General features: G+C 61.8%; 51 protein-coding genes and 1 pseudogene (2 of these 52 running past the window's edge). 19 read left to right on the top strand and 33 right to left on the bottom strand.

Going from position 1 to position 57,671, the window contains the following annotated elements; genetic code table 11:
• The 6 genes from SB753_RS16345 to SB753_RS16320 all read right to left on the bottom strand — a co-directional run.
• Positions 1–445 carry the 5' end (the start) of a Crp/Fnr family transcriptional regulator gene (locus SB753_RS16345; protein WP_410800740.1) on the bottom strand. Its footprint begins 791 nt before the window's first position, so the window shows 445 of its 1,236 coding nt (coding positions 1–445); the start codon lies at positions 443–445; its stop codon lies beyond the left edge, outside the window.
• 233 nt (positions 446–678) lie between these two features.
• Complete coding sequence (locus tag SB753_RS16340; RefSeq protein ID WP_020068273.1) at positions 679–1,530, bottom strand: carbohydrate ABC transporter permease; 852 nt, start codon at positions 1,528–1,530, stop codon at positions 679–681.
• Positions 1,531–1,540: 10 nt separating this feature from the next.
• Positions 1,541–2,512, bottom strand: coding sequence for a carbohydrate ABC transporter permease (locus tag SB753_RS16335; protein ID WP_288828168.1), 972 nt, complete (start codon positions 2,510–2,512; stop codon positions 1,541–1,543).
• Positions 2,513–2,711: 199 nt separating this feature from the next.
• Complete coding sequence (locus tag SB753_RS16330) at positions 2,712–3,965, bottom strand: ABC transporter substrate-binding protein (RefSeq protein WP_410800737.1); 1,254 nt, start codon at positions 3,963–3,965, stop codon at positions 2,712–2,714.
• Positions 3,966–4,054: 89 nt separating this feature from the next.
• Positions 4,055–6,040, bottom strand: coding sequence for a beta-galactosidase (locus SB753_RS16325; RefSeq protein ID WP_410800735.1), 1,986 nt, complete (start codon positions 6,038–6,040; stop codon positions 4,055–4,057).
• Positions 6,041–6,051: 11 nt separating this feature from the next.
• The gene (locus tag SB753_RS16320; protein ID WP_410800733.1) at positions 6,052–7,203 is read right to left on the bottom strand and encodes an ABC transporter ATP-binding protein; all 1,152 of its coding nucleotides are present in this window, start codon (positions 7,201–7,203) and stop codon (positions 6,052–6,054) included.
• Between the two features lie 191 nt (positions 7,204–7,394).
• Here SB753_RS16320 and SB753_RS16315 point away from each other — a divergent pair, with 191 nt between their 5' ends.
• The 5 genes from SB753_RS16315 to SB753_RS16295 all read left to right on the top strand — a co-directional run bounded on the left by SB753_RS16315 (position 7,395) and on the right by SB753_RS16295 (position 13,047).
• Complete coding sequence (locus tag SB753_RS16315) at positions 7,395–8,426, top strand: LacI family DNA-binding transcriptional regulator (RefSeq protein ID WP_410800731.1); 1,032 nt, start codon at positions 7,395–7,397, stop codon at positions 8,424–8,426.
• Between the two features lie 414 nt (positions 8,427–8,840).
• Positions 8,841–9,845, top strand: a complete 1,005-nt coding sequence (locus tag SB753_RS16310; RefSeq protein WP_410800729.1) for a sugar ABC transporter substrate-binding protein — start codon at positions 8,841–8,843, stop codon at positions 9,843–9,845.
• Positions 9,846–9,932: 87 nt separating this feature from the next.
• Positions 9,933–10,919 (top strand): ABC transporter permease, encoded by a 987-nt coding sequence (locus SB753_RS16305; protein ID WP_020068266.1) that lies wholly within the window; start codon positions 9,933–9,935, stop codon positions 10,917–10,919.
• Between the two features lie 73 nt (positions 10,920–10,992).
• On the top strand, positions 10,993–11,790 hold the full coding sequence (locus SB753_RS16300) for an ATP-binding cassette domain-containing protein (protein WP_020068265.1): 798 nt from the start codon (positions 10,993–10,995) through the stop codon (positions 11,788–11,790).
• Between the two features lie 30 nt (positions 11,791–11,820).
• On the top strand, positions 11,821–13,047 hold the full coding sequence (locus SB753_RS16295; RefSeq protein WP_410801054.1) for an ROK family transcriptional regulator: 1,227 nt from the start codon (positions 11,821–11,823) through the stop codon (positions 13,045–13,047).
• 21 nt (positions 13,048–13,068) lie between these two features.
• Here SB753_RS16295 and SB753_RS16290 read toward each other — a convergent pair whose 3' ends face one another.
• Entirely contained in the window at positions 13,069–16,155 is a 3,087-nt protein-coding gene (locus SB753_RS16290) for a transglycosylase domain-containing protein (RefSeq protein ID WP_410800726.1), read from the bottom strand.
• Between the two features lie 192 nt (positions 16,156–16,347).
• Positions 16,348–17,397, bottom strand: a complete 1,050-nt coding sequence (locus tag SB753_RS16285; RefSeq protein ID WP_088173368.1) for a LysR family transcriptional regulator — start codon at positions 17,395–17,397, stop codon at positions 16,348–16,350.
• A 209-nt stretch (positions 17,398–17,606) separates the two neighbouring features.
• Here SB753_RS16285 and SB753_RS16280 point away from each other — a divergent pair, with 209 nt between their 5' ends.
• The 3 genes from SB753_RS16280 (at position 17,607) to SB753_RS16270 (ending at position 20,836) form a co-directional block, all read left to right on the top strand.
• Positions 17,607–18,539, top strand: a complete 933-nt coding sequence (locus SB753_RS16280; RefSeq protein WP_410800724.1) for a dihydrodipicolinate synthase family protein — start codon at positions 17,607–17,609, stop codon at positions 18,537–18,539.
• Positions 18,540–18,611: 72 nt separating this feature from the next.
• On the top strand, positions 18,612–19,901 hold the full coding sequence (locus tag SB753_RS16275) for an NAD(P)/FAD-dependent oxidoreductase (RefSeq protein WP_410800722.1): 1,290 nt from the start codon (positions 18,612–18,614) through the stop codon (positions 19,899–19,901).
• Positions 19,902–20,125: 224 nt separating this feature from the next.
• Positions 20,126–20,836 (top strand): TetR/AcrR family transcriptional regulator, encoded by a 711-nt coding sequence (locus tag SB753_RS16270; RefSeq protein ID WP_310069186.1) that lies wholly within the window; start codon positions 20,126–20,128, stop codon positions 20,834–20,836.
• Positions 20,837–20,925: 89 nt separating this feature from the next.
• Here SB753_RS16270 and SB753_RS16265 read toward each other — a convergent pair whose 3' ends face one another.
• Genes SB753_RS16265 through aroQ form a run of 3 tightly spaced genes read right to left on the bottom strand, consistent with a single transcriptional unit; the run spans position 20,926 to position 23,706 of the window.
• Positions 20,926–22,293 carry an MFS transporter gene (locus SB753_RS16265; protein WP_410800720.1) on the bottom strand — a complete coding sequence of 456 codons (1,368 nt, stop codon included), beginning with the start codon at positions 22,291–22,293 and terminating at the stop codon, positions 20,926–20,928.
• A 58-nt stretch (positions 22,294–22,351) separates the two neighbouring features.
• The gene (locus SB753_RS16260; protein WP_410800718.1) at positions 22,352–23,242 is read right to left on the bottom strand and encodes a shikimate dehydrogenase; all 891 of its coding nucleotides are present in this window, start codon (positions 23,240–23,242) and stop codon (positions 22,352–22,354) included.
• An 8-nt stretch (positions 23,243–23,250) separates the two neighbouring features.
• Positions 23,251–23,706, bottom strand: coding sequence for a type II 3-dehydroquinate dehydratase (gene aroQ / locus SB753_RS16255; protein ID WP_020068256.1), 456 nt, complete (start codon positions 23,704–23,706; stop codon positions 23,251–23,253).
• A gap of 462 nt (positions 23,707–24,168) precedes the next feature.
• Here aroQ and SB753_RS16250 point away from each other — a divergent pair, with 462 nt between their 5' ends.
• The 3 genes from SB753_RS16250 (at position 24,169) to SB753_RS16240 (ending at position 27,116) form a co-directional block, all read left to right on the top strand.
• Positions 24,169–26,052: a bifunctional sugar phosphate isomerase/epimerase/4-hydroxyphenylpyruvate dioxygenase family protein gene (locus tag SB753_RS16250; RefSeq protein ID WP_410800716.1), complete on the top strand. Its 1,884-nt coding sequence runs from the start codon at positions 24,169–24,171 to the stop codon at positions 26,050–26,052.
• Positions 26,053–26,358: 306 nt separating this feature from the next.
• Positions 26,359–26,691: a hypothetical protein gene (locus tag SB753_RS16245; protein WP_020068254.1), complete on the top strand. Its 333-nt coding sequence runs from the start codon at positions 26,359–26,361 to the stop codon at positions 26,689–26,691.
• Between the two features lie 164 nt (positions 26,692–26,855).
• Positions 26,856–27,116, top strand: a complete 261-nt coding sequence (locus tag SB753_RS16240) for a hypothetical protein (protein ID WP_020068253.1) — start codon at positions 26,856–26,858, stop codon at positions 27,114–27,116.
• Between the two features lie 8 nt (positions 27,117–27,124).
• Here SB753_RS16240 and SB753_RS16235 read toward each other — a convergent pair whose 3' ends face one another.
• From SB753_RS16235 to SB753_RS16220, 4 genes and pseudogenes are all read right to left on the bottom strand, one after another.
• The gene (locus SB753_RS16235) at positions 27,125–27,454 is read right to left on the bottom strand and encodes a hypothetical protein (RefSeq protein ID WP_027777611.1); all 330 of its coding nucleotides are present in this window, start codon (positions 27,452–27,454) and stop codon (positions 27,125–27,127) included.
• A 10-nt stretch (positions 27,455–27,464) separates the two neighbouring features.
• Positions 27,465–28,232, bottom strand: a complete 768-nt coding sequence (locus SB753_RS16230) for an AraC family transcriptional regulator (protein ID WP_020068251.1) — start codon at positions 28,230–28,232, stop codon at positions 27,465–27,467.
• A gap of 271 nt (positions 28,233–28,503) precedes the next feature.
• Positions 28,504–28,614 (bottom strand): annotated as a pseudogene (locus SB753_RS16225) (2Fe-2S iron-sulfur cluster-binding protein); the annotation flags it as partial.
• 78 nt (positions 28,615–28,692) lie between these two features.
• Positions 28,693–29,415, bottom strand: a complete 723-nt coding sequence (locus SB753_RS16220) for a response regulator transcription factor (protein WP_027777603.1) — start codon at positions 29,413–29,415, stop codon at positions 28,693–28,695.
• Positions 29,416–29,809: 394 nt separating this feature from the next.
• On the opposite strand from SB753_RS16220, the gene SB753_RS16215 reads away from it, so the two are divergent.
• A complete protein-coding gene (locus SB753_RS16215) occupies positions 29,810–31,111 on the top strand; it encodes an MFS transporter (protein WP_020068248.1) in 1,302 nt (433 codons plus the stop codon).
• Between the two features lie 203 nt (positions 31,112–31,314).
• A complete protein-coding gene (locus tag SB753_RS16210) occupies positions 31,315–32,796 on the top strand; it encodes an MFS transporter (protein WP_410800713.1) in 1,482 nt (493 codons plus the stop codon).
• 131 nt (positions 32,797–32,927) lie between these two features.
• On the opposite strand, the gene SB753_RS16205 is transcribed toward SB753_RS16210, so the two are convergent.
• The 5 genes from SB753_RS16205 to SB753_RS16185 form a co-directional block, all read right to left on the bottom strand.
• On the bottom strand, positions 32,928–33,200 hold the full coding sequence (locus tag SB753_RS16205) for a hypothetical protein (protein WP_020068246.1): 273 nt from the start codon (positions 33,198–33,200) through the stop codon (positions 32,928–32,930).
• A gap of 73 nt (positions 33,201–33,273) precedes the next feature.
• Complete coding sequence (locus SB753_RS16200) at positions 33,274–33,705, bottom strand: DoxX family protein (protein WP_020068245.1); 432 nt, start codon at positions 33,703–33,705, stop codon at positions 33,274–33,276.
• 139 nt (positions 33,706–33,844) lie between these two features.
• A complete protein-coding gene (locus SB753_RS16195) occupies positions 33,845–34,309 on the bottom strand; it encodes an RbsD/FucU family protein (protein ID WP_410800712.1) in 465 nt (154 codons plus the stop codon).
• Positions 34,310–34,335: 26 nt separating this feature from the next.
• Entirely contained in the window at positions 34,336–34,644 is a 309-nt protein-coding gene (locus SB753_RS16190) for a hypothetical protein (protein ID WP_410800710.1), read from the bottom strand.
• Between the two features lie 50 nt (positions 34,645–34,694).
• Entirely contained in the window at positions 34,695–35,063 is a 369-nt protein-coding gene (locus SB753_RS16185; protein ID WP_410800708.1) for a nuclear transport factor 2 family protein, read from the bottom strand.
• Positions 35,064–35,253: 190 nt separating this feature from the next.
• Here SB753_RS16185 and SB753_RS16180 point away from each other — a divergent pair, with 190 nt between their 5' ends.
• From SB753_RS16180 to flhC, 4 genes are all read left to right on the top strand, one after another.
• Positions 35,254–36,168, top strand: a complete 915-nt coding sequence (locus SB753_RS16180) for a helix-turn-helix domain-containing protein (protein WP_410800706.1) — start codon at positions 35,254–35,256, stop codon at positions 36,166–36,168.
• Positions 36,169–36,398: 230 nt separating this feature from the next.
• Complete coding sequence (locus SB753_RS16175) at positions 36,399–37,622, top strand: YeeE/YedE family protein (protein ID WP_410800704.1); 1,224 nt, start codon at positions 36,399–36,401, stop codon at positions 37,620–37,622.
• Positions 37,623–38,149: 527 nt separating this feature from the next.
• Positions 38,150–38,470, top strand: a complete 321-nt coding sequence (gene flhD, locus SB753_RS16170; RefSeq protein ID WP_020068239.1) for a flagellar transcriptional regulator FlhD — start codon at positions 38,150–38,152, stop codon at positions 38,468–38,470.
• Between the two features lie 13 nt (positions 38,471–38,483).
• Positions 38,484–39,053, top strand: coding sequence for a flagellar transcriptional regulator FlhC (gene flhC / locus SB753_RS16165; protein WP_020068238.1), 570 nt, complete (start codon positions 38,484–38,486; stop codon positions 39,051–39,053).
• Between the two features lie 169 nt (positions 39,054–39,222).
• Here flhC and SB753_RS16160 read toward each other — a convergent pair whose 3' ends face one another.
• From SB753_RS16160 to SB753_RS16115, 10 genes are all read right to left on the bottom strand, one after another.
• A complete protein-coding gene (locus SB753_RS16160; protein ID WP_088173355.1) occupies positions 39,223–40,554 on the bottom strand; it encodes an Nramp family divalent metal transporter in 1,332 nt (443 codons plus the stop codon).
• A gap of 59 nt (positions 40,555–40,613) precedes the next feature.
• Positions 40,614–41,816: an acyl-CoA dehydrogenase family protein gene (locus SB753_RS16155; RefSeq protein ID WP_410800702.1), complete on the bottom strand. Its 1,203-nt coding sequence runs from the start codon at positions 41,814–41,816 to the stop codon at positions 40,614–40,616.
• A gap of 199 nt (positions 41,817–42,015) precedes the next feature.
• On the bottom strand, positions 42,016–42,672 hold the full coding sequence (locus SB753_RS16150) for a methionine ABC transporter permease (RefSeq protein WP_020068235.1): 657 nt from the start codon (positions 42,670–42,672) through the stop codon (positions 42,016–42,018).
• Positions 42,665–43,825 carry a methionine ABC transporter ATP-binding protein gene (locus SB753_RS16145; protein ID WP_410800700.1) on the bottom strand — a complete coding sequence of 387 codons (1,161 nt, stop codon included), beginning with the start codon at positions 43,823–43,825 and terminating at the stop codon, positions 42,665–42,667. The genes SB753_RS16150 and SB753_RS16145 overlap by 8 nt, the downstream gene beginning before the upstream one ends.
• Positions 43,826–43,838: 13 nt before the next feature.
• Entirely contained in the window at positions 43,839–45,242 is a 1,404-nt protein-coding gene (locus SB753_RS16140) for an LLM class flavin-dependent oxidoreductase (RefSeq protein WP_408172290.1), read from the bottom strand.
• A gap of 42 nt (positions 45,243–45,284) precedes the next feature.
• Positions 45,285–46,103, bottom strand: coding sequence for a MetQ/NlpA family ABC transporter substrate-binding protein (locus SB753_RS16135; RefSeq protein WP_410801052.1), 819 nt, complete (start codon positions 46,101–46,103; stop codon positions 45,285–45,287).
• Between the two features lie 244 nt (positions 46,104–46,347).
• Complete coding sequence (locus SB753_RS16130) at positions 46,348–47,943, bottom strand: efflux transporter outer membrane subunit (protein ID WP_410800698.1); 1,596 nt, start codon at positions 47,941–47,943, stop codon at positions 46,348–46,350.
• A 13-nt stretch (positions 47,944–47,956) separates the two neighbouring features.
• Positions 47,957–51,142 (bottom strand): efflux RND transporter permease subunit, encoded by a 3,186-nt coding sequence (locus tag SB753_RS16125; protein ID WP_020068230.1) that lies wholly within the window; start codon positions 51,140–51,142, stop codon positions 47,957–47,959.
• Positions 51,143–51,212: 70 nt separating this feature from the next.
• Complete coding sequence (locus tag SB753_RS16120) at positions 51,213–52,421, bottom strand: efflux RND transporter periplasmic adaptor subunit (RefSeq protein ID WP_020068229.1); 1,209 nt, start codon at positions 52,419–52,421, stop codon at positions 51,213–51,215.
• Positions 52,422–52,466: 45 nt separating this feature from the next.
• On the bottom strand, positions 52,467–53,321 hold the full coding sequence (locus SB753_RS16115) for an alpha/beta hydrolase (protein WP_410800696.1): 855 nt from the start codon (positions 53,319–53,321) through the stop codon (positions 52,467–52,469).
• Between the two features lie 172 nt (positions 53,322–53,493).
• Here SB753_RS16115 and SB753_RS16110 point away from each other — a divergent pair, with 172 nt between their 5' ends.
• Together SB753_RS16110 and SB753_RS16105 are read left to right on the top strand one after the other, a co-directional pair.
• A complete protein-coding gene (locus SB753_RS16110; protein WP_020068227.1) occupies positions 53,494–54,498 on the top strand; it encodes a LysR family transcriptional regulator in 1,005 nt (334 codons plus the stop codon).
• Positions 54,499–54,721: 223 nt separating this feature from the next.
• Entirely contained in the window at positions 54,722–55,036 is a 315-nt protein-coding gene (locus tag SB753_RS16105; protein ID WP_410800694.1) for a DUF4148 domain-containing protein, read from the top strand.
• A gap of 282 nt (positions 55,037–55,318) precedes the next feature.
• On the opposite strand, the gene SB753_RS16100 is transcribed toward SB753_RS16105, so the two are convergent.
• The 3 genes from SB753_RS16100 to SB753_RS16090 form a co-directional block, all read right to left on the bottom strand.
• Positions 55,319–56,392: a purine-nucleoside phosphorylase gene (locus tag SB753_RS16100; protein WP_410800692.1), complete on the bottom strand. Its 1,074-nt coding sequence runs from the start codon at positions 56,390–56,392 to the stop codon at positions 55,319–55,321.
• A gap of 156 nt (positions 56,393–56,548) precedes the next feature.
• Positions 56,549–57,454 (bottom strand): cation diffusion facilitator family transporter, encoded by a 906-nt coding sequence (locus SB753_RS16095; protein ID WP_088173348.1) that lies wholly within the window; start codon positions 57,452–57,454, stop codon positions 56,549–56,551.
• A gap of 157 nt (positions 57,455–57,611) precedes the next feature.
• Positions 57,612–57,671 carry the final stretch of an NAD-glutamate dehydrogenase gene (locus tag SB753_RS16090; protein ID WP_410800690.1) on the bottom strand. It continues 4,794 nt past the right edge of the window, so only the last 60 of its 4,854 coding nucleotides appear in the window; the start codon falls outside the window, past its right edge; it ends in the stop codon at positions 57,612–57,614.

Raw genomic sequence — 57,671 nt, 5'->3', positions numbered from 1 at the left:
TGTCGTTCGGCTCGGCTCCGGCCATCAACGAAAGAACGTGCGCGTAGGAAAGGACGCCGGGTAGAAAATCGGCATGTGTATTAGTCGCGAGAATGTCGTCTTTCTTTTTGACGCGACGGATCATCGTGCGCACGATATGGCGCAGCAGCGGCGAGACGCGCTCGAGTTCTTCTTCGACAATGCCGCCCGCGATGGCGGTAAGTTGGCAGAAGCTCAGTGCCTTCGCGGTGTGGGCTCGCGGCTCGGGCGGCAACAACGCCGCTTCGCCGAAAAACTCGCCCTTGCCGAGCGTAGCCAGAATGACTTTTTTTTCATCGCACTGGGTGGAGATTTCGACTTTGCCATCTGCAATGACGTAGATCACTGCGTCACCCAGGAAGCCTTCTGAATAGATGACTTCGCCCGGAGCCGCCGTGCGCGTCCATGGCGTGCGTTGTTGGTTCAAGATTGGTACCCCCGATGAGCTTTTGGTCCAGCGCGTGCCTTCTTCAAGCACGAGTCAGTTCGACGGTCTGACATATTTCACTAGATAACGACAAGCTCATCCCAATCTTTAATGAGGGCAAACGCGACGGCGATCGCGCAAACGTTTGCCGCTCCTACTCTCAACGCTCAATACGCGCGACTCGATTTGCTAATTCTTTGGTCACGAGTCGGCAAGGTCATCGGGTAGCCGTTTTAACCCTTCGTCGCGCCGAATGTCAAGCCTGCGACAAAGTGTTTCTGCATTGCGAAGAACATTGCGACGGAAGGCAGCGCAGCGAGGATCGAGCCGGCGGAAACGAGGTTCCATGCGGTCGTCCATTGCCCCTTCAGCGCGGCCACACCGACGGTGATCGGCGCAGCGTCGTCGCCTTGCGTCAGGCACAACGCCCAGAAATAGTCGTTCCACACGAAGGTGAACACGAGAATCGCCAATGCGGCGAGCGCGGGCCGGATCAGCGGAAGGACGATTCTGAAGAACACCGTCCACTCGTTCGCACCTTCGATCCGCGCCGCCTCGACCAGTTCGAACGGCAACTGCTTGATGAAGTTGCGTAAAAAGAGAGCGCAAAAACCTGTCTGGAACGACACATGGAAAAGAATCAGGGCGCTCACCGTGTTAAACACCCCTAGTTGCAACGACAGATCGCGTACCGGGATCATCAACACCTGCACAGGCACGAAGTTGCCCGCGACAAAAGTAGCGAACAGCGAGGAATTGCCGCGAAAGCGGTAGATTGCGAGCGCAAAGCCGGCCATTGCGGCGAGTGCAATGGAACCGATCACCGCGGGCACGGTAATCAGCACGCTGTTCCAGAAGTAATGCAACATCGGCGAAGTGGTCAGCGCCTCGCGATAATTGTCGAACAGCGCAAAATGCTTCGGCCATCCCCAATAGTTACCCTCGCTGAGTTCTTCGCTCGAACGTATCGATGTGACGAGCACTGCGATCATCGGTAGAAGCCAGATCAGCAATGCGATCGGCAGCGTCAGTTTGTAGACGCGGCGCGTTGCCGGTTTCCACTTGTCGATTGGAATTGGAAACATGGTTGGCTCCTTATTGCTCGGCGCGCAGCATCCGCCGCAAGTGATAAACGATGTACACCAGCATGATGCCGAACAGCACGACGGCCACTGCCGCCGAATAGCCGATGCGGTAGTACTTGATTGCCTGGTCGTACATGTAATAGGCGAGTACGGTCGAACTTTCGAAAGGACCGCCGCCGGTCATCACCGAGATCAGATCGAAACTACGCAATGCACCGATAATCGTGACGACGATTGCCATAAAGGTAGTGGGCCGCAATTGCGGCAGGATTACATGCCACAGCATCGACCAGCCGCGTGCGCCCTCCATGCGCGCCGCCTCGATCTGTTCCGCGTTGAGCGAAGTGAGGCCTGTCAGATAAAGGATCATGCAATAGGCCGTTTGCGGCCATAGTGCGGCGAACACAATGCCTGGCGTTGCGTAGCGCGGATCGCCGAGTACCGGCACGCCGTGGCCGAGAATTACCGCGAGCAAGCCGAACGTTGGATCGTAGAACCACGAGAAGATCAGCCCGACCACCACACCCGACAATACGAAAGGCGCAAAGAAGAGCGACTTGACGATCCGGATGCCTGCCACTGCCTGGTTCAGGTACAACGCGACGGCGAGTCCCATCGGCGGTGCGAGCAGAAACAGCAGGAGCCAGATAAGGTTGTTCTTTAGCGCCGTATAGAACGTCTGCGTATGGAACAACTCGGTGTAATTGGCGAGGCCGACGAAAGTCGGCTCCGTCATGCCGTCCCAGTTGAAGAAGCTCAAGCGTATCGTCGACAGAATCGGCCAGATCACATAAATGGCCACCATCACACAAGCGGGCGCGAGAAACAGAAAGGCGGCGCGTCGTTGACGCCGTGCGGTAGGCGAAGGACGACGCCCGCGCGCGTGGATCCGCGTGGTGCTGCCCGACGCAGGCAGCGGCGAGCCGCCTGGTCCAGCGGGACCGCCCACAGTATGACGAGTGACGGAATGCGACAAAATCATTCTCCTGTCGACCGGAGTTAGTGCTTTAGCACTTACTCCGGTCCCATGCAGAGCGGTCGACCAGAGTTAGTGCTTTAGCACTTACTCTGGTCCCATGCAGAGCGGTCGACCGGAGTTAGTGCTTCAGCACTTACTCCGATCCCATGCAAAGTTGGCGTCCAGACACCCCGAAAGGCCCCTCAACGGCCGCCACCGCCCACTACTTCTTGTAAATGCGCTTGCGCGTCTGCTCCAGTTGCGCGAGCACGGTGTCGAGCTTCGACGGATCGGAGACGAACTGCTGCATCCCCTTCATGCCTTCATCGGCCATTTCCTTCGTCATGTCGCGATCGTAGAACTGCGCAATGCCGCCTTTCGTATTGGCAAGAATCTGGAAGCCGATCTTGGAGATCGGATCTTCCGGCTCCGGCGACTTGCTATTCGCCGACAGCGAGCCGAGACCGGCAGCAAGCTTCGCGCCGATTTCAGGCGTCTCGACAAACGCGAGGAACGTATGAGCGTCCGCCTTGTTCTTCGCCTTCGACGGGATATGCAGCGATTCGACCGGACCGTCTTCGGCGGTCGGCACATTGGCGTCGATGATCGGGAACTGGAAGTAGCCCATCTCCGGTTTCACATTCGGCGGAAAGCCTGCGGTGATGAAGGTGCCCATCAGCATCATCGCGGCCTTGCCCTGGAACAGGAACGGCTGCACTGAGTCCAGATCGTACGACAGGGAGTTGTCGATGAAATAACCCGCGTCGATCAACTGCTTCCACGTCGTATAGACCTTCTTCACACGCGGATCGGTGTATGCAATTTCACCCGCCATCAGCTTCTGATGAAACGCATTGCCATTCAGGCGAAGATCGAGATAGTCGAACCAGCCGGCGAGCGTCCACGCATCGCGGCCCGCCACGGCAATCGGCGTAATGCCGGCGGCCTTCAGCTTCTTGCAGTCGTCGAGAAACTGATCCCACGTTTTCGGTTCGCCAGAGATACCGGCTTTCTGGAACAGATCCTTGCGATAGAACATGCCCCACGAGTAATACACTGTAGGCGCCGCATATTGCTTGCCCTTATACGACGACGCTTCCTTCGTCGAGGCATACATGTCGTTCCAGCCGTTCTTCGCCCAGTCTCCGCTCAAGTCTTCAAAAAGACCGCGCTGCGCGTAATACGCCATGCGCTCGCCGTCATGCCAGTTGACGATATCCGGCGCGACAGTGGAGAGCCAACCCGGCAATTGCACTTTGTACGCTTCTTCGTCGATAAACGACACCTTCACGTCGATGCCAGGATGTGCCTTTTTGAATTCATCGACAACAGACTGCCAGACCGCGCGCTGACTCGCCCCCTTGAATGCGATATTCGCGGTCAGCGTGCCGGCCTGAGCAGTGCTGGCAACCGACGTTCCGAGAGCCGCCGCAGCGACCGCGAGTGCCAGCAGAACCTTGCGTGGTTTCATTTTCATGCTACCTGTCTCCTTTATTCCTGATTTTTGCATCGTTGTCGTTACTGCATGGAATTCCGGTTTGCACATCGTCCCGCTCCCCGCAACTGTCATCCGGCTCGATACACTGCCACGCCTTGTGGCTCGACAGTACTTGAGCCGATCACAAATGCGTTATCTGCCGCACCGGTGATCGTGTGCGCGGTGCCGCCGTAGTTGAACACATAGGTCAGCGCGCCGCGCCGGCTAATGCGGACGCTTTCGCCGAGCTGCACCGTTTCGACACCGGCGCGTTGTGCAATCTGCTCGAAGAGCCGGGTCGTCAGCGCGTCGTCGAACAAGCTGGCGAGGTAATGGAACGCACCGCTACACGCATACGCCGGTTGTCCGTCGGCGAAACGCGCCAGTACGTCGAAAGAATTCGTGTCCTTGCTTTCGATGAAGTCGCGCCAGTGACGCGCGACGCCGTCTTCAACACTCGCGTCTTGCGTACCGGCAAGCCGCACGGGCTCGGTCACATTAGGCCGCATCGATTCGACGCGCCAGACACGCAGCGGCAACACATCGGCGAGCGCACCCGGCGGCAGATTCGCGGGAATCTGCAAGTCCTGAGTCTTCGAACCGGTGCGCGGCCCAAGCACCACCTGCGCCCCCGAGCTGGCAAGACGCGCGGCCAGATCCGCCGGCACGACCGGCAACGGCGGCACGACGACCAGGCTGTAGCCGTCGAGCGACGCGTCGACCGGCACGACATCGACATCGAGACCTAACGCACGCAATGCCGAGTAGTACTCGAATGCGAAGCGCGGGTAGTGAAAGTCCGCACCCTGCGGATGGATCTCGAACAGCCACTTTGCTTCATAGTCGTAGACGAGCGCCACTTTCGAACGGATCGCGGCATCGGCATGCGCATTAGCCGCGAGCACCGTGTGAATTTCCGACGCCACCTGTGCCGCCTCGCTACCGCCGACGTCGAGTCGGTTATCCGGCGTGTTCAGGCCCGCATGCATCTGCTCCTGCGCGAACGGCGCCTGACGCCAGCGGAAATACGATACGCAGCCCGCGCCGTGCGCGAACGCTTCCCAGCTCCACAGCCGCACCATGCCCGGCAATGGCGCCGGATTCCACTGCGCCCAGTTCACCGGACCCGGTTGTTGCTCCATCACCCAGAACGGCAGCTTCGACATACCGCGATATACGTCGTGATTGAACGACGCGAAATCCGGATGACCGCTGCGCAGCCAGCGCGCTTTCACATCGGGCGCGAACCATTGTTCTTCCAGCGCGCCGAGCGGATAACTGTCCCAAGCGGCAACGTCGAGATCGGCAGCGACCTTGTAGTGATCGAACTCGGTAAAGAGCTGCATGAAGTTGTGCGCAACCGGCCGCCCTGGCGAATGCGCACGGATGATCTCGACCTGCATGCGGTTATATCGCGCAACTTCGTCGGACGCGAAGCGCCGGTAATCGAGCCGATGCGAAGGATGTGCCTCGGTCACAGTCGCCACCGGAGCGTCGATCTCGTCGAAGCTGCGGTACTCCATGCTCCAGAACACGGTGCCCCACGCGCGGTTTAATTCGTCGATTGTTGTGTAGCGTGCCTTTAGCCACTCGCGAAAACGCGCCACTGCTGCGGGCGAATAACTCACGACTGTGTGATGACAGCCGAACTCGTTATCGGTCTGCCAGTACGCAACGGCCGGATGTTTGCCGTAACGCTCGGCGATTGCAGTGCAAATCTTCTGCGAGGCCGCGAAATACGACGGCGACGAGAAGTCATAGTGACGGCGCGAGCCGAACGCGCGCGGTCGGCCATCCGCATCAATCGGCAAGATGTCCGGATGGCGGTCGATCAGCCACTTTGGAGGTGTCGCGGTGGGCGTGCACATCACGACTTGCAAGCCTGCGGCGCCGAGTACTTCGATTGCGCGATCGAGCCACGCCCAATCGTATTCGCCAGGCGTCGGCTCAATGCGGCTCCACGCAAACTCGGCGATTCGCACCTGCTCGATACCGAGTGCTTTCATCCGGCGCGCGTCGTCTTCCCACATCGACTCGGGCCAGTGTTCCGGGTAATAACAGACTCCAAGGCGCATCCGAATGTCCTTTATGCGTAATGTTCGACGGATTCAAGCGAAGGAGCGGCGAAGCCGTCTTCGGTGAACAAATGAGTGGCGTGGCGCGGTACGCGCAGGTTCGCGCGATCGCCTGGCGCGAGTCGCGTATCGCCCGGCGCTTTCGCGATGAGCGCGGCGCCGCCGGGTTGATCGAGGTGCACATAGCTGTGCTCGCCAAGCTGTTCGACGAGCGAGACGGTGCGCGAAAGAATGGCGTCGTCGTGAGACGAGGACAAGTCGACGAATTCAAGGTGCTCAGGACGCACGCCGAGCGTCACCGCTTGCGAGACTTGCAACGCGGCACCATCCACAGGCACGCGGACGTTCTCTTGCGTGTGATCGAGCGTGACGACAACGCCTTGCGCGTCGACAGAAGCGATACGTCCCGGCAGAAAGTTCATGCGCGGCGATCCGATGAACCCCGCGACGAAGCGGCTCTTGGGACGGTGATACAACTCCAGCGGCGCACCAATCTGCGCGATGCTGCCGTAACGTTCGGTGTCTTTCCCGGCATGCAACAAGACGATCTTGTCCGCGAGGGTCATCGCCTCGATCTGATCGTGCGTCACATAAACCACGCTCGCCTTCGCGAACTGCTTGTGCAGCCGCGCGATTTCGATGCGCGTCTGGCCACGCAGCGTTGCGTCGAGATTGGAGAGCGGTTCGTCGAAGAGAAACACGCCGGGCTGGCGCACAATCGCGCGGCCAATTGCAACGCGCTGACGTTGACCGCCGGACAGTGCTTTCGGCCGGCGCTCAAGCAGCGCTTCGAGTTGCAGAATGCGCGCGGCTTCGCGCACCTTGCGGTCGATCTCGTCTTTTGGGGTTTTGGCGAGCTTCAGTCCGAATGCCATGTTCTCGAACACGGTCATGTGCGGAAAGAGCGCGTAGCTCTGAAACACCATCGCCACGCCGCGTTGCGCCGCCGGCACGTCGTTCATGACCTTGCCGCCGATGAACAGGTCGCCGTCGGTGAGATCTTCGAGCCCTGCGATCATGCGCAGCAACGTAGACTTGCCGCAGCCCGAAGGGCCGAGAAAAACGCAGAACTCATTCTCGCCGATCTCGAGATCGACGTCGCGAATCACCGGCGCACCGTCGCCATACGCTTTCTGCACGCCTCTTAACGAAATGCTCGCCATCGTCTCGACTCCGTGATTTAATCGGCTCGACGGCGGAGATTAAGCGCTTAATCAGCAGGGCCTAAAAAATCGATCGCATGCGATCGTCGGGCCTTGCCTGTCTCCGCTATCGTTTTGTCTGTGCGACAGATGGTGCCGCGCCTTGCCCGCCGATGCAAATGTCGGGCAGCCATCCCAAATAATGAAGAGACATGCCCACACTTAGCGAAGTCGCGCGCCATGCCGGCGTCACGCCTGCCACCGTATCGAATGTGCTGCGCAATCGCGGGCGCGTCGGCGAGAGCACACGTCAACGCGTTCTCGAAGCCGTCGACGCGCTCGGCTACCGGCCGCACCTCGCCGCCCGCGCGCTCGCCGAAGGGCGCGCCCCGACGCTCGCCTTGATGGTGTCGAGCATCGCCAATCCGTTCTATCCCGAGTTTGCGCTAGCCGTCGAACGCGCGGCGCGAACCAGCGGACATTTCGTGATCATTTGCAATACTAACGAAGATCCGCTAACGGGCCGCGCGTACCTCGACCAGATAGCCGGCACGCTCTCGGAAGGGGTGCTCGTGACCAACGCGAACCTGCAGTTCGCAGACCTTCACGTGACGGAATCGCGCGGCACTCCTGTGGTTTTGTGCATGTGGGAGCGACCCAACGAGCCGCCGGGCCTGCCCTGCGTTGCGGTGGATTTTCGTCTGGCCGGCGAGCTTGCCGGAAAGCATCTGCTCGAATTGGGACATCGGCGGATAGGGGCGATTGTCGGCAGCAAGGCTTCCGGTATTCACGCGGCCCGCTATGAAGGGTTCGTCGATGCGCTGCGTGCGGCCGGGGTGCGCAAAAACCGCGTCAAACATGCTGCGGATACGATTCACGGCGGCTACAGCGCGGCGCGCGAGTTGCTCGAGGCCGATCCGCAACTCACTGCGATCTTCGCGACCAACGACCTGCCGGCGCTCGGCGCGATGCATGCCGCTGCCGACCTCGGCCTCGCCGTACCAGCCGATCTTTCCGTGATGGGCATCACCGACATCCAGCTCGCGCGCGAGTCGCGGCCTGCATTGACCACTGTCGCCGTGCCGACCGTCGAAGTCGCCGGGCTTGCGGTTTCGTTGCTGCGCGAACTCATCGAATCGTCGTATGGACAGGCCGGTTCTGGCGAGGCCAATGTGCCGATGCGAATTTCGTCGCCGCCGAAACTCGTGGTGCGTGCGTCGACTGGCACGCCGCGCTCCCGCTGAACGCGAAATTGAAGCTGGAACCCTCGTCGTCGTGAGCCGCTTGGGCGTCCCCCACGCCCTCCTCGATGCAGTCAAAACGCACGAAACACCTTTCTACCTGCTTTCACTGAAGCCAGGACTTTCCCCAATCCGGCCGTCCCGACGCTGCGCCGCACCATCTCGCCAAACCCCCGCCGCGCAAGGCTTTCCCGGACTCTCCAAGGTACGTCAAGCTCCGTCCCCGTCCAACGGGATTCCTTGACGCACCCCTCGCCGCCTGCTGTACTAAATCAACCAAAGTGATTTAGGCGGCGTCCACGGTCCTGCTTCGACCGCTCGGACGTACCGCACTCAAGGTTGAGCCCGCGCAGCGTTCGCGTGTGCAACCGCCAGCAGTTCCAAGAACGTCATTGCCAATAACCGGAGGAGCGTCCCATGAATCTGAATTCCCGCAGGCTTCCTGTCGCCAGGAAGATCGTCTCGATGTGCGTCGCGGCGTCGGCGGTCTGGTGCGCGAGCGCAAGTCAGGCAGCCGACCGGCCGGTCGTCGGTCTCATCACTAAGACCGACACCAATCCGTTCTTCGTGAAGATGAAGCAAGGCGCGGAGGCGGCAGCGTCGAAAGACGGCGCCAAGCTGATTACCGCAGCCGGCAGATTCGACGGCGACAACGCGAGCCAGGTGACGGCAATCGAAAACATGATGACGGCTGGCGCGAAGGCGATTCTGATCACTCCAAGCGATACGAAGGCGATCGTGCCGAGCATCAAGAAAGCGCGCGCCGCCGGCGTGATGGTGGTCGCGCTCGACACGCCGACTGACCCTCAAGACGCCACGGACGCCCTCTTCGCGACCGACAACTTCAAAGCCGGCGTGCTGATCGGCAAATACGCGAAGGCGGCGTTGAACGGCAAGCCCGCGAAGATCGCCACCCTCGATCTCGCGCCCGGCGTTTCGGTGGGCGTGCTGCGGCATAACGGCTTTCTGGAAGGGTTCGGCGTAAAGCAAGGCGACCCTTCGATCGTATGCAGTCAGGACACCCGGGGCGATCAGGCGAAAGGCCAGACGGCGATGGAAAACTGCCTGCAGAAATCGCCGGATATCAACGTGGTCTACACGATCAACGAACCGGCCGCTGCGGGCGCGTATCGCGCGCTGAAGGCAGCGGGCAAGGACAAGAGCGTGATGATCGTCTCGATCGACGGCGGCTGTGAGGGCGTGCGCAACGTCAAGGCCGGTTCGATCGCAGCGACCTCGCAGCAGTATCCGCTGAAGATGGCCGCGCTCGGCGTAACGGCAGGCGTCGATTACGCGAAGACCGGCAAGAAGGTTTCGGGCTACCAGGACACGGGCGTGACGCTGATCACGGACAAGCCGATGTCCGGCATCGACAGCAAGGACACGACCTTCGGCCTCGACAACTGCTGGGGCAACAAGTAACACGCACTGTACGGCGGCCCGCTCGCCGGGCCGCCGGATGATTCGCCGCGCGGCGCACGCCACGCTCATGTTTCGAGGACATCCATCATGTCGACTCCTTCCGCTCCCGCGGGCCATCCGCGCCATTTCTCTGACCGTCTGCCGTCGCTTGCCGAAGTCGGGCCGCTCATAGCGCTCGTGCTGGCTTGCGGTTTCTTCATCTCGCAGAGCAGCCGTTTCCTGTCGTTCCAGAACCTCTCGTTGATCCTTCAACAGACGATGGTCGTTGCGGTGATCGCAATCGGCCAGACGCTGATTGTGCTGACGGGCGGCATCGATCTCTCCTGCGGCATGGTGATGGCGTTCGGCTCCATCATCATGACGAAGTTCGCGGTGACGTTGGGCTTGCCACCAGCACTCGCGATTCTGTGCGGAATCGGCGCGAGCACATTGTTCGGCGTGCTCAACGGTGTACTCATTACGCGCATCAAATTGCCGGCGTTCATCGTCACGCTCGGCACGCTGAACATTGCGTTCGCCCTCACGCAGATCTATTCGAACGCGGAAAGCGTGTCGAATCTGCCGGACGCAATCATGTTCTTCGGCAACACGTTCAAGCTCGGACCCGCCGACGTCACCTACGGCACCGTCCTCACATTGCTGATGTATCTGGCCACATGGTTCGTGTTGCGCGACACGGTGCCCGGCCGCCATCTGTATGCGCTCGGCAATAACGCCGAGGCCGCGCGGCTGATGGGCTTGTCGTCGCAGAAGATCCTGCTGACCGTCTACACACTGGCCGGCGCCATTTACGGCGTTGCTGCGTTGCTGTCGGTGTCGCGCACCGGCGTGGGCGATCCGCAAGCAGGCCAAACCGAGAACCTCGATAGCATCACGGCGGTAGTGCTCGGCGGCACGAGTCTCTTCGGCGGACGCGGGTCGATTTCCGGGACGCTGCTCGGCGCGCTGATTGTCGGCGTGTTCCGCAACGGCTTGACCCTGATCGGCGTTTCTTCGGTCTACCAGGTATTGATCACCGGCATGCTGGTGATTCTCGCGGTGGCCGCGGACAAACTCTCTCATCGCCGCGGTTGAGCATTCAATCGCAACCTTATTGCATGGAGCCTGAGTCAGCGCATTGGCTAACTCAGGCCGACAGGAGCCCGTCATGTCGACAACTACTTCCGCTTCCGCCGCGTTGCCCGTTCTGCAGGCGCGTGGCCTCGTCAAACGTTATGGCAATGTGACCGCGCTCGACGGCTGCGACTTCGAAGTGCTGCCCGGCGAGATTCTCGCGGTGATCGGCGACAACGGCGCTGGGAAATCGTCGTTGATCAAGGCACTTTCCGGCGCGACGGTGCCGGACGAAGGCGAAATTCTGCTCGACGGCAAGCCCGTCAAATTCCGCAGTCCGCTGGATGCACGCGCGCAAGGCATCGAGACCGTGTATCAGGAACTGGCGGTCGCGCCGGCCATGAGCATCGCCGAAAATCTGTTTCTGGCGCGCGAGTTGGTCAAGCCCGGCTGGCGCGGTTCGATCTTCAAGATGATCGACAAACGCCGCATGCTTGAAGAAGCGACCGCCCATATGAAAGACCTGCAAATCGGCATTCGCTCGATGCGTCAGGCGGTCGAAACGCTCTCCGGCGGTCAGCGTCAAGGCGTTGCCGTTGCGCGCAGCGCGGCGTTCGCACGGCATGTGGTGATTCTCGACGAGCCCACGGCGGCGCTCGGCGTGAAGGAAGGCAACATGGTGCTCGAACTGATTCGCCGCGTGCGCGACCGCGGGCTGCCGGTGATTCTCATCAGCCATAACATGCCGCACGTATTCGAAGTGGCGGACCGTATCCATATTCAGCGGCTCGGCCGCCGCGCCGCGCTCGTCAATACGAAAGACGTGCATATGTCGGAGGCCGTTGCGATCATGACTGGCGCAAAAGAGGCCGACGTCAAGGCGATTGCATGATGCAATCACATCGCTGAGGGGCTCATGAGCATGGATACCACAGGCATGCGCCCGCCCCTCAAACGCACGGTCGGCTCGAATCAGGTCGGCATGCGGCAATTCAACGAGCGCATCGTGTTGCAGACAATCCGTCTGCATGGACCGTTGCCGAAGGCAGACGTGGGTCGTCTCACGCGTCTTTCGATGCAGACCGTGTCGATGATCGTCGATCGTCTGATCGACGATGGTCTGCTGGAAAAGCAGGCTCGAGTGCGCGGCAGGATCGGCCAGCCGTCGGTGCCGATTGCGTTGCGCGCGGACGGCGCGTACACGATCGGCATCAAGGTAGGCCGCCGCAGTCTCGACGTACTGGCGATGGATTTCGCCGGCCGCGTGGTATGTCGCGACGTGTTCGAGTACCCGTATCCTGATCCGCGCACGCTGTTTCCCGCACTCGAAAGCAAACTCGCGCGCGTGAATCAGGCGCTCGGCGCGAACGCCAGCAAAGTGGTCGGCGTGGGCGTGGCTGCACCGTTGTGGCTCGGCGGCTGGCGCGACTTTCTCGGCGCGCCGCCCGACGCACTAGACGCATGGCACGAGATCGACTTGCGCTCGCGCATCGCGACCATGACGGGGCTGCCGGTCGAATTCGCGAAGGACACGACAGCCGCGTGCGCTGCAGAACTCGTGATGGGCCAAGGGCGCGGCATTCACAACTTCCTGTACCTGTTCGTCGGCACGTTCATTGGCGGCGGCCTTGTGATCGACGGCCGCCTGCACGGCGGCCCGCACGACAACGCCGGCGCGGTCGGCTCTATTCCGCTGCGCGACGGCGGCGCGCGCACACCCGCGCGGCAACTGCTGCACGCGGCCTCTGGTTTCGTACTGGAACGCCTGCTGAGCGACGCGGGGAAACCGGCAGCCGCCGCGCACGATCATCGGGCGCTGGCACCGGAAATGTGGCGGCACACCGAGGAATGGCTCGATACCGCGTGCCCTGCGATTGCCAACGCGCTCACCAGCGCTGCCGCGTTGCTGGACCTCGAAGCGGTGGTGATCGACGGCGAACTGGACCGGCAAATGGTGCGCGAAATCATTCGCCGCACGGAGCGCGTGCTGGACCGATTCGAATGGGAAGGCATGGTGCGCCCGCAACTATTGGAAGGCGCAATTGGTGCCGACGCGCGTGCAATGGGCGGCGCAATTCTGCCGCTCTACGCGCACTTCGCGCCGGTGCACGAACTGTTTCTCAAACCTGCGACAGAAGCCGCATATTGATGTTGACGTACCGCGGCCGCTTCACTGCGCGACAACCTTCTCGACAGAGATAGAAGCGGTCTTTGCAGGCGCAGATTCGAGCAAGGGCTGCAACGCGGGCGCCATCGACTTCAGCAGTTGCACCGAAAGCGCACTCGTGAATTCATAGTGCGCCGCATACGGTTCGTGCACCCACGCGGTCAGCGTGCCATAAAAGCGGTCGCCAATGGCGAATACGAACGTCGCACTGCGGTTCACCTTGCGCGATTCAATGAGGCGCGCGCCCTTGGCGAATACGTTAAAGCGCTGATCGCCCGTACCGGTCTTGCCGTAGACCTCCATGGTCCGGCCGTCCGGGAATGTCATGCCCTGCGCGAGACGCCGCGCCGTGCCGCCAGTCACGACATCGCGCAACATGGCCTTCACGATCCCCGCAATTTCAGGCGAAAGTTGCTGTTGCGGAGCGACGGACGCACGACGGAAATGCGTTTCGTACGGCGTGTCTTTCGCGAAGTCCAGTTGCGTGAGGTTCTCGGTCGGAACCTTGTTGCCGTCGTTTGCGATCAGGCCGATCAGTTGTGCAAGCGCTGCGGGCCTGTCACCGGATGCACCGATCGCAGCCGCATACGAAGGGGTAAGCGTTGCGAACGGATAGCCGAGCGCCTGCCACGACTTGCCGATTGTGTCGTACGCGCGCAGCTCGACCATGCGTTTGATGCGGCGATCCTGCGTTGCGTGATAGCGCGTCTTGAAGAGCCACGAATAAGTCGACAGACGCACATCGCTGCTTGCGTTCTGAATGTCGCTGAGCGTGGCGTTCGGATGTTCGCGCAGATAGTTGAGCGTCCACAGTTCGAGCGGATGCACACTCGATATATAGCCCCGATCGTTCAGATTGAAGCGGTCGATTGCGTACTTCGCGTAAAGGTTCGCGAGGTCTTCGTCGTCGAGCACCGAAGCGGCCGGCGTATTTTTCAGCGCGGCGCGCATCTTCTCGTTGAACCACGCGTTGGACTCGTCGGGCGCAACGCTACGCAACACCGTGGCGATCTTGGGCGGCGATTTGCGCACGCCGAGCAGCAACAGCGCCAATGCCTGCTCTCGCGTTTTGCCGTGATACTTCGTGTAGAAACGATTCATGTACACACGGCTTTCCTGATCGGCGAAACGCGTCAAGTACATTTTGCGGATCGCCGGATCGCCGAGCCATTGCGACGATGGCCCCGTGGTTTGCACCATCTCGTAGTGGACGATATCGCGCATCAGCCGCACGAACACCAGATTTACCGAATGCTGGAACGCACGACGGACAGTAAGAATGCGACCGTTGTCGTCGGATTCGAAGTTGTTGAAGGTTTGCGCGCCACCACCCGTGTAAAAGGTTTCGCCGGGACTCGCGGAGTACTTGCGCTCCACGGCCGCGTCGAGCATGGATTGAAGCGAGCGATCCTTGGTGTGCGAGAGATAGTCCAGCGCCCAGCGTGTCAATTGATCGCTCGGATCGGGCTTGATGGTTTTGAGTTCCGCCGCGCTTCGAGCAGCGTAACGCGCATGCAGCTGGGACACGATCTGCAAATACGTCACTACGGTACGCAGTTTTGCAGTGGATCCGAGGTTCAAACGTGCACCCGAATTAATGTCGAACGGCTGGTTCACGCTGTCCGTTTGCACGCGCACGAGATTCGCTCCGTCGCGCCGCTCGAATAGCGTGAAGCTGTAGGCGATTTTCGACGGATCGTCCGATGCGCGCAGCATTTCAAAGCCGACGAGGCCCGCGGCCTTCGCGCCGTCGCGTGTCGCGGCAGCGGCAAGCCGTTCGCTCACGGCCTGCTGCACCGCGTTGTTGAGCGTGCCGGTGGCTTGCAGATCAAGCCGGTCGAGCTCGTAAAAGCTCGGAATGCCGAGCGCTGCGAGCAGGTTCGAGCGCATCGACGTAACGGCTTTGCGCGAAACGAACGAGCCGGCGTTTTGAACGGGTTTGCCCGCGCGGTGCAAATCGACCGTGGCAGAAAGCGCCGCGTCGCGCAAAGCGGCGGAAATCACGCCGCCATTCGCGAGCAGCCGCAAATAACTGTCGGTCAATCGTTCGAGCTCGGGGTAACCGCGATGCAGGAAATAGGACGGCGCGCGCTGGGCGATCATCAGAGAAAGCACCTGGCGAAATGCCTCGCCTTGCTGCGGCAGGTTCTCTGTGGTTGCAGGAGCGTTCAGTATGCGGTTCACATCCGCGAAATCGCGTCCGTACCACGCGGCGAGACCGTCGCCCATGCCGCTGATTTCACCGACGCCGGGTTGCGCCGCAAGCGGCACCGAATTCAGATAGTGCATGACGATCTGCCGACGCGCGGGCATGGTCTGCGGACCGTTCAGATAGGCACGCACCGAAGCGGACGCAATCTGCCTCAGCTTCTCCGGCGGCGTCGCGGTGCGGCCGCCCGCCGAGTGACGGAATTTCTCGATCTGCGTGGCGAGCGTGCTGCCGCCGGGCGCCGCCTGGTGATGGTTGAATACGCGTGCGCCCTGATCGGCCAGCGCGCGGCTAAAACGCCCCCAGTCGATGGCCGGATTGCGGTTAGGTTGATTCGGATCGAGCAGATAACGGTCTTCAATAAACAGAAGCGAGTTGACGATGACAGGCGGAATCGCCTCGAAGCTGTCGTACACTCGCCCCGGAAAACTCGCGCTAAACAGAGGGGCGCCGGTGCCGTCGAACAGTTGCAAGCCGGCCTGGTCCTTCTCGGCGTACGGCAAGAAAAGGCTTCTATCTGCTATCGAAAGCATGCGCTCTGAATCCCGCGCCTGTGCGGTGACTTCGAAGCCGCGCTGCAGCAAGCGCTGCTGGATTGACGGCAGCAATGCGTAGCCCAGGCGGGTGTCGTACGGACCTTTGTCCGCCTCGGGAAAACGGATGGAATGGCTCGGACCATCGTCTACAGAGAAGGCGATGTCACGCGTGAGTTCGGAGAGGTAATGGGCCTGCAGTCGGGAAGTTTCTATTTCAAGTTCGCACAGGCGCACGACCCACGCCAATCCCAACAACAACGCCGCCGCCAGCGCCCATTTGAACCACTTGCGCACCGAAGCGGTGCCGGTGGCGCGAAGCGGAAATCGAACCGATGGCCGATTCATGACTGCTCTCCCCGAATGGGCGCCAGCCTTTTCAATCCGACGCCCTCAAAGCAGTGTAGCGCGGGGGCACACGCGCAATTGGTTCGGATTTACCCCCAGTGTCGCCGCTACAACACCCGTCGCAAGAACATAGCAAAGCGCGAATTGCCGTGCGATATTCGACGTCTTGTCGCGCTCTGAAAAAACGCTGACTCAGGCAAGTTTTCGGTTCGCAGCTGCATGGGCGAATTTGCGCCCCGGCTTTGGCGTCAGGGTAGACGCCGACCCGGGCGCGCGTTTTGACTGACGGGTTTTTTCCGGCAAGTTCTCCTCTACTTGCATCTGCTGCCGCAGCAATTCCACGAAGCGCTCCGCAGGCGGCGACAGCACGCCGCCTTTACGCGTCACGACGCCGAACGTTTGCGAAGGCGACTTGAGCGCAACCGGCACGCGGCGCAGCATTTTTTGCCGAATAAACATGTCAGCAATGGCGGTCGGCAACAACGACACCAGATCCGCACTGCTCTGCAGCAGCGCGACAGTCACAAAAGTGGATGCAGTGGAGATCGGGTTGTCCGGCATAGCCAGCCCCGCGAGATCCATTTCCCGTTCGAGCAGCGCGTGCAACGGCATATGCGATGGATAAACCACCCAACGGTGATCCGCCAGGTCGCTCAGCTGCACATTCTTTCGCGGCAGCGCCGGATGACCGTACCCGACCACAACGGACAACGGCTCGTCGGCGAGCGGACGATACTGGTATTTCGATGGATCCGCAGCCACGGCGGCTCGGCCGATCACGAGATCCAGGCGGCCGTCGTCGAGTTGAGCGAGCATGCGCGCGCTCGTGTTTTCCACCACTTCGATAGAAAGATTCGGCTGCCGCGCATGCAACTGGTTGATGGCCGGAATCACGCATTCGGGAATCGCGCCCATGATCGCGCCGATCGCAAGGCGCCCGCCGTGCCCCGAGCGGATTTCGGCAACGTCCTGACATAGCGCGGCGAGATCCGTCGCCACGAGGCGCGCGTAGCGGATCACGCAATGCCCGAGCTGGTTCGGGATCATGCCGCTTTTCGTGCGCTCGAAAAGCGGCGCTTCGAACATTGATTCGAGTTCCTGCAACGCTTTGCTTGCGGCCGATTGTGTCATGGACATCATGCCTGCCGCTTTATGCAACGACTTCTGGTCGTCGAGCGCGATCAGCAACTGGAGTTGCTTCATGCGCAGTTTGCCCAGCAGAACATTCAACGTATTTTTCATGAAGACGGCGGGTGAGTCGTAAAAGCGATCACGAGATGGAAACAATTCAATATACCTGCGTGCCGCGCAGTCGTATAGTCGGCGGCAATAAGCACCATGAGACCGCTTAACGCACTTCACGCAGTTGAAGCACTTGAAGCACTTGAAGCGCGAATCGCGACCGACAGAGACACTTCCACCGCCTCATCACATTCCAAAGCGCCCATATCATGACTCGACCCGTTAATCCCGCGGCAATGCGCGGCGTATTCCCCGTTGCGCCCACCATTTTCGACGACGCCGGCCAGCTCGACCTGGAAGGCCAGAAGCGCTGCATTGACTTCATGATCGACGCGGGCTCGAACGGTTTGTGCATTCTCGCGAACTTCTCGGAACAGTTCGCCCTTTCCGACGAAGAGCGCGAGACGCTGATGCACGTCGTGCTCGAACATGTAGCGGGCCACGTACCCGTTATCGTCACCACCACGCATTTCAGTTCGCACCAATGCGCGGAACGCAGCCGCCGCGCGCAAGCAGCGGGCGCCGCAATGGTCATGATCATGCCGCCCTATCACGGCGCAACGATTCGTATCGGCGAGCGCGGCATTGAAGAGTTCTACCGCACGGTGTCCGACGCGATCGATATCCCGATCATGATTCAGGACGCGCCGGTCAGCGGTACGCCGTTGTCCGCTCCGTTTCTCGCCCGTATGGCCAATGAGATCGAACACGTGTCGTACTTCAAGATCGAAGTGCCGCAAGCGGCGAACAAGCTGCGCGAGCTCATTCAGTTGGGCGGCGACGCGATCGTGGGACCGTGGGACGGTGAGGAAGCAATTACGCTGATGGCCGATCTCGATGCAGGCGCAACCGGTTCGATGACGGGCGGCGGCTATGCCGACGGTATCCGGCTGATCGTCGACGCCTATGCTGCAGGCGACACCGAAGCTGCCGCCGCTCACTATCAGCAGTGGCTGCCGCTGATCAACTACGAGAACCGCCAGGGCGGCCTCGCATCGTGCAAGGCGTTGATGAAGGAAGGCGGCGTGATTCGCTCCGACGCAGTACGTCATCCATTGCCTGCAATGCACCCGGCCACGCGTGAGGGACTGCTCAAAATCGCGCGACGGCTCGATCCGCTGGTGCTGCGCTGGGCTCACTAGAAGCGATATCGGCGCCATAGAAGAAGCGGCGCGGCTGGACGCGGACATGCGATTGCCGCTACGCTAGCCGCCATGGAAAGTTTCTACGAAGCCACTGTTACACGCCCGTCCGCCTATGCGCCGCTCGTCGGCCAACATAGCGCGGACGTTTGCATTGTCGGCGGCGGACTTGCGGGGCTGTCGACGGCGCTAGGTCTCGTTGAGCGAGGCGTGAAGAGCGTCGCGGTACTCGAGGCGCGGCAGGTCGGTTACGGCGCATCGGGACGCAACGGCGGCTTTGTGTTCGGCGGCTACAGCCTCGATTGTGCCGACCTGCTGAAAACGCTCGGCGCGTCTCGCGCGCGCGAGCTATATGCGCTTACCACCGACGCCGTCGATCTGATGCGGGCCCGCATCGCGCGATACCGCATAGATTGCGATGTCACCGACGCCGGCGTAATTCTCGCGAACTGGTTCGACGAACCTGCGCGGCTAGAAGCTCAGCGTCGTCTCATGCTCGAATCATTCGGCGTCGACTGGGAACCGGTGGCAGCCGAACATCTGGCGCGCCAGTTGAAAACGCGCCGTTATCACGGTGGCCTGTTCGAGCGCAACGCGTTTCACTTTCATCCGCTGAAATACGTGCTCGGCGTGGCCAATGCAGCGGCCGGCGCCGGCGTGCGGATTCACGAGCAGTCGCCCGTCGTGCATTTGCAGCGCGACGGTGCAGGCTTCGTCCTGCGCACGCCGCAAGGCGCCATCGACGCGCGGCACGTCGTGATGGCGGGCGGCGGGTACGCGCGCAACGTCTACGCGAAAGTGGAGCGCGCGGTACTGCCCATCGCCACCTATGTGATGGCGACCGAGCCCCTCGGCGCACGGCTGCACGATGCGATCGACACGCGCGCAGCCGTCTACGACACGCGTTTCGCGTTCGATTACTACCGGCCGCTGCCCGACACGCGCATTCTCTGGGGCGGACGCATCTCGGTGCGCGACCGCGCGCCGGAAGTCATCGCCCGATTACTGCGGCGCGATCTGCTGAAGGTGTATCCGCAATTGCGCGACGTGCGCGTGGACTACGCGTGGGGCGGTCTCATGAGCTACGCGCGTCACAAGATGCCGCAGATCGGTCGCACCGCGGACGGCGTCTGGTATGCGGTCGGCTTCGGCGGACATGGCATGGCACCGACCACCGTGTCCGGCGAACTGCTGGCCGCGGCCATTGCAGGCGAGCGTGCGGTTCCGGAGGCATTCGCCGCGTTTGGCCTCACGCCTGCTTATGGCGCGCTCGGTCTCGCCGCTGCTCAACTCACGTACACCGCGATGCAAACGCGCGACGTATTCGCCGCGCGCCGCACGCGGGCGCGCGGCTCCGTCTGAAAACACATCGCGCGGGCTGCAAACGCGCGGCTATGTCTGCACAGCTTAATGCGTTGCCGGTGCGGTGTGCCGAGGCAGCGGCACGTCGATGCAGGCGGCTTCCGCTCATGTGCTCGAAACGCTGCCAGACCGCTGCGATATGCCGCCCGTTTCGCGTGAAAACCCCGCGCCAGAGGCCATTTTCGCCATGCTAGAATGCGCGGTCACTGCCGCTCGAATACACAATGAAAAAGGGAAGCAAGGCCGCCGAGCCCGATACCAACGGCATCCCGTCCGACGCGCCGCGCAAAGACGCCCGACGTAGCGACGCCCGCCGCAAGTACGATCCCGAGCAGACGAAGCGCAATATCCTCGACGTCGCCACCCAGGAGTTCTCCGCGATGGGGCTGACGGGCGCGCGCGTCGATGCAATCGCGGAGCGCACCAACACCACCAAGCGCATGCTGTACTACTACTTCGGCAGCAAGGAAGGGTTGTACCAGGCGGTGCTGGAGAAGGTGTACGGCGACATTCGCGAGCTCGAACAGGATCTGCACGTCAGCGAACTCGACCCGGTCGAGGGCATGCGTGCGCTGGTCGAATTTACGTTCGACTATCACGACCGCCAGCGGGATTTCGTGCGCCTCGTCACGATCGAGAACATCAACGGCGCGAAGTATGTCGAGCAGGTGAAGAGCTTCAAAGGCCGCAACGTCACCGTCATTCATACAATCGAAGACCTGCTTGCGCGCGGTATCGCGGCGGGCAAGTTTCGCAGCGACGTCGACCCGATCGACCTGCATCTGCTGATCAGTTCACTGTGCTTTCATCGCGTCGGCAATCGTCATACGTTCGGCACGGCATTTGGGCGCGATCCGTCACATCCCAGATTGCGCGCACGTCATCGCGCAATGATCGTGGATGCGGTGCTGCGCTTCGTTCGCAAGGAAGATTGACGAGCCTCTTATAGTCCACTTTCACGGACGAATGAAAAAAGGGACGTGGCCTGCGCCACGTCCCTTTTTTTTCGCAGTGGAACGAGTGCTCAATCCACCAGCACGATCCGCTTGATATCGCCGACGATAAAGATGTACGACAGCGCGCCAATCAACGCAATCACGCCGATGAACACGAGCGCGCCGACAAACGACCCGGTCGCCGCGACGATAAAGCCGACCACGAGCGGCGTCACGATGCCGGCCAGATTCGCGGCGAAGTTGAAGATGCCGCCGGTCACGCCGAGCAGTCCTTCGGGCGCGATATCGGACACCAGCGTCCAGCCGAGTGCAGCCATGCCTTGCGCGAAGAATGCGACCGACAGGATTGCGATCACCGCGACGTTGCTCTCAACGTAATTGGCCAGAATGATCGTCGAGGCCAGCAACAGGCCGGCGATGATCGGCAGCTTGCGCGCGACGTTGGCGGACTTGCCGCGGCGCAGCAACCAGTCGGAGAAGAGCCCGCCGAACATCACGCCAATCGACGCCGCGATGAACGGCATGATCGCGAAAAAGCCGATCTTCAGCCAGCCCATATGCCGTTCGGTGGCGAGGTAAGTCGGGAACCACGTGAGGAAGAACACGAGCGTCGAGTTGCCGGCGAACTGACCAAGACAGATACCCGTCAATTGACGGTGCTTGAGCAGGCGGCCAATGGTGCGCCATTCAAAGCCGCTTTTCGCAGGCGCCGCAGCAGCGCCGCTATCCTTGTGACGCTGGGTGAGACCGCCACCTGCCTCGATATAGTCGAGTTCCGCCTGATTCGCCGACGGATGATCTCGCGGCTCGCGATACATCAGCCACCAGATCACACCGAACACGATACCCACGCCGCCCACCACGTAAAACAGCGAACGCCAGCCGAATGCGCCCATCAGCATGAACAGGAACGGGCTGAAAAACGCGAGGCCGATATATTCGCCGACAGTGTAGGTGCCAGTCGCCATCGCGCGTTCGCTCTGCGGGAACCACGTCGCGACCACGCGGCTATTGGTCGGGAAACACGGCGCTTCCGAGACGCCGAGGCCGAGGCGAAACACGAACAGTCCGGCAATGCCGTGCACGAGCCCTTGCGCGAGCGTGCACAGGGACCAGAAAGTCATCGACAGGAAGTAAGTGAGCTTGCTGCCGAAACGGTCAAGGAAGAGGCCGCCAGGAATCTGAGAAGCAACGTAGCTCCACGAGAACACCGAGAACAGCAGCCCCATCATTGCAGCGTTGATGCCGAGTTCTTTGGTCAGCTGCGGCGCGGCAATGCCGAGCACCGTACGGTCGAGATAGTTGATCATCGTGCCGACGGCCAGCAACCCCAGTATCTGGTAACGGGCTTTGGAGCGTCGCGCGGTGCTGGCAGTGGTGCTTGCGCCGGCCTGACGCGTCACGTCGGCCGGTCTGGTTTGAGTCGATTGCGGCATGGGGTTGTAGTCTCCTCTCATTGATCGTCTATCGTCGTTTGCCGGTGTGCGCTACCGGTTAGCGTTCCAGCAACGACTGGAAATGCGTGTAGACGCGTTCGGCGTCCGGTTCGAGCCCGGTGAAAATGCGCATTGCGTCGACGGCCTGGTACACCGCCATGCCGCCGCCGCTCAGCGTGCGGCAGCCGAGCGCTTCAGCTGCCTGCAACAGCGCGGTGCGGATCGGGAAATAGACGATGTCGGCCACCCACAGACCGCTATGCAGCAATTCGGCGGGCAAAGGCAGTCCCGGCAACTTGGCCATGCCGGTCGGCGTTGCGTGAATCAGCCCATTGGCGGCCGCGAGCGTCTCTCCGAGCGACGTGCCAGCAGTGACCGTCCGATCCGCAAAGCGCTTTTGCAACTCGGCAGCGAGCGACGCGGCACGAGCAGCGTCGACGTCGAACAGCCTGAGCGTTTGTGCGCCCATGGCGAGGGCTGCGTGAGCGACAGCAGCGCCCGCGCCGCCCGCGCCCAGTTGCACCACCCGGTCAAGCGACACGTCCGGCAAACCGCGGCGGAACGCGCGGGCAAAACCGGACCAGTCCGTGTTGTGCCCGATCCGTTTGCCGTCCTTGAAAAGCACGGTGTTGACCGCTCCCAGCGCACGGGCGTCGTCGGACAATTCGTCGAGTAGCGGAATGACGGCCTGCTTGCACGGATACGTTATGTTCAAACCGTTGTAGCCCATGCGTTCGGCCGCGACCAGCAGATCGGGCAGCGCTGCTACATCGAGCTTCAACGCTTCCAGATCGATTCGGCGGTACACGTAATGCAAGCCGAGCTTGCTGCCCTCTTCCTCGTGCATCGCGGGACTCAGCGAGCCGCCGATGCCCGATCCGATCAGACCGACCAGATAAGAATTTGCACTGGCCTGTGCGTTCGTTTTTGCATTCGCTTGTTCATTCATTGGCACGTTCATTTCGCCGCCCTATTCTTGAGGATGGTGGCCATTCGCTCCAGCGCGAGCACGTAGCCTTGCGTGCCGCACCCGACGATGATTGCATCCGCCACCGCAGACACATACGAGTGATGACGGAACGGTTCACGTCGATGCACGTTTGAAATATGCACTTCGATGACGGGCTTTTCGATTGCGCTGAGCGCGTCGGCGATGGCCACCGACGTGTGCGTGTATGCAGCGGGATTGATGACGATGCCATCGACCTTGGTGCGCGCTGCGTGTAGCCAGTCGATCAGTTGATGCTCGGCGTTCGACTGGCAGAAGTCGATTGAAAGATCGAGGCGTTCACCGGCATCGCGGCAGAGTTTCGCGACATCGTCGAGCGTTTCGGCACCATAGATGGCCGGCTCGCGGGTGCCGAGCAGGTTGAGGTTGGGCCCATTGAGGACCAGTACGGAAGCAAAACTCATGACATCGATCTCCTGTCGACTGGAGTTAGCGCTTCAGCGCTTACTCCAGTCCCATGCAAAGCTGTCGGCGAGAGTTAGCGCTTCAGCGCTTACTCCCGCCCCATGCAAAGCTGTCGACGGGAGTTAGCGCTTTAGCGCTTACTCCAGTCCCATCCTACGCAGTTGCAACAAACTCGAACAATGAAGCGGATCGCGACAGCGCAAAACGCTCCTCAACGTAAAGCGAAGTGTGCTCGCATGAGCCCTCTCCGTCATTCGGGGTTTATACGAATTTGTACCATCTAGTTAGTTTGTATAGACTATCGAAAAATGCGCTTACTATGGACAGTTGCGGCCTGTCGCTTGCTTCACGAGTAACGAACTAGCCCATTTTGCGCGCCGCAACATGGCAGTGGCCGGGCGCGTTGGCTTCAATGGCGCGCGCTCGCAATCTCCGTCCGACTGTTTTTGCAGGAGCTGTTCATGCAACGTTCGATTGCCACCGTCTCGATCAGCGGCACCCTCGTAGAGAAGCTCACCGCGATCCAGGCGGCCGGTTTCGAGGGCGTCGAGATCTTCGAGAACGACCTGCTCTATTTCGATGGGTCGCCCACCGACGTGAGGCGTATCGCCGAAGATCTCGGGCTGCAAATCATGCTGTTTCAGCCGTTCCGCGATTTCGACGGCGTAAGCCCTGAGCGTCTCGCGCGCAATCTGGACCGCGCAAAACGCAAATTCGACGTGATGCATGAACTGGGCACGGACCGCATTCTCGTATGCAGCAACGTGTCGCCGGACACCATCTGCGACGATGCGCTAATGACCGACCAGCTCGGCGCGCTCGCGGAAGCTGCAGAGGCGGCGGGCGTCGTCGCTGGTTATGAAGCGCTCGCGTGGGGCCGGCACGTCAAGACGTACCGGCACGCATGGAAACTCGTGAACGCAGTGAATCACCGCAATCTCGGACTCGTACTCGACAGCTTTCACACGTTGTCGCTCAACGATACGGTGGACGCAATCGCCGACATTCCAGGCGAGCGCATCGCGTTCGTGCAGATCGCGGACGCACCCAAGCTCGCCATGGACGTGCTGGAATGGAGCCGCCATTACCGCTGCTTTCCGGGCCAGGGCGATTTCGACGTAGCCAACTTCACCGCGCAGGTCGTTAAGACGGGCTACAAGGGCCCGCTTTCGCTGGAGATTTTCAACGATGGCTTTCGCGCCGCGCCCACCAACATCACGGCTGCGGACGGACATCGCTCGTTGCTGTTCCTGGAGGAACAGACTCGCGCGTTGCTGCAAGCCGCGCGGCAGCCGGTCGGCGAGCTGTACGAATCGCCCGCGGCGCCCGCGCACGTCGGCTATCAGTTTCTGGAATTCGCCGTTGACGACACCACACGCGCGCATCTCGCCGACTGGCTCGGCAAGCTGCGCTTTCGCCAGGCAGGCCAGCATCGTTCGAAAGATGTGACGCTGTATCAGCACGGTGCCGCTTCGATCGTGCTGAACGCGGAACCGGATTCGTTCGCCAATGCGTTCTTCCAGCAGCACGGCTTGTCGCTGTGCGCGTCGGCGTTTCGGGTGAATGACGCGAATCAGGCTTTCGAGCGCGCCGCCGGCTTCGGCTACGCGCCGTTCTCCGGTCAGATCGGCCCTAACGAACGCGTGCTTCCGGCCGTGCAGGCGCCAGACGGCAGCCTGAATTATTTCGTCGACGAAACACCCGATCAGCCCACGTTGTTCGAAGCCGACTTCGTTCTCACGGACGTCAACGGCCCGTTCGAAGTCGGGCCGTTGACCCGCATCGATCACGTGTGCCTCGCCGTGCCGGCGAATTCGCTCGATACGTGGGTGCTGTTTCTGCGCACCGCCTTCGGCTTTCAGGCGGAGCCGGGCGTGCTCGTGCCCGATCCTTACGGCCTTGTTCGCAGCCGCGCGCTGCGCAGCCGCGACGGCTCGGTCCGAGTGGTGCTGAACGCTTCAGTCGATCACCACACGGCGGTGGCCGAGGCGCTGCATACCTATCACGGCTCCGGTTTGAATCACGTTGCATTCAGCACGAGCGACATCTTCAGCGCGATTCCGGAATTCGTCGCCGATGGCTTGCCGGTGCTGCGCATCCCGCGTAATTACTACGAGGATCTCGCCGCGCGCTACGAACTGCCCGACGACATGCTGGAAGCGCTGCGCGAGCACAATATCCTTTATGACCGCGATGAACGCGGCGGCGAGTTTTTCCACGCTTACACGGAACAGCTCGATCAGCGCTTCTTCATGGAGATTGTCGAGCGGCGCGGCGGTTACGACGGCTACGGTGCAAGCAACGCGGCGGTGCGGCTCGCCGCGCAAGCGCAGCGGCGCAAGTAGGCGGCGCTCGCCGGCGCCTTGCGTGGACAGGGAACGCCAATCGAGATTCACGGCAAGTCGCGTCGCATCGGCCGCCTTGAGAAACGTGGCGGCGCGGGCACGCGTCGTGCGGCATCCGCGGGAGTACGCCCTACGCCCGATATAATGGCGTCTTAAGTCGCGGTCCGCGCCGCGCGGACGCGTCGGTACTCGGGTCGGGCGGTTCAAGCAGGTCGGCTAGGGCGGCGGCTACGCGATAGCAGCGCTCGCGACGCCTCTAGCTCGAACCCGCCCCCACCGTCAGCCGAATGAAACGCCAGGAGAGATATGAAGAAGTTTGCCGTAGTCCTGTCAGTTCCCGTGCTTCTCAGCGCTTGCGCCTACTTTCAGAAGAACCCGGATGCCGGCGAGCCGGTCACGGACACCAATACGCAGCGCTCGGTCAACGATGTCATCGCCTGTCTGACGCAATTGGCGTCGAATCACAATGCCGCGTTCAAATCCACGTCGATTCCGCAAGGCCAGATGCTGGACTTCGGCGATTCGAACATCATCAAGGTGCGCAGCGACAATGGAGCGACCACTTACCGTTTCTATGCGGGCAAACGCCACGTGAACAATCTGTGGATCGAAACGGCGGGGAAAACCTGCGCGCCGTAAGCCGGGGTTGCCCTAGCGGGCAAAAAACGCGGCGCTGTTAAGCGTTGGTAAGGTGCGCCGGTGCCATCTTCGTGTCACGGTGTTACAGGACAATGGGTCTTAAGAATCGTTTAAGACTTCGTCCGCATGATGCCTCGGACACGACCCAGCACGAGGTGCGCACCATGAACCAGCCCGAACCGAATACCAATGACACGCCCGCGCCGGCAAGGCGTCCGACCATCCTGCGGCGCCTCCTGAGCCATCACGAACTCGCGACGTTGCTGCTTTTGCTGCACGCGCCCATCGACGCGTCCGCCAAACCCGAGATTCCGCAACTGCACGAAGCCGGCCTGATCGAAACGATCTCGAACGAAGCGGGCGGCTCGCGCATCCGCCTCACGCCTGAAGGCAATGCCGTGCTGCGCGGGCTGGGCGTCAAGTAACGCACGCTTTACGCCTGCCATACGCCGTACCCTGCTTCGCGTAGTCCAATCGCCAGTTCCACTTCCATTTCCTGTGCGCCGCGATACGGCATGGGATTGAACACTTCATACAGCTCGGGTACAAGGCGCAGGCCATAATCGCGCACATAGCGATTTGCCTGAATGCCGGCTTTGTGCCGGTCGAAGCGCAGATCGGGATCGAGCCCGGTCATCCCCACATACACGCACGGCTTGTCGAACCGGTAATCCGGATTCGCGCGGCGAAAGCGCGCCTCGTTCCAGACCTTGTCGTCGAGTGCGACGACGTACACATAGTAATGATGCTTACGGCGAACCATATGCCGACGCTCAACTCCGCGAAGTGCCGTGCAGCAGCATCCGGTATTCGGTCGGCGTAACGCCGACGGTCGCCTTGAACTGACGCGTGAAGGCGCTGTGATCCGTGTAGCCGCACAGTGCGGCGACGTCGGTGACCTTGTCGTGCGAGACCAGCAGTGCCGTGGCGGCGTCGAGCCGTGTCTTCAGCAGAACCTGGCGCGGAGTCAGATGAAACACCTTGTGAAAATACCGCTCCAGTTGCGCGACGGACATGTCCGCCATCACCGCCAACTGCTTGAGATTCAGCGGCTGCACATAGTTTTCCTGGATGAACTGCACCACTGCGGCGAGCCGGCTATAGGCCGGATGGCTGCTTTCGTCCGCCCGCAGATCGCGTGAAATGCCCGCAAGCCCGACGATCACGCCCGTGGCGTCGCGCAACGGCTGCTTGGTGGTCAGACACCAGCCCGGCTGGCGGCCAGGATAAAGGTGCAATTCCAGCTGATCGATCATCTGGTTGCCGACGTGGATCACCCCCTCGTCCTGCGCCGTATAGATGCGGCCGAAGCGGCGCGGGAACACATCCTCCGCGGTTTTGCCCAACAGCGCCGTCTTTTCCTTGAAGCCGCAACGCGAAGCCAGCGTGCGGTTGACCAGCGCATAGCGCGCGTCCGCGTCTTTCACAAAGAAAACGACGTCGGGCAGCGCGTCGAACACGGGCTCCAACTGCCTGAAGTGCGACAGCATGCCGGACAACGTTGCTTCGTCAGGTGAAAACTGATGAGCCAGCGTGTTCATCGTGCAGGTCCCGTGGGTCCGAGCCGTTTATAAGAGCGCAGGAGTAAGCGCTGCATGCCGGGCGGTTGGCTTGCGGTCGATTCGCGCTGCATGCGCGGTCGATTATAAAGCGGCAGGCTGGCCGACAATATCCGCTCGCCGGACGCGCGGTGCGAGTCAGTCCACCTGCGGCGACTGTGCGCTTGCCGCGATCAGCGTGCCGATTTGCGTGCGATTGAACGGCGGACGGGGCGTCGCCAACGGCCAGCCGAAGTAGACACTCGCGGCCGGGTCATCGAGCGCCCTCTTGCTGCGTGCGTACCGCTTGGCCGTCGCGGCAAAGCGTCTGACACGCGAGCGCGTGCGCGCGGCCGTCGATCACCACGCTGCATTCCTGGCACACGCACGAGACGATGGCGATCTACAAACTGCTGAAAGCGGGACGGCTAGAAGAAGCGCGGACGAGAGCTAACCGCAAAGTTCAGGCGGCCTGCTGCTGCTCGTGTATCGCCTCTTCCTGACGCAGATGCAGCAGCCTGTAGCCGCTCTTATAAACCGGCTGCAACCGGAACTCGTTTTGCGGCTCGATTTCGAGCAACAGGCGCAGCCGCGACACATGGCTGTCGATCGTGCGCGTGAACTCGCGGAATTCACGGCCCCACACCATCGCGAAGATGTGATCGCGCGACATGACGCGGCCAATGTTCGAGAAGAACAGCGAAGCCAGCCGGTATTGCGTGCCGGATAACGATACGGGCTGACCGCGCAGCATGACGATCTGCCGATGCGTGTCGAATCTGTACGGGCCCACGTCGAAGCTCGAGGTGCTGAAGCGGTCCGGGTAGGCGCGCCGCAGCAACGCCGCGACGCGCTCGCGAAACTCGGCGGGACGCACCGGCAGCGCGGTGTAGTCGTCGGCGCCGTTGACGAACGCGCGAACCATACTTTCTTCCGACGTGTCTCTCGACACGAAGATCACCGGCACGCGGTCGCCGCCGACCGCCCGCGCCGTTCTCAACACCTCGGTGCCCGACAGACGGGTGCCATGCCAGTCCAGCACGAGCAGATCCACGGTGGACCGGGCCAGCGTTTTCGACATGGTGAGACCGTCGTCGTAGCCCGCGCAGGTATGGCCGGCACTCGTCAGGATTTTTTCAATCGACTGACGCATGACGGGATCACGTTGAAGAATGGCAATGCGCATGGGATGACTCTTAACAGGTGGCGTGGACGCGATTCTCAAAGGCGCCTGGCCCCTATCCCATAGGATCAATCCGAATTTGACGCGCGCTCTGACGAATCGCATCGACGAGTGGCCGACGGACTACAGCCGCCTTCGCACGACACGCAGGGTTCGTCGCAAGATCCGGGAAATTGCAGGACAGGCGGAACTTTTCCCAATCTAATTAAGCACTTCCCGAAGCGAATCGCTTTCATCCTGTAAAATCCCGCGCTGGCTTCTTTCGTCATCGCGCCGCCCTACCCGGGCCGGTGCGCCGGTGTCCCGCGCTCTACCCAGCCGCCGCCACACTTCTCGCCCGACGATCGCCGTTTTTCCACGCGACACGTGGTTTCCAATTCAAGACAACGACAAAGCAATGCAAGCGACAAATCTGGGTGGAGCGCAGGCTGTCACCCCACGCCCTCTTGGGCGCAGCGACTACAAGACACTCGGCCTCGCCGCTCTCGGCGGCGCGCTCGAGTTCTACGACTTCATCATCTTCGTGTTCTTCGCACCGGCAATCGGCCAGTTGTTCTTCCCGGCCGCGATGCCGGACTGGCTGCGGCAGGTGCAGACTTTCGGCATCTTCGCCGCGGGCTACCTCGCGCGGCCGCTCGGCGGCATCATCATGGCGCACTTCGGCGATCTGTTCGGCCGCAAGCGCATGTTCACGCTGAGCGTGCTGCTCATGTCCGTGCCGACGCTGATGATGGGCCTGTTGCCCACCTACGCGAGCATCGGCGTCATGGCGCCGGTCCTGCTGCTGCTATTTCGCGTGATGCAAGGCGCGGCGGTCGGCGGTGAAGTGCCGGGCGCGTGGGTGTTCGTCTCCGAGCACGTGCCGCAGCGGCACATCGGCTATGCGTGCGGCACGCTGACGGCGGGCCTCACTGCCGGCATCCTGCTCGGTTCGCTGATCGCGTCGGCGGTCAATCGCAATTTCGCGCCCGCCGAAATCGCGGATTACGCGTGGCGCATTCCGTTTCTGATCGGCGGCGTGTTCGGCATGTTCTCCGTCTACCTGCGCCGCTGGCTGCACGAGACGCCGGTCTTCGCCGAACTGAAGCAGCGCAAGGCGATTGCCGCCGAAGTGCCGCTCAAGGCCGTGCTGCGCGACCACGGCCGCGCGGTGATCGTCTCGATGCTGCTCACGTGGATGCTGTCCGCCGCTATCGTCGTCGTGATTCTGATGACGCCGACGCTGCTGCAGAAGCAGTTTCACATTGCGCCGGCCACCGCTTTGCTGGCCAACTGCGTGGCGACGCTGTGCCTGACGATCGGCTGTGTGTTGGCGGGCTCGATCGCCGGCCGCATCGGCGCGGGACGCACTATTTTCATCGGCGGCCTTGCGCTGGCCGTGACGTATTACGTGATGTTCCAGCAACTCTCCGTCGATGCCTCCGCGCTCGTGCCCCTGTATGGCGTGACCGGGCTGCTCGTCGGCGTGATCGGCGCTATTCCGTTCGTGATGGTGAAAGCGTTCCCGCCGGTCGTGCGCTTTTCGGGCATCTCGTTCTCGTACAACGTCGCCTATGCGATCTTCGGCGGCCTCACGCCAATCGCCGTGTCGCTGATGATGAAGTCCAACCCGATGGCCGCGCCGCTGTATGTCGGCGCGATCTGCGTGATCGGTGCACTGACCACGCTGTTCATCAAGGATGCGCCGCAGAAGCGCTGATCCCGCGCGCGCGGTGGTGAAGAGAATGGCGCGCCTTCGGGTGCGCCGTTTTTATTTGCGGCGGCGTTTTCCTGCCCGCTCGTAGACAGCGCCCAACTCGTTACCCCATTCCGGAGACCACGGCAGCCACAGTTTTCGACCGACATCGACACTTCACGCCGGCCCGAAACATGGTGCGCCACATCGCGCCTACGATATAGCGCATGACCTCCACAAAACGTACCGTTTCGCCCGCCCTCGGCCGCGTGCTCGCGACTGTCAGCGTGGGCTTCGTCGTCACGCAACTCGACGTGACCATCGTCAATATTGCGCTGCCTGAAATCGGCGCGAATCTGCACGCCAATGTCGCGGGCCTTCAATGGGTCGTCGACGCCTACACGCTCGCCTTCGCGGTGCTGATGCTGTCGGCCGGTGCGCTCGGCGACCGCTTCGGCGCGCGTCGGCTGTACGCGGCGGGTATCGTGCTGTTCGCACTCGCGTCGCTGGCTTGCGGTGTCGCGTCCGGCGCGCCGATGCTGGTCGCCGCCCGAGCGTTGCAAGGCATCGGCGCCGCCGCGATGCTGCCGAACTCGCTCGCCTTGCTGAATCAGTCGTATGGACACGACCCGAAACTGCGGGCTCGCGCCGTCGGGCTGTGGACGGCGGCGGGCGCGATCTCCATCGCGGCCGGCCCGGTAGCAGGCGGGCTGCTGATCGCCGCCTTCGGCTGGCGCAGCATTTTTCTTGTCAATCTGCCGATCTGCGCTGCCGGTTTTCTGGCGACCCTGCTGTGGGTGCCACGCCTCGAAGCCGCTGTCCCGGCAATCGCTCGTGCTGAAACAGGCGGTCCTGAAACCGCTCCGCCGACGCCGCGCGGCATCGATCTGAGCGGCCAGACGCTCGCCATTGTCGCGTTGACCGCGTTCGTCGCCGCGGTGATCGAATGGCGGCCGCTCGGCTTGAGCCATCCGCTCGTCGCGGGCGGTTTCGTGCTTGCGGCGCTCGCCGGCAGCGCGTTTGTCGCGGTCGAAGCGCGCGCGAGCGCGCCAATGCTGCCGCTTTCGCTCTTCGCCGGGCGCAGCTTCAGCGCGGCCGTGCTGTTCGGCATCTGCGTGAACATGACCTATTACGGGATGGTGTTCGTGCTGAGCCTCTACCTGCAGCGGGTGCGCGGCTACACGGCGTTGCAGGCCGGTCTCGCATTTTTGCCGTTGACGGGCGGCTTCCTGATCTCGAACGTCGCAAGTGGCTGGGTGGTGGGCCGCTTCGGCGTGCGTGTACCGATGATCGCCGGCGCGATCACCGCCGGACTCGGCTACGGCCTGCTGCATCTGGTCGACGCGAGCACGCCGCTAATCGGCCTGCTGTTGCCGTTCCTGCTGATTCCGTCAGGTATGGGACTCGCCGTCCCCGCGATGACGACCGCCGTGCTGGCGTCGGCGCAAGCGTCGCGGGCCGGCACGGCGTCGGCGGTATTGAACACGGCCCGGCAGGCGGGCGGCGCGGTGGGCGTGGCCGCATTCGGCGCGCTCGCCAGCGGGGCGGCGGCCACGCAAATCGTCTCGGGGATGCAAGCGGCGACCGCGATCTCGGTCGGCCTGCTCGCGTTCGCGGGCGTGATCAGCTGCCTCGTGCATCCGCAGCCGCATTCGTCGTCGCAGGCAAGGCATGAGGCGGATTCCGCGCCGGTCGGCAATTCGCGCTGAGCCTGCGCGTCCGGCCAAACGGCCTTTGCCGACGACACATGAAAAACGACCCCCGCGGCTCGGGCGCCTCGGGGGTCGTCGACAGAATCGTCAGCGGTGAATAGACCGCGTGCGTAAAGCAGCCAGGCGCGCTACAGCGACGCCTCCTGAATCGTTCCGGTATTAATCGCGGCTTCGATCAGCCCTTCGCTTTGCGCCTTGCTGATTGCGTCGGCAATCAGTTTTTCGGGCTCCTCGATCTCGGCCTTGATTGCGCTCAGGAAGCCGGACGCATCCAGCACCACGAGTGTTTTTGCGGACTCGGCAAGGCTGATGATCACGCGATGCGGCGTGGGCCCTTCTCCAAGACTCGCGCACAACTGCAACACTTTGCCGCCAATGGATTGCTCGAAACTTTGAATCATATTTACTCCCTTGTTTGCAGCCGGAATACGTCAGTCAGGCAAAACCAGCGGGGGATCGCTGAGCGAGGTGCGCTCAAAGACCCAACCCGCTGCGCGGCGCGCGCGCACCGTCGATACTGATACGCCCCGCGCCGGTCACGAACAGCAGCAGAAAACCGCCGGCGATACCAATGTTTTTCCAGAAATGGATCACCATGTCGCGCTGCAAGGCGGCGTCCGTCACGTTCCAGAAGTCGTGACCCAGGACAGCCGTAGCCACCGTATAAACCGCCATGATCAGCGCGAGCGGGCGTACCTTGAAGCCGACTATCAGCAGGAGCCCGCCCACTGCCTCGACCGCGGTGGCGATCGGCGCGGCGATCTGCACGAAGGGCACGCCCTTGGAGTGCAGGTAGCCGACAAAGCCCGCATAGCCCAGCAGTTTCATCACACCGCCCCATAGAAACAGAACAGCGAGAGCAATGCGTGCGATGAGAATAACGCCGGAATCGACGGGACGCGTCATGGGGGACTCCTGTAGATGAATAAGCAGCAGACCCGACTAAAAGGCCGCAGTTCCCTACTTTGCCTCTGAGCATATGTGCATTGCCCGCGCTTTCCAAGACGGGCAAGCATTTGAACGACCCAAAGCGGCAGGCTGGCGACTACGAGCGAGGGGCGTCCGGCGCGAGCAGAACGCCTTTTGTGAAGACGAAGCAGCCATAGCCGCGCTCCTCGCCGGTGGCGATCACGCAATACGCCTTGCGCGCGCGCTCATAAAACGCGAACCGTTCGATGGACGCAAACGGCACGTCGCGCCCTTCGGCGGCATTGACCTCGGCCTGCGCCTCGCGCTGCACGGCGGGCATGGTATGCGGCTCGCCGACCACTTGCATGCGCGATGCGGGTTGGTCGATGAACGTATCGAGCGGCATGACCGAGAGCACGGCGCGGATCGCACGCGGCGAGCTCACGCCGTCGAGACGAAGCAGCTTGCCCAGCACCGAGGAACGCGCGACGGAGTTGGCCGGAAAGTTGGCGTCGCAAATAACGAGCTCGTCGCCGTGTCCCATTGAGCGCAGGGCATGCAGTATGTCGGCGTTGAGCAGAGGATCGAGATTCTTAAGCACTGTGTCTCCATGCAAGTTGCTTGCGGTTATTCGAATGGCTCGCATTGCGGCAATCGATTGTAGCAAGCAACGTTGCGCGTTTCGGGGAGATTCCAGTGAAGAGTGCACGACGTGCCGCCCACGCGCCGCGGCGCGCCGCCGCAGCGCCACCGCAACCATCCGACGGCCGCGAGCAGCATCAGCCCCGCGCCGCCCGCCACCGGTTCGCGCCAGCCGAGTAACGCGGTAAACATGAATGCCCGCGGGCCGGCGAGCAGCGCGAAGCCGGCGATCGCGCCGCACAGCGCGTCGATGGCGTGTGCGTATCGCGCAAACTTGATGACGGGCTCGTGCATGATCGTCTCCACGCAAAGATGACAGTAGCGAAGCAGCGGGCGCTGTGCGATCAGGCGCCCGTGGGCACCTGATAGAGGAAGCCGGTCACCGCCTGCAGACGGCCGTGCGCGTCGACCACGCCGAAGTCGGAGCCCTTGACGATCGCCTCGCCGTCGGGCGTGACGAGTGCCCACGAAAAGCGCAGACGGTTGCCGAAACCGTCCACGTCGGTCGAGCGGCGAAACGTGTGATGCGCAAAGCGCTCCTGGACCGCTCGGATCATCGCGTCGATGCCGTCGTGGCCGGAGCCGGCCATCAGCGGGTCGCGGTAGTCGGCGTCGGTCGCCCATGTCGCGGCGATCAGCTTGCGACGGCGCTCGCCATCGGTCTCGTTCCATGCGTCGAAATAACGGTCGATCAGATCGGTATGCGCGTTCATCTGCAACTCCTTGATTGGCAATGACTGAGCGCTACGCTCGGCATACACGTCGCATGCGGCGGGCTCGGAGTGAAGATTCGCGCTTAGCGGGCCGCGCGTCGATTACGTCGCAGGTAATCGTTGCGCGGCGCGTCCCGGCGGTCCCGGCGTTAGTGCGCGGCAATGCGTCGAGCGCATTACCTCGCAGGTAATGGATCGGCGCGGCGCTTTAGCTATCATCGTTGGCATGAACACACTTTCTTCTGCGCAAAGCGCCCCGTCGACACGGTCCGCGACCAGCCGCACCGTCGGCGATCTACTGCGTGAATGGCGGCAGCGGCGAAGGATGAGTCAGTTGCTGCTCGCCGCCGAAGCCGACATCTCGACGCGCCATCTCAGCTTCGTCGAATCCGGCCGCGCAATGCCAAGCCGCGAGATGGTCATGCATCTTGCCGAGCGCCTCGACGTGCCGCTGCGCGCACGGAATGCGTTGCTCGTCGCGGCCGGTTACGCGCCGCTGTTTCGCGAGCGTCCGCTATCGGACCCGCAACTGAGCGCCGCGCGTGAAGCCGTCGAACTGGTGTTGAAGGGCCACGAACCGTATCCGGCGCTCGCCGTCGACCGGCACTGGAACATCGTCGCCACGAATAACGCGCTCGGGCCGCTCCTGTCAGGCGCGAGTCCCGATCTGCTGAAGCCGCCCGGGAATGCGTTGCGCCTGAGCCTGCATCCGGAAGGCATTGCTTCGTCCATCGTCAACTGGCATGCGTGGCGGGAGCACGTGCTCGCGCGGCTGCAACGGCAGATCGACGTAAGCGCCGACCAAACGCTCAGCGCGTTGCGCGACGAACTGGCGGCCTACCCGACGCCGCCGGGAGCGCAGCCGCCCGAGCCCGGCGAGAGCCCGCTCAACCAGATTGCGGTGCCGCTGCGGCTGTGCACGCCGCTTGGCGTGCTGTCGTTTTTCAGCACGACAACGGTGTTCGGTACACCGGTGGACGTGACCTTGTCGGAACTGGCGATTGAAGCGTTCTTTCCGGCCGATCCGCAGACCGCTGCCGCATTGCACGGCTTGACCGACAACCGGCGCTCAGACGGCGTGCACGGGGCGACCGCCGGCACGTGAGGGGTTATGGGCGGCGGCGTCGGCGCCATCGGGCGCGGCAGCGGCAAACGGTGACAAACAGCGACAAGCAGCAGCAAACAGTGACAAACAGCGACGCGCCCCGCGCCTGCGAGGATATGCACTACGTGCTATCTTTTTCGATCCTCATTGCGCTTTCGCTCCTCTGCCAACAACGCTCGCCAGCCGCCCGCCGGGCCGCCGGCGCGCGTGCGTTGACGGTCAATCTCATCATGTCCGAACTTTCCTCTACTCTTTCTCCCGCGCCACGCCGTTTCGACCTCAACCCGAAACCGCTTGCCGCGGCTCTCCTTCTGATCGCGCTCGGTGCCGTGTATCTGGCTCAGACCGTCAGTGGCCGTCAGGCCGCGCTCTATATAGTCGGTGCCCTGCTCGGCATGTCGCTCTATCACGCGGCGTTCGGTTTCACGTCGGCGTGGCGGGTTTTTATCGCCGACGGCCGCGGCGCCGGGCTTCGCGCGCAAATGCTGATGCTCGCCGTGGGCGTCGTGCTGTTCGTCCCGGTACTCGCGTCGGGGACCTTGTTCGGCCATCCGGTGGTGGGGCTCGTTGCGCCCGCCGGCACGTCCGTCCTCGTCGGGGCCTTCATGTTCGGCATCGGCATGCAGCTGGGTGGCGGCTGCGCGTCCGGCACGCTGTACACCGTCGGCGGCGGCAGCACGCGGATGATCGTCACGCTCGCGGCATTTGTAACAGGCTCGGTGGTGGCGACCGCGCACATGCCGTTCTGGACCGCCCTGCCCGCCTTGAAGCCGCTGTCGATGGTCAACACGCTCGGCGCCGGCGCCGCAATCGCGCTGAACCTGATCATTTTCGCGGCGATCGCGGCGCTGACCGTCATCGTCGAACGGCGGCGGCACGGGCGCCTCGTCAACGAGCCGGCGCGTGCGCCGCGCGCATCGCCTTGGCTGCAAGGGCCGTGGCCGCTCTTTGTCGGCGCGCTCGCGCTTGTGCTGCTCAACTTCGCGACGCTCGCGCTGTCGGGCCGTCCGTGGGGCGTGACCTCGGCGTTCGCGTTGTGGGGCGCCAAGCTTTTTGCCGCGCTGGGCGTGGACGTGGCGAGCTGGCCGTACTGGGCGACTCGCGCGAACGCGGGCGCGCTCGCAGCGCCTGTTACACATGACGTCACCACGGTGATGGACGTCGGCATCATTCTCGGCGCCATGGCCGCCGCCGCGCTCGCCGGCCGCTACGCACCGGTCTGGAAAGTGCCGGCGCGCTCGCTGATCGCGGCGGTCGTCGGCGGCCTCCTGCTCGGCTACGGTGCCCGCCTCGCCTATGGTTGTAACATCGGCGCCTACTTCAGCGGCATCGTCTCAGGCAGCCTCCACGGCTGGCTGTGGCTCGTCGCCGCCTTCATCGGAAACGTGCTCGGCACGCGCCTGCGGCCCGCGTTTGGGCTCGAAGTCGAGCGAGTTCGCCCGACGGGCTGCTAATTCTTACCGATCCGGTTACAAACTCGCTGAGTTTGTAACCGGGGCGCCATCTTTTCGTTACAAAATCGGTCCGTCCCTGAAACGGGAAATCGGAAGGTAGTAATTACACGGCCCGGCGCGCGCTTTTCGCTTCGCTTCCATTCAGTCTTAATTACCGGTTCTTTCCGAACCGCCTCGGTGTTGCGCGGGCGACACGGTCTAATCCCCGCCGTACAAGGGTTTTCATGGATCTGACGAAAGCTCGACAAGGCGGAAAAGGCGTCCAGCGCGGCCCATTACAAGTCCGTGAAATTCTTACCGAAATTTCATGTACTTTTTCGAGATATTTTTTTGAGAAGGGATTGATTTCTGGTTTTGCCCTTCATACAATTCGTCCCAAGCTGTTACGAAATGTAACGCGATGTATCAAAAGGTCGCCATGTGTATCAGGGACGACTTGTAGCCGAAGGACAACGTTTTCGGCGAGGCATAAAAGACATAACGGCAAAAAGCCGACATAGTAATTCGGGGCTTCGGAAACAGAGAAAATGGACCGTAGCAGCGAGACGCTGGACTCAATCCGCGAGATTAACCTGTCGTACATCATGCTTGCGCAACGTATGTTGCGTGAGGACAAACCGATCGGAATGTTCCGTCTGGGTTTGTCGTCGGAACTGGCTGATCTGCTTGCCGGGCTGTCGCTCGCACAGATCGTCAAGCTGGCCTCTTCCGATCAGCTGTTGTGTTTCTTCCGCTTCAACGACCACTCGATGCTGTCGGCGTTGACGCAAACGACGAAGCACACCGCAGTTGCACCGACTCACGCGGCCATCCTGCTTGCAGGCCAGCCCGCTGAGCAATTTGCCTAATAGGGTGACTGCGATGCTCAAGCGTAGCCTGACGGAAGATGCACAAGAAGTGTTTCGTGCGATCGCGTTGATCGAACTCGGCGCACGCATGCAGGTGCTCGAGAGCGAGTTGACGCTCTCGCGTGACCGCATGATCCGCCTGTACCGCGAGGTGAAGGGCGTATCGCCGCCCAAGGGCATGCTGCCGTTCTCGGCGGACTGGTACATGACGTGGCTTGCGAACATTCACGCGTCGCTGTTCTACAACACGTACCTGTTCCTGAAGAACGAAGCGCGTTGCTCGCATCTCGATGCGCTCACCAAAGGGTATCGGCTGTATCTGGAACACTGCAAGCACAGCGAAACCGAACCGGTGCTCGACCTGACGCGCGCCTGGACGCTGGTGCGTTTCTTCGACGCCGACATCCTGCAGTTGACGAAGTGCTGCCGTTGCACCGGCAAGTTCGTCGCACACAAGCACGACCTGCAGCACAACGTCGTGTGCGGCGCATGCCAGCCGCCGTCGCGTGCCGGCAAGACGAAGAAAGCCGCAGCCGCTCGTCAGGAAGCACTCGAAGCCGCGCAGGTCGCCCAGGCCGCCTGAGCCACGCGGCTTGCCAGATTGAAATTCGATGACGGCTGGTCCGCCCGATTCGAATCCGAAGCCTCAAAGTAAAAGGTCCGCCAGTTTGCGCGGACCTTTTTTTGTTCGACGTTCACGCTCTTCGCGCGGCAACGCGGCGATGCATCAGGCCGCGCCGCACTTCGCCCATTCATTCCCCAACGAGTCCCACCGTCTGCACGACGAGCCACAGGTTCGCCGCGGTAATCACCGCGAATAGCGTCCACGCGACGATCCGCGTGAGCAGCGTATTCGCGAACTCGCCCATCAGCGAGCGGTCGCCGGTCATGCGGATCAGCGGATAAAGCGCGAACGGCAATTGCAGGCTGAGCACGACCTGACTCGCGACGAGCAGCTTGCCCACCGCGCCGTTGCCCATCATCTGCACGCCGATCAGTGCAGGAATCAACGCAAGCGCCCGCGTGATGAAGCGCCGCTGCCAGCACGGAATCTTCAGCTTCAGGAAGCCTTCCATGATGACCTGCCCGGCAACCGTGCCGGTGAAGGTCGAACTTTGTCCCGACGCGAGCAGCGTGATCGCGAACAGCACAGCCGCGAAGCCGGTGCCGACAATCGGCGCGAGCAGCTTGTAGGCGTCTTCGATTTCGGTGACCTGATTATGGCCGGTCGCATGAAACGCGGCGGCCGCGAGAATCAGGATCGCCATGTTGATCATCAGCGCCAGCAGCAACGACACGATCGTATCGATGCGAGACATGCCGATCGCGGAGCCGATGCTCGCCGGATCGCGCTTCACCGCTCGCGTTTGCACGATCGACGAATGCAGATACAGGTTATGCGGCATGACCGTCGCGCCGAGAATGCCGATCGCGAGATACACCGGTTCGCGCGAGCTCAACGCCTGCCACGACGGAATCAGTCCTTGCGCGACCGACGGCCAATGCGGCTTCACGAGTGCGAGTTCGACGATATACCCGACGCCGATTGTCGCGATCAGTCCAAGCATGATCGCTTCCAGATCGCGGAAATTCTTGCCCTTCAGGCCGAGCACGATCAACGTGTCGAACGCGGTCAGCAGCACGCCCGTGGTAAGCGAACATTTGAAGAGCAGATGAAAAGCGAGTGCGCCGCCAAGCACTTCCGCGAGATCGCACGCGACGATCGAAAGCTCGGCAAGAAACCATTGCCCTCGCGCGACCGCGGGCGAATAACGCGCCCTCGACAACTCGGCCAGATCGCGCCCCGTGACGATACCCAGGCGCATGCTCAGACATTGCAACGCCATCGCCGCGAGACTCGACAGCATGACGACGAACAGCAGGCTGTAGCCGTAACGCGAGCCGGCTTCAATGTCGGTCGCCCAGTTGCCCGGGTCCATATAGCCGATGGAAACCAGCAGACCGGGGCCGGCGAACTGCAGGATCTTTTTCCAGAAAGGCGCGCCTTGCGAGACGGCGACCGAGCCTTGCACTTCAGACGGGCAAAACGGCGCTGTTGCCGTGGTCGGTAATTTGAACTGCAATCCGGAGATCTCTTGAGAAGGAATAAACGCGGCGCAGACTGGCTGCACCGCGGACCGCCTCAAGTGTACAAAGAAACTTCCGGCAATGTCCCGCTGAGTGCATAACGGCCGACATCGCGCACGCGATAGTCGAGCGGATCGTGCAGCGTGTGCACGCGGGCGTTGCGCCAGAAGCGATCGAGCGCGAGCGGTGCATGTGTGGCGCGCGCGCCGCAGGCGTCGAACAGTTTTTCGCTGACGTCGAGCGCCGCACGATGCGCGACGATTTTCGCCTCTGAAGTAGCGAGCGCAACGTGCGCGCGCGCTTCGGCGGAAAGCGACGGGCCTTCGCGCCACGCGGCATCGAGCGCTTGAGCCGCGCGCACGGCCAGCGCTTCGGCGCTCACCGCCTGAATACGCATTTCGCCGAAACGCTGGATCAAGTAAGGATCGTCGGTGGCTTTCGTCACGCCCGAAGTCATCCACGGCTTGCCATATTGCGTGACGTACGCACGCGCTTCATCGAGCGCGCCTTGCGCGATGCCCACGAACAGATTGGTCATGACCTGCTGCGATACGAGCGTGCGCAAACTCGCATACGGCGTATCGCCACGTTGCAGGACTTCTTCAGGCTCGACCCGGACCTGGACAAACGACACGCTGCCGCTGTCGGTCTGCCGCTGGCCGATCGGATTCCAGTCTTCGTTGACGGTGATGCCCTCGCGCGTGGTCGGCACGACTGCGAACATCGTGCTGCCGGTCTGCGGATCGTGCCCGGAAACCGTCATCATGTGCGAGCCGCGTGTGCCCGAGCAAAAGCCTTTCTCACCGTTCAGAACATAGCCGCCGTCGCCGGTTGCGTTGGCAACGAGCCGGGTGTCGAGCGGATTCACCGCGTTGCCCCACCACCAGCGCTCTTTTACCGTACCGCCCAGGTAGCGGGCACGCTGCTCCGCATTACCCCACACATAGACGCTGACCTCTTGCAAGAACGTGAAGCCGAGCAGATGCGCGAGCGCGCTGTCCACCTGCGCGATCTTGCGAATGATGTCGTAGATTTCCGGCCACGAAGCGCCCTCGCCGCCGAATTCGCGCGGCACGGCAAGCGTGAGCAAGCCCGCGTCGGCGATCCACTGTTTCTCCTGCGCGGCGTGGCCGCCCGCAAGGTCGCGCTCCGCGGCGCTCGCATGCAGTGCCGCGAGCAGGCCGGCGAGATCGCGCACAGCTGGTGCGGCGGACGCCTCGCGCGTCTGCAGCGCCGCGGTCTGGCGAAAATCGTTCATGCTATTTCCACGTGATGATGTTTTCGAGGCGACCCTGCAGTGCAGGTGGAATGGGCTCGCGAGCGGCTTGCGGCGCATCCGGCAGCTTTCATGATAGGCGGTGAGATCCGCGACCGATAGGGCCCGCGTCATTCGTCATGCGAATGCACTGTGTCAGCAGGCCGACGCGAACACGGCAGTCAGTATTTGAACTCGCCCCTCACGCGCGCTGCGCGAGTCGCCGCACGAAGCGATCGCCCACCAGTTGCACCGTAGTTACGATCGCAATCAGCAACACGATCACCGTCACCATTACCGTCGTATCGAAGCGCTGATAGCCGTAGCGGATCGCAAGATCGCCGAGGCCGCCTGCGCCAACCGCACCGGCCATCGCCGAAGATCCGATCATCGCGACTACGGTGATCGTGAAGCCGCCCACTATGCCTGGCAGAGCTTCGGGCAACAACACGTGCCAGATGATATGCCTGCGTTGCGCACCCATTGCCTGCGCTGCTTCTATCAGGCCGCGGTCCACTTCGCGCAGGCTCACTTCGGCTACGCGGGCGAGGAACGGAATCGCGGCAATGCTGAGCGGCACGATTGCCGCCCATACGCCGATAGTCGTGCCGATCAGCAAGCGCGTCAGGGGCAGCAGCGCGACCAGCAGAATGATGAACGGCGTCGAGCGAAACGCATTGACGAGCGCGCCGAGCGTGCTGTTCACCGCGCGCTTTTCGAAGATGCCGCCGCGCGTGGTCGTGACCAGCACCAGCGCCAACGGAATGCCGACCAGTGCCGCGATTACTGCGGACACGCCGACCATTACAACCGTATCGCGTATCGCCCCGACGAGTTCCGACAGCCAGAGATCAGACATAACCCAATACCTCGACGTGGTTAGCGTGGCCGCGCGCGCGTTCGACCAACGCGGCGACCTGCGCATGCACCGTGGCGCCTTTTTTCGCACGGACCTGCGCGGATACGATGAGGCGCCCTTGCGCATGCCCTTGAATGCGGTCGATCCCGCCATGCACAAAGCTCACGCCGCCTCCGTCGATGCTCAGCGCGGAAGTCAGACCGGCGAGGTCGGGGTCGCGTGCATTGCCGCCAGTAAAGCGCACGTCGAGCAGAACGCGCGCATCGGCGTGCGCGATCCCGGCAAGCGGCTTCACGCGATCGGCAAGATCCGCAGGCAAGTCGTGAACCAGCGTGCGCAGCAGCGCCCGCGTTGCATCGTGCTGCGGCTCGCCGAACACACGCCACACCGGACCCGTCTCCACTACGCGGCCACGCTCGATCACGGCGACCGTATCGCACACCTCACGAATCACCTGCATTTCATGCGTGATCAGAACGACGGTCAGGTTTAACCGACGGTTGATGTCGCGCAGCAGCGCGAGAATCGCTTGTGTCGTTTCTGGATCGAGTGCGGATGTAGCTTCGTCGCACAGCAGAATGTCGGGGTCCGTGACGAGTGCGCGCGCAATGCCGACACGCTGCTTCTGTCCGCCGGACAAGCTCGCTGGATAAGCGTCGCGCTTTGCCGCGAGGCCGACGAGTTCGAGCAACGCATCGACCTTCCTGTCGATCGCCGCTTTCGGTACGCCCGCGATCTTCAACGGCAATGCGATGTTCTCGCGCACGGTCTTCGCGGAGAGCAGATTGAAGTGCTGAAACACCATGCCGATGCGACGGCGCAGCGTCACGAGTCCGCGTTCGTCGAGTTCGCCGACATTGATTCCATTCACGCGCACCGCGCCCGAACTCGGCTTTTCGAGTCCGTTCACGAGCCGCAGCAACGTGGACTTCCCTGCGCCGCTGCGGCCGATAATGCCGAACACCTCGCCGCGCGCAACGTTCAACGTCACCTCTGCGAGCGCCGCGGTCGGGGCACCGCTGGACCCCGCGAATACTTTGCCGACGTGGTCGAATACAACGGCCGACTGCGCCGGCGCCGCGTTCGCACGATGATCGGCCGCGGCAGACGGTGCTTCTTCGATAAACTGCGGCACGTCGAAAAGATTAGCCATCGCTTTGTTCCTCTCAGGCTTCCACGGTTTGTTTGATGCCGCTTTGCGGCGCTCGCCGATGCTGTGCGCCGGCATGCACGTCCGGTAAACGCGCGCGGCCGCCGCCGAACAGCTTCTCTCGCAGCGTAGGCGCGGGATCGTAGTCTTCCTTGTAGACGCCGCGGTTCTGCAGCTCCGGCACGACGAGGTCCACGAAGTCCTCGAACGATTCCGGCATCACCGTGCGTGTCAGATTGAAACCGTCGACGCCCGCTTCGTCGACCCATGACACCAGTTCGTCCGCGATCTGCTGCGGCGAGCCCACCACCGGTTTTGCGCGACCACCGAGCGTCATCTGTTCGAGTACTTTGCGCTTGGTCCAGACGCCGCTCACGCTCTTCTTCGAAATGGCTTCGACCGCCGATTGCATGGATTGCGTCTTTACATACGAGATCGGCTCATCCAGCTCGTATTGCGAAAAGTCGATACCTGTCGAGCTGGAGAAATGCGCGATGCCGCCTTCAGCGCTTGCATAGCGCCGGTACTCTTCGAACTTTTCCTGTGCGGCGCGTTCGGTTTCGCCGACCACCACGGTGATGCCCGCGAAGATCTTGATGTCGTCAGGCGAGCGCCCAAAGCTCACGGCTCGTGCGCGAATGTCGTCGACGATCGAACGCGTCAACTGCTTGTTCTGTCCGCCGACAAACACGCACTCCGCATGGCGCGCCGCAAAATCCACGCCGCGGCTCGACGATCCGGCCTGATACAACACGGGTGTGCGTTGCGGCGATGGCTCGCTCAAGTGAATCGCGTCGATCGAATAGAAAGGACCGTCGTGTTTCACGCGATGCACCTTGCCCGGTTGCGAGAAGATGCGTGAAGCGCGGTCGCGCACCACCGCGTCGTCCTCCCAGCTTTGCTCCCAGAGCTTGTAGACCACATCCATATAGTCGTCGGCACGGTCATAGCGGTCATCGTGACTGATCTGTTGCGCGAGACCCATGCCGCGAGCGGCGCTATCCAGATAGCCGGTGACGATATTCCAGCCGACCCGCCCTTTGGTCAGATGGTCGAGCGTCGACATGCGCCGCGCGAACAGATACGGCGGCTCATACGTCAGATTCGACGTTACGCCAAAACCGATATGACGCGTCACATGCGCCATCGCGGGCACGATCAGCGAGGGATCGTTGATTGGAATCTGCACGGCTTCGCGTAATGGCGTATCCGGACCGCCCTGATACACGTCGTACACGCCAACAATATCCGCGAGAAAGATCCCGTCGAACTTGCCCCGTTCGAGCGTTTGCGCAAGACTCGTCCAGTAGTCGAGATCGGTGTAATGCGCCGAACGATCTCGTGGATGCGTCCACAAGCCGTGATTGATATGGCCCACTGCATTCATGTTGAATGCGTTCAACAGAATCTTCTTCGGCATCGCGTCACTCCTGTTGTTTCTGATCAGCGCGAGATGCGCCGCTTACCAGGCGACCGCGTACAGAGTGCCGAATGCTTTGTCGAGCGCGGCGCGCACAGCCGGCGAATGCTGATAGATCGAAATGAACTTGCGAATGCGCGGATCGTTCACGCTCTCCGGACGCACGACCCACTGAATTGCGTAGTTCTTGTTCTCCAGACCGTCGAACAGCAGCGCGCTATTCGGGTCCGTCGTCCCCGCGAGCTTGATGAAGCTCGGATAGCCTTGTGCAAGATCGACATCGTCGAGCGAACGCGCCAGTTGCGATGCTTCCAGTTGAACGATCTTCAGATGCCGGGGGTTGTCGATAATGTCGAGCGTGGTTGCGCGATAGTCGATTCCGGGCGTCAGCTTGATGAGCCCCGCGCGTTGCAGCAGCAACAAACCGCGCCCGCCATTGACGGGATCATTGGCGATAGCCACGGTCGCGCCGTCTTTCAACTCGTCGAATCGTTTGATCTTTTTCGAGTACAGACCGATCTTCATGATCGTGCCAGGGGCAATTGCGACAAAGTTATAGCCGCCCTGCTTCTTCGCGTTCTCGAGAAACGGAATGTGCTGGAAGTAATTAACGTCGATATCCTTATTCGCGAGTGCGGCGTTCGGCGTGTTCCAGTCCGTGAACTCGATGACCTTCACGTCGAGCCCCTGCTCTTTCGCCTCGCGCACGGCTACTTTGAGTGCCTCGATTTGCGGGCTCGTGGCCGTGCCGATTTTCAGTGTCGGCGCGTCCGCTGCGTCTGCGTGCATTGCGGGCACAGCCAGTGCGAAGCCGAAGGCGCTGACAAGCGCGAGCGCCGGCGCGTGAAAAAAACGCCGCATGTTTGAAGCGAAATTGCGCATGGTGGACTCTTGTAGTCGATACGTGATGTGGTTCGCGGCGAGCCTGTTCGACAGCCCGCGTCATGGTGCGAATCATCATAGAGTCCACGATACCTACGGGTCTACGAACGGATTTTCGAATGGAAAGTGCTAAAAAAGATTTGCGCAGAAAAAAGCCGGACCGCGCTCATCGCGCGATCCGGCCTGTTTGCAGCACTCGGGTCCAGCCTCAGCAGTAAAACGTCTAGCGCTTGGCCACCTGCTCGGCAGACGCCGCTGACGAAGCCGGCGTTGCAGCCGGTGCAGCGGAGCCGACTGCGGTGTCGGACGCAGCCACATCGCCCCAGCCGCCGCCGAGCGCGCGAATCAGGTTGACCGTCGCGACAGCCTGCGTGCCCTGCAAGTGGCTCGCCTGCAGTTGCGTACTCAACACCTGCCGCTCGCCGTCGATCACGTCCAGATAGCTGACCGCGCCTTCGGTGTACTGCGTGCGCGACAGACGGGCCGCGCGCTGCGAGGCCTGCACGGCATTGTTCTGCTCGCGCATCTGGTCGTCGAGCAGGCGCAGGTCGGCCAGGTTGTCCTCGACTTCGCGGAACGCGACCAGAACCTGCTGACGATACTGCGCGACGTCCTCGTCGTATTTCGCACGAGCCTGCGCGAGATTCGCCTTACGCCGGCCGCCGTCGAACAGAGGCAACGTCAATGCAGTGCCGGCAAACGGTCCGAGAATGAACGCGCGGCTCGACCACATGAACAGATTGCCCAACGTTGCCGACTCATACCCAAATGCGCCAGTGATATCGAGCTTCGGGAAAAACGCCGACTTCGCGAGACCGACACGCGCGTTTGCCGCCGCCATCGCGCGTTCGGCTGCCGACACGTCCGGCCGCCGTTCGAGCAGCGCCGAAGGCAAGCCCGGCGGCACGCGCGCCGCTACCGGCACGAGCGGCGCTTCTGCGAACGAGAAGTCTGCCGGCGGCTTGCCGAGCAGAATCGCGAGACTATGCTCCGACGCCGCGCGCTGACGTGCGACGCCCACGGCATCCGCACGCGCGCTCGCAAGTTCGTTGCGGGCGCGAGAAACATCGAGCTCGCTGATGTCGCCTTCCTTGAAACGACGCTCGACGAGCTTCAACGTATCTTCACGCAATGCCACTGTGCGGCGGTACAAGTCCTGATCGGTATCGAGTTCGCGCAACTGGAAATAGTTTTGCGCGACATCGGCCTGCAACGACAACTGCACCGAGCGGAACAGCGCTTCGCTTTGCTGCTCGTCCGCACGCGACGCATTGACGTTAGAGCCGACACGCCCGAACAGATCCGCTTCATACGACGCGCCGACCTGCGCGCGCCAGATGGTGCCGGTCGTGCCGCCCGCGCTATCCGGCTGGAATTGCGATGCCGCGGACGCACGTTCGCGAGTCGGGCCGAAGCCCGCATCGATCTTGGGGAACCAGTCCGATTTGGCTGCACGCGTCACCGCACGGGCCTGTTGCACGCGCGCTGCTGCCGCCTTCAGGTCCTGATTCGCGGCGGCCGCCTGCTCTTCGAGCGCGTCGAGTTGCGGGTCGCCGAAAATCTTCCACCATTCGCCGCGATGCGCGTCGTCGGCAGGTTGCGCCGTCTTCCACGTGCCGGCGTCCGGTGCCGATGCAGCGGAGGGCGCCGAAGCTGCCGAGGCCCCCGAAGCCGCTACCGGCGCTTCCTTGAACGCGGTGGGCGTATCCACTTCCGGCCGCTTATAGGTGGGCTCCACCGAGCAGGCGGCGAGCAGTGCAAGCAGCAAACCGCTGGCTGCTGCCCGGCCCCATCCACTCAAACTTTCAAAGCGTTTCATTGTTGTTTTCTCCTCAGGCGTCCGTGACCGGTGCGCCAATGCGCGGCGAATCCTTCTGCGCGACATGAATCGTCCCGCCGGCCAACGTACGCAGCACCACATAGAACACCGGCGTGAGCATCAGCCCGAACAGCGTGACACCAAGCATGCCGAAGAACACCGCGACACCCATTGCGTGACGCATTTCCGAACCGGCTCCGGTCGACAGCACGAGCGGCACCACACCCATGATGAACGCGATCGACGTCATCAGAATCGGCCGCAGACGCAGCCGGCTCGCCTCAATCGCCGCCGACAATGGCGTATGTCCATCGTGTTCGAGTTCTCGGGCGAACTCCACGATCAGAATCGCGTTTTTCGCCGACAAGCCCACCAGCACCATCAAGCCGATCTGCGTGAAGATGTTGTTGTCGCCGCCCGTGAGCCACACGCCGGTCAGGGCAGACAGCACGCTCATCGGCACGATCAGGATCACGGCGAGCGGCAGCGTCAGGCTTTCATACAGTGCAGCGAGCACGAGGAACACGAGTAACACGCTGATCGGGAACACCCACAGGCCCGCATTACCGGCGAGAATCTGCTGGTACGTGAGGTCGGTCCATTCGAGCTTGACGCCGCGCGGCAGAACTTCGGCCGCCACGCGCTCAGCCGCGGCTTGCGCCTGACCGGACGAGAATCCCGGCGCCGGTCCACCGTTGATGTCCGCTGCGGTATAGCCGTTGTAACGCACCACCATTTCCGGACCGAACGTCGGCGTGACCGACACGAGCGACGACAACGGCACCATGTCGCCCGCGGCATTGCGCGTCTTCAGTTGCAGGATGTCGTCGGCGCGTTGACGGAACGGCGCGTCTGCCTGCACCCGCACCTGATACACGCGGCCAAAACGGTTGAAGTCGTTCACATACAGCGAGCCCAGATAGATCTGCATCGTGTTGAACACGTCGGTAACCGGCACGCCGAGCTGCTTCGCCTTCACACGGTCGAGGTCCACGTTCAATTGCGGAACGTTGATCTGATAGCTGGAGAAGGTCGGGCCAAGTTCAGGCGTTTGCGCGGCCTTCTTCACGAATGCCTCTGCTGCCTTGTTCAGTTCCGCGTAACCGAGCGCACCGTGATCCTCCAGTTGCATCTTGAAACCGCCGAGCGTGCCGAGACCGAGCACAGGTGGCGGCGGAAACACCGCGACGAACGAGTCCTTGATCGCGCCATATTGCTGGTTCAACGCGCCGGCAATCGCACCCGCCGAGAGCTTCTTGTCGCCGCGCTCCTTGAACGGCTTGAGCGTGACGAACACAATGCCCGCACTAGAACTGTTCGTGAAGCCGTTCACCGACAAACCCGGGAACGCCACTGCGCTTTCCACGCCCTTCTGCTTAAGCGCTATCGCGCTCATGTCGCGGATCACTTTTTCCGTACGATCCAGCGATGCGCCATTCGGCAACTGCGCGAACGCAATCAGGTACTCCTTGTCCTGCGCGGGCACGAAGCCGCCCGGCACGACACGCGAGATCAGCACCGTTGCACCGAGCAGAATCGCGTACACCGCGAGCATTGCACCCTTACGGCGCAGCACGCCGGTCACGCCGCGTCCGTATGCCGTCGAGCCGCGATGAAACACCTTGTTGAAGCCCTTGAAGAAGCGGCCCAGCACACGGTTCATCACACGCGTCAGCAGGTCTTCCTTCGCGCCGTGACCGCGCAGCAGCATGGCGGACAACGCCGGCGACAGCGTCAACGAGTTGAACGCCGAGATCACCGTGGAGATCGCGATGGTCATCGCGAACTGCTTGTAGAACTGACCCGTGAGGCCCGTCATGAACGCGAGCGGCACGAACACGGCAACGAGCGTGAGCGCGATGGCGATAATCGGCCCGCTCACTTCCTGCATCGCCTTATACGTTGCATCGCGCGCACTGAGCCCGCTTTCGATATTCCGTTCGACGTTCTCCACCACCACGATCGCATCGTCCACCACGATCCCGATCGCGAGCACCATGCCGAACAACGACAACGCATTGATCGAGAAACCGAACGCAAGCAACAGCGAGAACGTACCGACAATGGACACCGGCACGGCGATCAACGGAATGATCGATGCACGCCACGTCTGCAGGAACACGATCACGACGATCACCACCAGCGCGATTGCTTCGAGCAGCGTATGCACGACCGCCTCGATACTCGAGCGCACGAACTGCGTCGGGTCGTAGACGATCTTGTATTCGACGCCCGCGGGCATGTCTTGCGCCAGATCCTTCATCGCGGAGCGAACTTCGTCGGAAATCGCGAGCGAGTTCGCGCCCGGCGCCTGGTTGATCGCGAGCGCAACCGCCGGCTTGTTGTCGAGCAACGAACGCAGACCGTATTCCGACGCGGCCAGTTCGACACGAGCGATGTCGCGCAGATAAGTCACGCCGCCATCGGGCGCGGTCTTCACGATGATGTCGCCGAATTCGCCCTCGGTCTTCAGACGGCCGCGCGCATTGACCGACAACTGCAATTGCGTGCCTGGCACCGAAGGCGATGCGCCGATCACACCGGCCGCCACCTGAATGTTCTGCTCGCGAATCGCGTTGACCACTTCGGTCGCCGTCAAACCGCGTTGCGCGACCTTCTGCGGATCGAGCCACACACGCATCGCGTAGTCGCCCGAGCCCCACAATTGAACCTCGCCGACGCCCTGAATACGCGCGAGCCGGTCCTTGACGTTCAGCAGCGCATAGTTGCGCAGATACGTCATGTCGTAGCGGTTATTCGGCGAGATCAGGTGGACCACCATTGTCAGCGTGGGCGAACTCTTGATCGTCGTCACGCCGAGCCGCTGGACGTCTTCCGGCAAACGCGGCAGTGCCTGGTTCACGCGGTTCTGCACCAGTTGCGTTGCGAGGTCCGGGTTCGTGCCGAGCTTGAACGTGACCGTCAGCGTGAGATTGCCGTCGCTATTTGCTTGCGACTGCATATACAGCATGTTCTCGACGCCGTTGATCTGCTCTTCGAGCGGCGAAGCGACGGCTTCCGCGATCACTTTCGGATTTGCGCCAGGATACTGCGCGTGCACCACGACCGACGGCGGGACCACTTCGGGGTACTCGGAGATCGGCAGCTTGAAGAGCGAAATGACGCCCGCCAGCAGTACCAATACCGATAGCACGCCCGCAAAGATCGGCCGATCGATGAAGAATTTGGATATGTTCATTGGAAGCTCTTGATGTTGGAGCAAGCGGTTGGAGCAAGGCGCCGCGCGTTCAACGCCGCGGCGGCGACGCTCACGAATTCTTGTCCGCTTTGGCGCGCGTCTGTGCAAGCGGCGCGCTGTTCGGGTCCTGGTCGGTCGTCATGGGCACCATGTGCGCGCGCACTGCATCGCCCGGACGCACACGCTGAATGCCGTTGACGACGATCCGGTCGCCCGCCTTCAGGCCGCCCTTCACGACGCGCAGGTTGCCCTGCATATCGCCGACGGAAATCTCGCGGTACGCAACGTGATTGTTTTGATCGACCACCAGCACGAACTTCTTGTCCTGGTCGGTGCCCACAGCGGCGTCGTCGATCAGCAGCGCGGGGTGCGGCTCGCTGCCGCCCACTTTCACGCGTGCGTAGAGGCCCGGAATCAATGTGCCGTCCTGGTTATCGAAACGCGCGCGAACGCGAATCGTGCCCGACGACGTATCGAGCCGGTTGTCCACCGACTCGATCACGCCGTTGCGCGAGTAGCCGCTTTCGTCGGCGAGACCGAGTTCGACCGGCACCTTGCCGCCGTCTTTCGCACGACGCAGGTATTGCAGATACGTTTGTTCGTCGGCGTCGAACGATGCGTAGATCGGCGAAACCGACACGAGCGTGGTGAGCGGCGTTGAGCTCGCGCCCGCCGACACCACGTTGCCCACCGTGATTTCCGCACGGGACACACGGCCCGAAACCGGCGCAACAATCTTCGTGTAGCCGAGATTGATGCGCGCGGTTTCGAGCGCGGCTTGCGCGGCCTTCAGGTTCGCGCTCGCTTCGCGCGCGGCATTCTGCTTCTCGTCGTAGTCACGCTTCGCGATTGCGTTGTCGGTGATCAGGCGCTGCGCGCGTTCCCAGTCGCTTTGCGTGTAGCCGGTGCGCGCCTGCGCGGCCGCGAGCTGCGCTTCCGCTCGGGCCACTTCCGCCGCATACGGGCGCGGGTCGATCACGAACAGCGTGTCGCCTTTCTTCACGAGCGCGCCGTCCTTGAAGTTGACCGACACGATCGTGCCAGGCACCTGTGAACGGACGTCCACTTTTTCGACAGCTTCAAGGCGGCCCGAATAGCTCTGCCAGTCGGTAATCGTCTTTTGCACCACAGTGGCGACATCGACTTCCGGCACGATGGTCGGCGCGGCAGGCGAACTGGCGTCGACACGAATTGCGCCGAACGTGCCCAGTCCGGCTACGACGATCACGGCTAGCGCGGCTATCGCCACACGGCGACGGGAAAGAGGAAGAATGGTCATTTGAAGCTCCCGGTATCGTTGATTGAAGTTCTGCTTATTTGTGTTTCATCGATGGGCGCGCGCATCGAAGCGCCACTGAAAAAATCGCACCGCTTCCTGCAAGGCGGGCGGATGATCGGCCAACGCCGCATGCGAGACGGCCGGATAGCGGACCACCTGGGTCAGCACACCTGCGTCGATCAGGCTGCTCGCGTATTTCTCCGCCTCGACGTGCAGCACGTCGTTTTGCGCCGTCGCGATCAGCGTGGCCGGCAAGCCCGCGAGTCGCGACGATTCGAGCGGCGCCGCATACGGATGCATGCGTTGCGACGCTTGCGGCAAGTACGCGCGGTAACAAGCCGCGCACTCTCTTGCCGTGATGTCCGAGCCCAGACGCTTTTCGTCGCCGAGGCGGGTGAGACTCGGGTCCAGCATCGGCCCGAACAAAGCCTGCGCGGCGATCTGCACGTCGCCGCGATCACGCGCGATGAACGCGAGGCAATTGGCCAATTGACCGCCGGCGTCATGGCCCGCTACGCCAACCTTTCTGCTATTGCCGCCAAAAGCGCGCGCCCGCGTCTGTACCCACAATGCCGCGCGGTGCGCGTCTTCAGGCGCGGCGGGGAACGGAAACGCCGGCGCCAGCGAATAGCCGACCGACACCACCAATGCCGGTAAATGTTCTGCGAAATAACGCGAGGCGAAGTCGGCTTGATCGATAGATCCCTTCGTAAAGCCGCCGCCGTGAAAATAAAGCAGTACTGGCAGTGCGGTTTTCTTTCCCTGCCGGTACAAACGCAATGTGATGTCCTGAGCGTGCCCTTCTATCTGCACGTCAGTGACCTCGAGTGCCGCGCTGTCGGCCTCTACCGGTGCACTGCCGGTGGGCTCAAAGGAGTACGGCGGTTTAAATGCTTGCATGTCGAGCCGCGCAATGCGCAAAGAACTTCAATGGTGCGAATTGTGGGTTCGGCAGACTCGTAAATAAATGCCTATAATCCGGCAACACAATTCGGCGCCCCTGAACAATCCATCCGATTGCTCCGCGGATTCGAATCCTGATCAGTACGCCTGCCCCTTCTGGAGGTTTGCAATGGACCGGCTTCAGGCCATGCAAGTGTTCACACGCGTTGTCGACACCAACAGCTTTACCCGTGCGGCGGAAACGCTCGACCTGCCCCGCGCATCGGTTACCACGATCATTCAGAACCTCGAAGCGTTCCTCGGCACACGGCTCATGCACCGCACTACGCGGCGCCTGTCGCTCACGCCGGACGGCGCCGCTTATTACGAGCGCTGCGTGCGCATTCTCGCGGACGTCGAAGAGACCGAGGCCAGTTTTCAGAGCGGCAATAAAAAGCCGCACGGCAAGCTGCGCATCGACATGCCGGGCTCGATCGGCCGCTTGCTGGTGATTCCTCAACTATGTGAATTCCACACGCGCTACCCGGACATCGACCTGCAACTCGGCTTGTCGGACAGACAGGTCGACCTTTTGCAGGAAGGCGTGGATTGCGTGGTGCGCGTTGGCGCACTCCAGGATTCTTCGCTGGTGGCGCGGCGTATTGGCCTATTCGAGGGCGTGACGTGCGCGGCCCCGGAATACATTGAACGGGCCGGCATGCCGACTTCGCTCGACGACCTGGAAAATCACAAAGCAGTCAATTACTTCTCCAGCCGTACGGGACGCACGCTCGACTGGGCGTTTATGGTTGATGGCAAAGAGGTTGAAGTAAAAATGAAGGGCATTGTGTCGGTCAACGACGCCGATGCCTACGTGACCTGCGGGCTGGAAGGTTTCGGCCTGATTCAGCCGGCTCGTTTCATGGTGCTGCCGCATCTGCGTTCAGGCCAACTGGTTGAAGTACTGCCAGAACTCAAGCCTTTGCCGATGCCGATTTCCGCAGTCTATCCGCACAGTCGGCATCTGTCGCCTAAAGTCCGTGTTTTCGTAGACTGGATCGCCGAAGTATTCGATCGCTGCCCATTGCTGAGCGGCCGTGGTGCGCTCGATGCAACATGCTCGCAACGCACCCTGGAAGAACGCGAATCGGCTCCTGCACTCGACACGCCGATTATTTCCGAATGGGTCGCGTAATTCAATTAGATTGAAGTACAAAATCTGGAACAGTGAATTCCAACCGCGGCGCTAATGCCGCGGTTGTTGTTTGAGCCCGTGTTTATAGGGGTCGTCGCGCGATTGTTCCGAAATCGCGACAATTCATTTCGCGAAAGCGCGATTTATCGAGGCCGACTCGAAGTCTACATTTCACCCTGTCGCAGCGCCCCTCGTGCTGCAAACGAATCGACAGGAGTGAATCATGAAACGCAATCTTCTCGCAGGTCTTGCTCTCTCGCTGCTCGCCAGCGCGCCGGTATTTGCACAAAGCGACGGCGGCGGCAACGGCATTGGCCACGCCGGTTCTTACCAGACTCAACCCACTTCGACGACGAGCGGAAAAACGCGCGCCGAAGTGCAGGCTGAATTGGTTGCCGCATATCGTGACGGTTCGTTGCCCGCGCTCAATCGCACGAGCTACCCGAACAAAGGTCTGATCGGCCAGACGCAGGCCGCACGCATCGCGTTGCAGGAAGGCACGAGCGGCGACGTCACTCGTGTCGCGAATGGCCAGTAACGGGCAATAAGCAAAGCACTAAGCAAAGCACGAGCGGAGCAACAAGCGGGGCATTGAGCAAAAAGGAAAGCAAACGCCAGAATCGTTAGTTTTCCGGAATAAATGCAGATCGCCACGCTAGCTTTCCAGTCTTCACTAAGGAGCACATCATGACACCATCGGAACTCGATCATTGGGATACGGACGCCGCCGTCTGGACACCGTTTCGCGCACCACAACGTTGAGTGTCGCGCGCCATTGCAGTGCGGGCCGCATGAAGCGGCCCGCACTGCAATTAGCTGGTTAGCGTTTTGGCACGCCCTCGCGCCATTCGCTCCAGTGCGTGACAATGTCCTGAACGAGCGGATTACCCGAGCGGTACAGATTTTCGAGAGCAATCGTGAAGCCGCCTTGCGCGGAGTAGTTCAGCAGATTGTCGGCGCTGGTCTGTCCGTCGTACGGACGGTCGAAATCAGAGCCCGCACGCACCACGGCAACGCGGTTCAAATCCACCTTGTGCACCGAAGCCGCGCGTTTTAGCGCTTCGTATGTGGCATTGTCTTCCTGCTGCGTGGTGCAATACACGCCTTTTTGATCCGTCAGGATCTTGGTCCAGTCGCGAGCCCGTTGCCCGAGCAGCGTGCCCGACCACCAGGTATCGCCGGCGAGCGTATCGCATTGAATGACAGTCGGCGGACGATTAGCCGGCGCGTATGAATACTTCGCACGCGCGGCCTGCGCCTGCGCGTTGTCGGAAAGCACCACATTGCGCGACAGGGCGAATGCGGTATCGGCGAGTTGCGTATTGAGCTGGAACACTTCGGTCCGGTAATCGAGCGGCGGCTTCTCCGACGGGCTCTTTGTGTTGATGCCGAGATAGCCAGTATTCCAGCCGGCCGGAATCTCGCGCCCGTCGATCTCCCATTGAATGCCGAAGTCGACGAGATATTTGGCCCACGCAGCGGAGCCGACCGTGCCCTGTTGCGGATCGATGCCGGCAATACCCGCCACCATGAAATACGTGTGCCGCAAATCGAATCGCGGTGAGAACGTCAATGCCATGATCGACGCGGCGGCGTTCGTGTGACCCATGCCGGTCGTCATTACGCATACGTCCTGGCGGTTGCAATGTACTGCCGGGTAATCGGGTGACAGGCCGTCTACCCTAATATCGCGCCATGGCCCGAGCTTATCGAGCCACACCTGGCCCTCCGGACCGAACATCGAAATAATCATCACCTTGACTGGCCGCCCGCGCGAGCCGCCGCCGTCATGCGAGAAAGCGTCGTTGTCGTCCGCGCTTGCCGGCCCGGAAGTAAAGGCTGTGCATGCCGCGAGTGCAATGACCGAGAGAGCGTTAAACGTGCGAGTCAGCATCGTGATCTTCCTTTTGCTTGTGATGCAGTTTGGGAGAGTGCCGCCTTCAAGCCGAAAGAAGTATAGATGCGAAGAAATTATTTTCCACTACATGAAGTGTCGTTTGCGTAACTCGCGCAAAGCCCTGCGCGAGTCACGTATGCGGAAAAAGCACGGTTAGACGCGCGGCACGTCCGGTTCAAAAAATACCCAGCGCACCTGCGGAAATGCGGCCTGCAGATCTGCCTCGATCACGTTGATCGCGTCGACCAGCGCGCGGCCGCTCGCGTAGTCAATCATCTCAGCCTGCACGGCGACCACCACATGGCGTCCCCATTGCAGGGTAATCATGTTGATGATGCTGCGAATCTCACCACGTGCACGAAGATGCGCCTCGATTGCGCGGCGCACTTCAGGGCTTGCCGATTCGCCGACGATCATTGACTTCACCTCGCGCGCCACGAGGCCGGCAATCACCATCAGCAGCAAACCAACGGCGATGGAACCCAGCGCGTCATAGACAGGATTGCCGGTCACCAAAGTGAGCAGCACGGCCACGAAGGCCATTCCCAGGCCGGCCAGCGCGGCAATATCCTCGCCCGCGACCACCAGCAACTCGGACTCGCGCGTTTCCCGGAACCAACGCCAAAGCGATTTCTCGGGGTGCACCTTGCGGATCTCCTTCATCGCGCCCCACAGCGAGAACGCCTCCAGCACCACGGAGACGCCGAGCACTACGAGCGCGACATACGCATACTGCAGTGGCTCCCGCGCGACCAGGCGATGCACGCCTTCGTACACTGAAAACGCGCCGCCGACAAAGAACAGCAGCAGCGCGACCAGCAGCGAATAAAAGTTGATCTCGCGCCCGCCGCCCATCGGATGCAAAGGGCTTGCGGGCCGGCGCGCCTGGCGCAGGCCGAAAAGCAGCAGCAGTTGATTACCGCAGTCGGCGGTGGAGTGAATAGCTTCGGCGAACATCGAACCGGAGCCGGTGAACGACGCAGCGGCGAACTTGCAGACGGCAATGCCAAAGTTGGCGGCAAGCGCATAAATAATGGCTTTCGGCGATTCTTCTTTCATCGTCGTGGAGGGCGTTAGTTTATTTTCAAAAGGCTTTCACTTGCCGGGAATCCGTATTATGGACATGCCGGGCAGCGTGCGTCCAACCGCGGTGCTATGCGCACCGCGTGCGTGGACCTTTGGCGAGCCTTTCTTTACCGCTTCCTCCACGCAATGCTCATGCCCTCTCGAGCGCAGCCATTTCCCGAACAATCACCAGCAGCATCGACAGGCTCGC

Origin of the sequence: Paraburkholderia sp. SIMBA_053, from assembly GCF_046534895.1 — a bacterium.
Classification (GTDB): Bacteria; Pseudomonadota; Gammaproteobacteria; order Burkholderiales; family Burkholderiaceae; genus Paraburkholderia; species Paraburkholderia caledonica.
Note: the sequence above shows the minus strand (reverse complement) of the source record. Positions and strands in the feature narration are given on the sequence as shown.

Bases quoted from the DNA above. Each gene is read 5' to 3' on its own strand.
- SB753_RS16185 (WP_410800708.1), bottom strand. From the start codon at position 35,063: ATGAACGCGCATACCGATCTGATCGACCGTTATTTCGACGCATGGAAC.
- SB753_RS16190 (WP_410800710.1), bottom strand. From the start codon at position 34,644: ATGCACGAGCCCGTCATCAAGTTTGCGCGATACGCACACGCCATCGAC.
- SB753_RS16155 (WP_410800702.1), bottom strand. From the start codon at position 41,816: ATGAACGATTTTCGCCAGACCGCGGCGCTGCAGACGCGCGAGGCGTCC.
- flhD (WP_020068239.1), top strand. From the start codon at position 38,150: ATGGACCGTAGCAGCGAGACGCTGGACTCAATCCGCGAGATTAACCTG.
- SB753_RS16215 (WP_020068248.1), top strand. From the start codon at position 29,810: ATGCAAGCGACAAATCTGGGTGGAGCGCAGGCTGTCACCCCACGCCCT.
- SB753_RS16295 (WP_410801054.1), top strand. From the start codon at position 11,821: ATGGATACCACAGGCATGCGCCCGCCCCTCAAACGCACGGTCGGCTCG.
- SB753_RS16115 (WP_410800696.1), bottom strand. From the start codon at position 53,321: ATGCAAGCATTTAAACCGCCGTACTCCTTTGAGCCCACCGGCAGTGCA.
- SB753_RS16230 (WP_020068251.1), bottom strand. From the start codon at position 28,232: ATGAACACGCTGGCTCATCAGTTTTCACCTGACGAAGCAACGTTGTCC.
- SB753_RS16285 (WP_088173368.1), bottom strand. From the start codon at position 17,397: ATGAAAAATACGTTGAATGTTCTGCTGGGCAAACTGCGCATGAAGCAA.
- SB753_RS16220 (WP_027777603.1), bottom strand. From the start codon at position 29,415: ATGCGCATTGCCATTCTTCAACGTGATCCCGTCATGCGTCAGTCGATT.
- SB753_RS16310 (WP_410800729.1), top strand. From the start codon at position 8,841: ATGAATCTGAATTCCCGCAGGCTTCCTGTCGCCAGGAAGATCGTCTCG.
- SB753_RS16095 (WP_088173348.1), bottom strand. From the start codon at position 57,454: ATGAAAGAAGAATCGCCGAAAGCCATTATTTATGCGCTTGCCGCCAAC.
- SB753_RS16335 (WP_288828168.1), bottom strand. From the start codon at position 2,512: ATGATTTTGTCGCATTCCGTCACTCGTCATACTGTGGGCGGTCCCGCT.
- SB753_RS16120 (WP_020068229.1), bottom strand. From the start codon at position 52,421: ATGACCATTCTTCCTCTTTCCCGTCGCCGTGTGGCGATAGCCGCGCTA.
- SB753_RS16175 (WP_410800704.1), top strand. From the start codon at position 36,399: ATGTCCGAACTTTCCTCTACTCTTTCTCCCGCGCCACGCCGTTTCGAC.
- SB753_RS16265 (WP_410800720.1), bottom strand. From the start codon at position 22,293: ATGCCGCAATCGACTCAAACCAGACCGGCCGACGTGACGCGTCAGGCC.
- aroQ (WP_020068256.1), bottom strand. From the start codon at position 23,706: ATGAGTTTTGCTTCCGTACTGGTCCTCAATGGGCCCAACCTCAACCTG.
- SB753_RS16145 (WP_410800700.1), bottom strand. From the start codon at position 43,825: ATGGCTAATCTTTTCGACGTGCCGCAGTTTATCGAAGAAGCACCGTCT.
- SB753_RS16305 (WP_020068266.1), top strand. From the start codon at position 9,933: ATGTCGACTCCTTCCGCTCCCGCGGGCCATCCGCGCCATTTCTCTGAC.
- SB753_RS16245 (WP_020068254.1), top strand. From the start codon at position 26,359: ATGAAGAAGTTTGCCGTAGTCCTGTCAGTTCCCGTGCTTCTCAGCGCT.
- SB753_RS16125 (WP_020068230.1), bottom strand. From the start codon at position 51,142: ATGAACATATCCAAATTCTTCATCGATCGGCCGATCTTTGCGGGCGTG.
- SB753_RS16240 (WP_020068253.1), top strand. From the start codon at position 26,856: ATGAACCAGCCCGAACCGAATACCAATGACACGCCCGCGCCGGCAAGG.
- flhC (WP_020068238.1), top strand. From the start codon at position 38,484: ATGCTCAAGCGTAGCCTGACGGAAGATGCACAAGAAGTGTTTCGTGCG.
- SB753_RS16330 (WP_410800737.1), bottom strand. From the start codon at position 3,965: ATGAAAATGAAACCACGCAAGGTTCTGCTGGCACTCGCGGTCGCTGCG.
- SB753_RS16140 (WP_408172290.1), bottom strand. From the start codon at position 45,242: ATGCCGAAGAAGATTCTGTTGAACGCATTCAACATGAATGCAGTGGGC.
- SB753_RS16180 (WP_410800706.1), top strand. From the start codon at position 35,254: ATGGATCGGCGCGGCGCTTTAGCTATCATCGTTGGCATGAACACACTT.
- SB753_RS16325 (WP_410800735.1), bottom strand. From the start codon at position 6,040: ATGCGCCTTGGAGTCTGTTATTACCCGGAACACTGGCCCGAGTCGATG.
- SB753_RS16290 (WP_410800726.1), bottom strand. From the start codon at position 16,155: ATGAATCGGCCATCGGTTCGATTTCCGCTTCGCGCCACCGGCACCGCT.
- SB753_RS16110 (WP_020068227.1), top strand. From the start codon at position 53,494: ATGGACCGGCTTCAGGCCATGCAAGTGTTCACACGCGTTGTCGACACC.
- SB753_RS16135 (WP_410801052.1), bottom strand. From the start codon at position 46,103: ATGCGGCGTTTTTTTCACGCGCCGGCGCTCGCGCTTGTCAGCGCCTTC.
- SB753_RS16235 (WP_027777611.1), bottom strand. From the start codon at position 27,454: ATGGTTCGCCGTAAGCATCATTACTATGTGTACGTCGTCGCACTCGAC.
- SB753_RS16250 (WP_410800716.1), top strand. From the start codon at position 24,169: ATGCAACGTTCGATTGCCACCGTCTCGATCAGCGGCACCCTCGTAGAG.
- SB753_RS16200 (WP_020068245.1), bottom strand. From the start codon at position 33,705: ATGACGCGTCCCGTCGATTCCGGCGTTATTCTCATCGCACGCATTGCT.
- SB753_RS16105 (WP_410800694.1), top strand. From the start codon at position 54,722: ATGAAACGCAATCTTCTCGCAGGTCTTGCTCTCTCGCTGCTCGCCAGC.
- SB753_RS16340 (WP_020068273.1), bottom strand. From the start codon at position 1,530: ATGTTTCCAATTCCAATCGACAAGTGGAAACCGGCAACGCGCCGCGTC.
- SB753_RS16270 (WP_310069186.1), top strand. From the start codon at position 20,126: ATGAAAAAGGGAAGCAAGGCCGCCGAGCCCGATACCAACGGCATCCCG.
- SB753_RS16205 (WP_020068246.1), bottom strand. From the start codon at position 33,200: ATGATTCAAAGTTTCGAGCAATCCATTGGCGGCAAAGTGTTGCAGTTG.
- SB753_RS16315 (WP_410800731.1), top strand. From the start codon at position 7,395: ATGCCCACACTTAGCGAAGTCGCGCGCCATGCCGGCGTCACGCCTGCC.
- SB753_RS16275 (WP_410800722.1), top strand. From the start codon at position 18,612: ATGGAAAGTTTCTACGAAGCCACTGTTACACGCCCGTCCGCCTATGCG.
- SB753_RS16210 (WP_410800713.1), top strand. From the start codon at position 31,315: ATGACCTCCACAAAACGTACCGTTTCGCCCGCCCTCGGCCGCGTGCTC.
- SB753_RS16320 (WP_410800733.1), bottom strand. From the start codon at position 7,203: ATGGCGAGCATTTCGTTAAGAGGCGTGCAGAAAGCGTATGGCGACGGT.
- SB753_RS16130 (WP_410800698.1), bottom strand. From the start codon at position 47,943: ATGAAACGCTTTGAAAGTTTGAGTGGATGGGGCCGGGCAGCAGCCAGC.
- SB753_RS16300 (WP_020068265.1), top strand. From the start codon at position 10,993: ATGTCGACAACTACTTCCGCTTCCGCCGCGTTGCCCGTTCTGCAGGCG.
- SB753_RS16280 (WP_410800724.1), top strand. From the start codon at position 17,607: ATGACTCGACCCGTTAATCCCGCGGCAATGCGCGGCGTATTCCCCGTT.
- SB753_RS16100 (WP_410800692.1), bottom strand. From the start codon at position 56,392: ATGCTGACTCGCACGTTTAACGCTCTCTCGGTCATTGCACTCGCGGCA.
- SB753_RS16150 (WP_020068235.1), bottom strand. From the start codon at position 42,672: ATGTCTGATCTCTGGCTGTCGGAACTCGTCGGGGCGATACGCGATACG.
- SB753_RS16260 (WP_410800718.1), bottom strand. From the start codon at position 23,242: ATGAATGAACAAGCGAATGCAAAAACGAACGCACAGGCCAGTGCAAAT.